At 41.9% G+C, this 57,671-nt stretch carries 38 protein-coding genes (2 of these 38 only partly in view); 20 read left to right on the top strand and 18 right to left on the bottom strand.

Translation table 11 applies throughout. The features are described from left to right. Window positions 1–439 carry the 5' portion of an XRE family transcriptional regulator gene (locus BMX50_RS10700; RefSeq protein ID WP_091211087.1) on the bottom strand. Its footprint begins 338 nt before the window's first position, so 439 of the gene's 777 nt are visible here — the first part of the coding sequence; its start codon is at window positions 437–439; the stop codon falls past the left edge of the window. A gap of 86 nt (window positions 440–525) precedes the next feature. Here BMX50_RS10700 and BMX50_RS10695 point away from each other — a divergent pair, with 86 nt between their 5' ends. Further along, window positions 526–882: a GIY-YIG nuclease family protein gene (locus tag BMX50_RS10695; protein WP_091210517.1), complete on the top strand. Its 357-nt coding sequence runs from the start codon at window positions 526–528 to the stop codon at window positions 880–882. Here BMX50_RS10695 and msrB read toward each other — a convergent pair. Continuing rightward, on the bottom strand, window positions 869–1,348 hold the full coding sequence (gene msrB / locus BMX50_RS10690) for a peptide-methionine (R)-S-oxide reductase MsrB (protein WP_091210516.1): 480 nt from the start codon (window positions 1,346–1,348) through the stop codon (window positions 869–871). The genes BMX50_RS10695 and msrB overlap by 14 nt on opposite strands. 122 nt (window positions 1,349–1,470) lie before the next feature. Beyond that, on the bottom strand, window positions 1,471–2,031 hold the full coding sequence (locus tag BMX50_RS10685) for a fasciclin domain-containing protein (RefSeq protein ID WP_091210515.1): 561 nt from the start codon (window positions 2,029–2,031) through the stop codon (window positions 1,471–1,473). A gap of 91 nt (window positions 2,032–2,122) precedes the next feature. Between BMX50_RS10685 and BMX50_RS10680 the strand changes: the two genes are divergently transcribed. After that, window positions 2,123–3,124, top strand: coding sequence for a phosphotransferase enzyme family protein (locus tag BMX50_RS10680; protein WP_091210514.1), 1,002 nt, complete (start codon window positions 2,123–2,125; stop codon window positions 3,122–3,124). Window positions 3,125–3,200: 76 nt separating this feature from the next. Here the strand turns inward: BMX50_RS10680 and BMX50_RS10675 are convergent, their stop codons facing one another. Both BMX50_RS10675 and BMX50_RS10670 read right to left on the bottom strand, forming a co-directional pair. Continuing rightward, window positions 3,201–6,416, bottom strand: a complete 3,216-nt coding sequence (locus BMX50_RS10675; protein ID WP_091210513.1) for a DPP IV N-terminal domain-containing protein — start codon at window positions 6,414–6,416, stop codon at window positions 3,201–3,203. A gap of 112 nt (window positions 6,417–6,528) precedes the next feature. After that, entirely contained in the window at window positions 6,529–8,856 is a 2,328-nt protein-coding gene (locus BMX50_RS10670) for a penicillin-binding protein 1A (protein WP_091210512.1), read from the bottom strand. A gap of 243 nt (window positions 8,857–9,099) precedes the next feature. Between BMX50_RS10670 and BMX50_RS10665 the strand changes: the two genes are divergently transcribed. Then, window positions 9,100–9,978, top strand: a complete 879-nt coding sequence (locus BMX50_RS10665) for a polyphosphate kinase 2 family protein (protein ID WP_091210511.1) — start codon at window positions 9,100–9,102, stop codon at window positions 9,976–9,978. 64 nt (window positions 9,979–10,042) lie between these two features. Here the strand turns inward: BMX50_RS10665 and BMX50_RS10660 are convergent, their stop codons facing one another. From BMX50_RS10660 to BMX50_RS10620, 9 genes are all read right to left on the bottom strand, one after another. Next, window positions 10,043–10,411, bottom strand: a complete 369-nt coding sequence (locus tag BMX50_RS10660; RefSeq protein ID WP_091210510.1) for a DUF4870 domain-containing protein — start codon at window positions 10,409–10,411, stop codon at window positions 10,043–10,045. A 120-nt stretch (window positions 10,412–10,531) separates the two neighbouring features. Further along, on the bottom strand, window positions 10,532–13,579 hold the full coding sequence (locus BMX50_RS10655) for a GH92 family glycosyl hydrolase (RefSeq protein ID WP_091210509.1): 3,048 nt from the start codon (window positions 13,577–13,579) through the stop codon (window positions 10,532–10,534). Between the two features lie 294 nt (window positions 13,580–13,873). Continuing rightward, entirely contained in the window at window positions 13,874–17,011 is a 3,138-nt protein-coding gene (locus tag BMX50_RS10650) for an efflux RND transporter permease subunit (protein WP_091210508.1), read from the bottom strand. A gap of 67 nt (window positions 17,012–17,078) precedes the next feature. Then, a complete protein-coding gene (locus BMX50_RS10645; protein ID WP_244280941.1) occupies window positions 17,079–18,182 on the bottom strand; it encodes an efflux RND transporter periplasmic adaptor subunit in 1,104 nt (367 codons plus the stop codon). Window positions 18,183–18,202: 20 nt separating this feature from the next. After that, on the bottom strand, window positions 18,203–19,477 hold the full coding sequence (locus BMX50_RS10640) for a TolC family protein (RefSeq protein ID WP_091210506.1): 1,275 nt from the start codon (window positions 19,475–19,477) through the stop codon (window positions 18,203–18,205). A 353-nt stretch (window positions 19,478–19,830) separates the two neighbouring features. Beyond that, window positions 19,831–20,616 carry an amidohydrolase gene (locus BMX50_RS10635; RefSeq protein WP_091210505.1) on the bottom strand — a complete coding sequence of 262 codons (786 nt, stop codon included), beginning with the start codon at window positions 20,614–20,616 and terminating at the stop codon, window positions 19,831–19,833. Between the two features lie 178 nt (window positions 20,617–20,794). Continuing rightward, on the bottom strand, window positions 20,795–21,940 hold the full coding sequence (locus BMX50_RS10630) for a methionine aminotransferase (RefSeq protein ID WP_091210504.1): 1,146 nt from the start codon (window positions 21,938–21,940) through the stop codon (window positions 20,795–20,797). 147 nt (window positions 21,941–22,087) lie between these two features. After that, window positions 22,088–22,804 (bottom strand): DUF4184 family protein, encoded by a 717-nt coding sequence (locus tag BMX50_RS10625; protein ID WP_091210503.1) that lies wholly within the window; start codon window positions 22,802–22,804, stop codon window positions 22,088–22,090. Window positions 22,805–22,821: 17 nt separating this feature from the next. Further along, a complete protein-coding gene (locus tag BMX50_RS10620; RefSeq protein ID WP_091210502.1) occupies window positions 22,822–24,972 on the bottom strand; it encodes an FUSC family membrane protein in 2,151 nt (716 codons plus the stop codon). A 272-nt stretch (window positions 24,973–25,244) separates the two neighbouring features. Between BMX50_RS10620 and BMX50_RS10615 the strand changes: the two genes are divergently transcribed. From BMX50_RS10615 to BMX50_RS10580, 8 genes are all read left to right on the top strand, one after another. Next, window positions 25,245–27,821: a phosphoenolpyruvate carboxylase gene (locus BMX50_RS10615; protein WP_091210501.1), complete on the top strand. Its 2,577-nt coding sequence runs from the start codon at window positions 25,245–25,247 to the stop codon at window positions 27,819–27,821. A gap of 354 nt (window positions 27,822–28,175) precedes the next feature. Next, window positions 28,176–30,320: a S9 family peptidase gene (locus BMX50_RS10610; RefSeq protein WP_091210500.1), complete on the top strand. Its 2,145-nt coding sequence runs from the start codon at window positions 28,176–28,178 to the stop codon at window positions 30,318–30,320. A 238-nt stretch (window positions 30,321–30,558) separates the two neighbouring features. Then, the gene (locus tag BMX50_RS10605; RefSeq protein ID WP_091210499.1) at window positions 30,559–32,361 is read left to right on the top strand and encodes a M61 family metallopeptidase; all 1,803 of its coding nucleotides are present in this window, start codon (window positions 30,559–30,561) and stop codon (window positions 32,359–32,361) included. A gap of 119 nt (window positions 32,362–32,480) precedes the next feature. Continuing rightward, window positions 32,481–34,718, top strand: coding sequence for a S41 family peptidase (locus BMX50_RS10600; protein WP_091210498.1), 2,238 nt, complete (start codon window positions 32,481–32,483; stop codon window positions 34,716–34,718). Window positions 34,719–34,757: 39 nt separating this feature from the next. After that, window positions 34,758–35,711: an adenylyltransferase/cytidyltransferase family protein gene (locus tag BMX50_RS10595; RefSeq protein ID WP_091210497.1), complete on the top strand. Its 954-nt coding sequence runs from the start codon at window positions 34,758–34,760 to the stop codon at window positions 35,709–35,711. Window positions 35,712–36,168: 457 nt separating this feature from the next. Then, a complete protein-coding gene (rpsO, locus tag BMX50_RS10590; RefSeq protein WP_090524765.1) occupies window positions 36,169–36,447 on the top strand; it encodes a 30S ribosomal protein S15 in 279 nt (92 codons plus the stop codon). 127 nt (window positions 36,448–36,574) lie between these two features. Further along, window positions 36,575–38,707, top strand: a complete 2,133-nt coding sequence (gene pnp / locus BMX50_RS10585) for a polyribonucleotide nucleotidyltransferase (protein WP_091210496.1) — start codon at window positions 36,575–36,577, stop codon at window positions 38,705–38,707. A gap of 155 nt (window positions 38,708–38,862) precedes the next feature. Continuing rightward, window positions 38,863–39,138 (top strand): hypothetical protein, encoded by a 276-nt coding sequence (locus BMX50_RS10580; protein WP_091210495.1) that lies wholly within the window; start codon window positions 38,863–38,865, stop codon window positions 39,136–39,138. A 135-nt stretch (window positions 39,139–39,273) separates the two neighbouring features. Here the strand turns inward: BMX50_RS10580 and BMX50_RS10575 are convergent, their stop codons facing one another. After that, on the bottom strand, window positions 39,274–40,440 hold the full coding sequence (locus tag BMX50_RS10575) for a putative sensor domain DACNV-containing protein (protein ID WP_091210494.1): 1,167 nt from the start codon (window positions 40,438–40,440) through the stop codon (window positions 39,274–39,276). Window positions 40,441–40,961: 521 nt separating this feature from the next. On the opposite strand from BMX50_RS10575, the gene BMX50_RS10570 reads away from it, so the two are divergent. The 6 genes from BMX50_RS10570 to BMX50_RS10545 all read left to right on the top strand — a co-directional run bounded on the left by BMX50_RS10570 (window position 40,962) and on the right by BMX50_RS10545 (window position 49,747). Beyond that, window positions 40,962–42,122 carry an MFS transporter gene (locus BMX50_RS10570; protein ID WP_091210493.1) on the top strand — a complete coding sequence of 387 codons (1,161 nt, stop codon included), beginning with the start codon at window positions 40,962–40,964 and terminating at the stop codon, window positions 42,120–42,122. Window positions 42,123–42,217: 95 nt separating this feature from the next. After that, entirely contained in the window at window positions 42,218–42,733 is a 516-nt protein-coding gene (locus BMX50_RS10565; RefSeq protein ID WP_091210492.1) for a DinB family protein, read from the top strand. 141 nt (window positions 42,734–42,874) lie between these two features. Next, window positions 42,875–43,489 carry a TetR/AcrR family transcriptional regulator gene (locus tag BMX50_RS10560; protein ID WP_091210491.1) on the top strand — a complete coding sequence of 205 codons (615 nt, stop codon included), beginning with the start codon at window positions 42,875–42,877 and terminating at the stop codon, window positions 43,487–43,489. Window positions 43,490–43,812: 323 nt separating this feature from the next. Continuing rightward, the gene (locus BMX50_RS10555) at window positions 43,813–45,042 is read left to right on the top strand and encodes an efflux RND transporter periplasmic adaptor subunit (protein WP_317040872.1); all 1,230 of its coding nucleotides are present in this window, start codon (window positions 43,813–43,815) and stop codon (window positions 45,040–45,042) included. A 24-nt stretch (window positions 45,043–45,066) separates the two neighbouring features. Then, entirely contained in the window at window positions 45,067–48,267 is a 3,201-nt protein-coding gene (locus BMX50_RS10550; RefSeq protein ID WP_208864683.1) for an efflux RND transporter permease subunit, read from the top strand. A gap of 67 nt (window positions 48,268–48,334) precedes the next feature. After that, window positions 48,335–49,747: an efflux transporter outer membrane subunit gene (locus BMX50_RS10545; protein ID WP_091210490.1), complete on the top strand. Its 1,413-nt coding sequence runs from the start codon at window positions 48,335–48,337 to the stop codon at window positions 49,745–49,747. A 65-nt stretch (window positions 49,748–49,812) separates the two neighbouring features. Here the strand turns inward: BMX50_RS10545 and BMX50_RS10540 are convergent, their stop codons facing one another. Beyond that, window positions 49,813–51,402, bottom strand: a complete 1,590-nt coding sequence (locus BMX50_RS10540) for a hypothetical protein (protein ID WP_091210489.1) — start codon at window positions 51,400–51,402, stop codon at window positions 49,813–49,815. Window positions 51,403–51,784: 382 nt separating this feature from the next. Between BMX50_RS10540 and BMX50_RS10535 the strand changes: the two genes are divergently transcribed. Then, window positions 51,785–53,590 (top strand): beta-N-acetylhexosaminidase, encoded by a 1,806-nt coding sequence (locus tag BMX50_RS10535; protein ID WP_091210488.1) that lies wholly within the window; start codon window positions 51,785–51,787, stop codon window positions 53,588–53,590. A gap of 174 nt (window positions 53,591–53,764) precedes the next feature. Here BMX50_RS10535 and BMX50_RS34500 read toward each other — a convergent pair whose 3' ends face one another. Further along, entirely contained in the window at window positions 53,765–53,905 is a 141-nt protein-coding gene (locus BMX50_RS34500; RefSeq protein WP_167667865.1) for a hypothetical protein, read from the bottom strand. 23 nt (window positions 53,906–53,928) lie between these two features. On the opposite strand from BMX50_RS34500, the gene BMX50_RS10530 reads away from it, so the two are divergent. Then, a complete protein-coding gene (locus tag BMX50_RS10530) occupies window positions 53,929–55,701 on the top strand; it encodes a glycoside hydrolase family 9 protein (protein ID WP_091210487.1) in 1,773 nt (590 codons plus the stop codon). Between the two features lie 277 nt (window positions 55,702–55,978). Beyond that, entirely contained in the window at window positions 55,979–56,764 is a 786-nt protein-coding gene (locus BMX50_RS10525; RefSeq protein ID WP_244280939.1) for an alpha/beta fold hydrolase, read from the top strand. On the opposite strand, the gene BMX50_RS10520 is transcribed toward BMX50_RS10525, so the two are convergent. Next, a protein-coding gene (locus tag BMX50_RS10520; protein WP_091210485.1) for an Atu2307/SP_0267 family LLM class monooxygenase crosses the window boundary here: on the bottom strand, window positions 56,761–57,671 show its 3' portion. The gene runs 127 nt beyond the window's last position; only the last 911 of its 1,038 coding nucleotides appear in the window; its start codon lies beyond the right edge, outside the window; its stop codon occupies window positions 56,761–56,763. The genes BMX50_RS10525 and BMX50_RS10520 overlap by 4 nt on opposite strands.

The following is a 57,671-nucleotide window of genomic DNA, read 5'->3' as shown; positions in this document are numbered from 1 at the left end:
GGGGCAGCATGGAGTCACCTTTGATCTCGAAAGCACGGTAGGTGCCCTGTTTAAACATAGGCAGATAAAACTTCGGAAGCTGTGCCACATATTCAGGATCAGCATAACCGTTAAGGTAACCGGCGCTTGCTTTTACAGGCACCATTTCTATATTTTCATTTTCATCCTTATCAACAGAAATGCTCAGGATCCGCAGGTTGGCGGGGTTGCCTTTGGGTTTTGGCTGCCATTTTTCGTTTATGGTTTCGTTGATGAAGTCATCAATAGTAACATCAAAATAGGTTGCTAATGTTTTTAGTAAGTCATATTTAGGATCGGCCCGGTCTTCTTCATATGCGCCTACTAATGAACGTTTTATACCTAATTCATCCGCAAATTGCTGCTGCGTTAAACCCTTCTTTTTGCGGAGAAACTTAATATTTTGTGAAATTATTGACATAAAATTTGGATTTGCTAAATTTATTAGTAATTTTATGCTCATAAAGTTAGTAATAATTATCTGTTCACCAAATTTTTTATCATAAAATGAAACGTTTTGTTTATATCATTACCGACAGGAACCGTAAAAATCTGCATGTAGGCTTATGTTCAGACCTGATGAAAACCATTCAGTTTTACAGCGAAATGCCAACTTTGTTTTTTGACAATGCGCAGCAGCTTAACCGTTTGGTTTACTTTGAGGAGATCAATACCGAAGAGCAGGCTATGGAACGTTTTAAAGTGGTGAGCACTTTTACACGCCCGCAAAAAGAAAAAATGATCCGATCTGTTAATGCCGATTGGATAGACCTGACCATTGGCTTAAAATATGAGCAGGGCTTACGTGTAAGGCCGCAGCTGCGCCCATCATTAAATGCAAACCGCAGGGTTATGGCTTTTTAATAAATTTTAATGCCCCCGAGTTCATGCAATACCTTTTGCCGCCGCGGTCGGCAGGGCCATCGTCAAATACATGGCCAAGGTGTAAGCCTGTACTTTTTTCGATAACCTCATCACGGCTCATGCCGTAGCTGTTATCAGTAATTATTGCTACTTTTTTCGGGTCGAAGGGTTTAACAAAACTTGGCCAGCCCGTACCGCTATCAAATTTATCATCAGAGGTGAATAGTGTGTCGCCGGTTGCGGCACTTACATAAACGCCTTTTTCGTGGTTGTTCCAATACTCGTTCTGATATGGTGGCTCGGTGCCGCTTTCAACCATAATATGGTATTGATTGGATGTAAGCGTCTTTTTCCATTCATCGGCCGGTTTGCTCAGTTTACGTTTAGCATTCTGTCCGTTGGTATTTTGGCATCCTAATGCTGTCAGGATGCTCAAAGCTATCACTGTTAAGATGAGTGTTTTCATAACCCATTATATTTTGATGTTATTTTAATTATAGATGCTTCCTTTTAATTGCAGGAAACTTCCATATGCTATAACTCAAATACGTAATTATATTATGTCGGGATTGTCATTTGGCAGTCTGTTTATATCAGCTTCTTTTTAGGTACCAATACCTTACTTACCAGGTGCACTATACCATTGTTTTGTTTTATATCAAACTGGTTAATCACGCTTTTACCACCGTTGCTGTCAATCAAAACAATGTTACTATTGCTATCTATCTTAGCGAACAATTTTCCGCCCGAAAGTGTGGTAAATGTTGCCATACCTTTTCCTTTACTGATCTTTTTCTGAATGTCTCTTGCTTTTAGTTGTCCGGCAATGGCGTGGTAGGCAACTAAATCTGTCAGTTCCCAAATATGCGCCGGTTTTGAAAGAGAGTCAAACTTACCGGTAGGCATGTCGCTGTATCCGCCATCAACCGGTACAAATATGGTGATTGGCCCCCGGCTGGTATAAGTGAGTACAAGGCTTGTTTTTTGAATGAAAATATAAAAAGTATGTGTATTGGGCGCTATAGATATGTTTTTTACAATATCGTTAGCAGGGAGCATTGCTGTGGTATTACTGCTTTTGTTTTCGGTTTGCGCCAGCAATAGCGCCGGACAAAATGCAATTAATGTTAATAGCAGTAACTTTTTCATAGTGTGCAGGTTATAGGTTAAACATACAAAATATAAATAGGTTTTAAAATGGATAGCCGGGTTGTAGATTATAAACTACCTTTGCTCATCTATGGAAATTTTCCCTACGCAATACTCAACCTTATCGTCAAAAGCGCTGAATGTAAAACTTCAGGAAAGTTATGGTTTAAGCAATACTACCTGCCGGTTATTGATCCGTAATGTGAGCGATACCTATGTTATAGAAAGTGCAACTGAAAAGTACATTTTTAAAATTTACAGAGATGCCCACCGCAAACTGGAAGAGATCAAAGGCGAAGTAGAGTTATTGAGTATCTTGTTTGAAAAGGGAGCCAAAGTGTCCAGGCCTATTCCTGATACGGACGGAGAAGTATTACAGGTTTTCAACGCTGCAGAAGGAATCCGCTATGGCATTTTGTTTTCCTGGGCACAAGGCGGTGTTGTTTATGCCATGAATGATCAGCAGCTCGAAACTGTGGGTAGGGAGATGGCGGCCATACATAATATTACATCTGCAATTGAACTTAGCCATCATCGTCAGCGATATTCAATAGAAACTGTTATCGTTAATCCGTTAAAGATACTTGAGCCTGCCTTTGCGGGGCTGGAAGATGACTATGTCTATTTAAAGAAAACTGCCGCTGAAGTAATTGAGCGATATAAACAATTTGATGGTAGTTTTAGCTACGGCTATTGCCACTTTGATTTCATGCCTAAAAATTTTCATTTCAATGATGCTGGCGATATAACTTTCTTTGATTTTGATTTCGTGGGCAAAGGGCTATTGGCTTATGATATTACTTCTTTTTTTATTCATTACTTTTTAGAGTTTACTTCTGGCAAAATCAACCAACAAGAAGCTCGTGATGCATTCGGCGTTTTTGTTGATAGTTACCGTAAAGTGCGGCCATTATCAAATGAAGAAATTGCCGCTATACCATATTTAGGTTTTGGCTTTTGGCTGTTTTATTTTGGCTTTCAGTGTGAAAACTTTGATGACTGGTCGAATTTATTCTGGGGGCCTAAGTTTATGAAAGACAGGGTGGCGCTGATAAAGAAATGGATGGAAACGGCGCATGTGTTACTGCCGTAGCCATCATTGATGATAAATATAAAACAGAAAAAGCGGCCATCAGCCGCTTTTTCTGTTTTCGTCACAGTAAGTATTATTACCAACCCGGTGTAAAGCCTAAGCCAAACAAAGGTTTTTTAACATCACTGCGGTTAAACGGAACGGCAAGGTAAGGTTCCAGGATAAACGCCCCAAAAACGTTGATACGTAAAGAGATACCCGCGCTCAAGGCCGGTACACGGCCGTAAATGTTTTGAGTGGTTACATTTCCGGTATTATCAACAACGTCCTGCTGACCAATTACCGGCGGGTCTTTCTGGAAATAAATATGATCGCCAGAATTCCAGGCTAAGCCTGCATCAAAAAATAAGTTAAGATCGGTAAACAGGAATTTGGATTTAATAGCGGCTAATTTTTCGGGCCCTGTAAATGGTAAACGAACCTCGAAATTGAACACAGCTAAACGGCTACCCGACAATTGATCAATAGTAAAGCCATTGGTAGTGGCCTTGCCGTTATTATAAAACGTTTGGCCCTCGTAACCCCTGATATAAAAAGGATAACCCACAAATAGCGGATAAAGCCCTTTATCATCGCCAAACCTACCTGTAGCAAAAAACCTGGCCGCAAAGGTAACCGGAGCGGTGCGCACGTATTTCCTTACATCGATAGTAGGCGAAAAGAACCGGTAGGTACCAAAGTTGTAGCCAGCTTCAAGCCTGTACCTGAAACCATTTAATGGTGCTGTAACGCCAAAAAATGAGTTATCGCCAATTAAAGCTGTCGAAAGCGTTAAAATGGAATATGATTTTAAATTATAAAAATAGGTTGAACCGTAGTTTTGATTAAGGGTTTTTGATTCTTCATCATTTGGAATCTTTTTCCTGTCGGAATTGATGTAGTTGCCAATGCCTACCTGTTGTTTGCCGTTTACCATGGTGGTATCAAGCAGGTAATAATCGCTGTAGCGGTCAACGCGATAATAGTTGTGCGAGGCTGCTCCGCTAACTTCAAAGCGGGTTGTTCTGGAAATAGGGTATGAGGTAAACACCCTGCCTGCGTCTTCAAAATTGCGGATGATGTCGATGTTATCAGAGTAAACTGTTTGATTTTTACCACCCACATTTTTCACCGGGTAAGTGGATGTATTGAAGCCGAACTGGTAGGGGATATGTGAAACGCCCACACCAAGGTTCCAGCGGCCGGTTTGATTTACATAGGTTACCGCAGCACCAGAGTCATAAATCTGACCGTTTACCGAAGCAGCGGCAAAGATTTGGTTACGGCCCAATATATCACTAAATACGCCCTGAATCCCGCTTGAAAGGCTTGTACCATAAAAGTTGCTCACGCCCACACCTATACCGCTACCGGCCAGGTAATCCAGTTTGAATTTTGAGCGAAACGGAATTGCCTTAACCGAGTCCGTTGGGATTTTGCGGTAAGCCAAAAAGTTGTTCAGGTTGGAATTAATCAAATCAACACCAACAGAACGATTGGGCGGTAGGGTTCCAGCTGCAAAATTGATATCGCCCGGCTGCACTACTACCGGTGTGAAGTCGGATGCTTTAGCGTTATAAATGGAATATTTTTGTGCGCGGTAATACGAATAAACCACATCATCGTGATTGGAAACGCTTAATGCCGGAGAGTATTCTGTGATACCCGAAATGCCGGTGAACAGGTTGGTCATTTGCTCTATTTTGCCGCCCTCAATTGTATACCGGTACAGGTTGCGAAAACCATCGCGGTTGGATAGGAAATAGATCTGGCAGCCATCGGCCGAATATTGCGGGTTCAGATTGTTTGCTCCATTAAAGATTTTGATATCGGTTACTTTTCCTGTTGCCAAATCAAGTTCGGCGAGGTTGAAAGGGATATCCTGCTCAAGGCTTTGGTCGTAAGTTGTCCTATCGCTCGAAAAAATAATCTTTTTACCATCCGGCGAATAGCTGGGCTGGTAATCTGAAAACTTATCGTTGGTAAGCTGGGTGATCTTTTTGGTATCGAAGTTATAAGAATACAGATCGCTTTGGCCTTCAACCAATCCCTGGAAAGCGATATCCTTGCCATTGGGCGACCATGACAGATTACTGAACTGGCCAACCTGCTCCATGGAGATATCATCAATGACATTACCGCTTTTCAGGTCAACCACATCAAGCCTGTTACGACCTTTGCTAAACACGCTAAACGCGAATTTGCTACCATCCGGCGACCATGCGCCCGCCGATTCGATGAAGTTAAATTCGTCAATGTGGGTATTGGATACCTTACTCGTAAGCTTGCGTAATATACGCCCGCTTTTGGCATCGGCCAGGTAAAGATCAATACTGAACAAACTTTTAGCCGATAGGAAAGCCACATATTTACCATCGGGACTCACAGACGGCACCACTACAAGGTCGCCTCCATTTTTGCTGTCAACCAGTTTGATCCCTTTCGGTGTTTGAGTGGTATCTTTTAGAAATGGCTTATAGGTAGCCTCGATAGAGTTTTTCCAAAGGCGGGATAATGTACGGTCGTCATAGCCAAAAGTTCTTCTGATGCCATATTCCAGACCGAACTTGGCCGCGTTTTTAAAGAAGGGGACTATCACCGTATCGCCATAAGTTGAGCCTATGAACGACCAGAAAGCCTCGCCATACCGATATGGGAAATATTTGCTGCTTTCGGTAAGGTCACGAACGGTTGGGATATCGTGGTTCAGATAAGCATCACGCATCCACATGGCTGTATAAGTATCCTTTTTGCCTAAGGAAAGGTATTCGGCCATACCCTCAATCATCCAAAGCGGAATGTTGTTTATATTTTCATACTCGGACGAATCATGGCCCATCAACAAACGGTACTGAAAGGCGTGTACCAACTCGTGCCCGATAACGTGCCTTGTAGTTTGGTTGGTTTCCATTACGGGCATCACCACCCGGTTTTTAAGGCCTTCGGTAACACCGCCTGTGCCTACGCTAATTTCACCATCAATGGCGGTTGTTTGCTGAAAATCGGGGTGGTTGGCGTATAGTATGATCGGATTGGCGTGTTTAAACGTATCCCTGAAAACCTGCTGATGCAGGGTATACCAAAGCTCACTTTCCTGGGCAAAACGCTTCACCATGCTATCGTTTTTCAGATAGTAGTAAATCTCAAAGTGAGGGGTTTTGTAAACGTTAAACTTGAGGTTTTTATACCTTACTTTGTTTTGGCCAAAATACTGGGCCTGCGCGTTGGTGCTTATCAACAGCGAGCCAACTAAACAAAATAATATAATGGTGTGCTTTTTAACTCTATTGAAAAGTGAGTAAACTTTATTCATATATTATTTAATAAATAGATATGGCTAATTTAACAAAATAAGGTTGCTCTTAATTAAAAAACAACCTTATTCATTTTCTCTTCATTAACAGAAAGTAAGCGCCGATAATCCTTTATTTATTACCCGGCGGTGTGCTCTCAGGATTTTCCGGATTGTTTTCCTGTACAGGTGTTACGCCCGTTGTATCAATAGGGTTGCTTAAGCTATCTGTTGATGTTGTGTCTTCTTCAATATGTGGCGATGGGCAGTTATAAGTTTTGGTGATTTTGGTCCATGGTTTTGGGAACGGACCGTATGTATACCCAAGCGATTTATCAGCATAAACTCTTTCCATAAAGCTGCCGAAGATAGGAAGGGCTGTGTGTGACCCTTCGCCGGTTTCGGAAGAGGTGAAGTGTACTGAACGATCATCGGCACCAACCCAAACGCCGGTTACCAGGTCTTTGGTGATGCCCATGTACCAGCCGTCTACATAATCAGATGAAGTACCGGTTTTACCGCCTATCTGGTTGTCTTTTTTCCAAAGGCCATTGTATTCCCAAAGCGCTTGTGAAGTGCCTCCCGGCTCCTCCATACCACCACGGAACATGTAAAGCATCAGCCAGGCAGTTTCTTCGCTTAATACTTTTTCGGTTTTAAGCTTAAATTCCTCTATTACGTTACCTTGTTGGTCGGTGATTTTGGTAACCAGCAGCGGGTCAAGCTTTTCACCCTTATTGAGGAAAGTACTATATGCCCTAACCATTTCATAAACTGAAACATCATTTGAACCCAGCGATACTGACGGTACTGATTTCAGAGGGCTTTCAATACCACAGCGATGAGCATATTCCACAATTTTATCCCAACCCACTTTTTCAGTTAGCTGAGCAGTAATAGAATTTACAGACTTACCCATAGCCCATCGTAATGACATTTCACGATAAGAAAAATGGAAATCGGCATTGTTAGGTTCCCATACTTTGTCTTCGCCGTTGTCTTTGTATTTGATAGATACGGGTTTGTCGGTGAATTTATCGCAAGGGGTATAACCATTGTCAAGCGCTGTAAGGTAAGCGAAAGGTTTGAATGTTGAACCCGCCTGCCTGCGACTTTGGTTTACGTGATCGTAGTTAAAGAAACGGTGATCGATACCGCCAATCCAAACCTTTATTTTACCGGTTGATGGTTCTAATGTCATCATACCGGTGTTCAGGATTTTGGCGTAGTATTTAATAGAATCGATGGTAGAGAAAGTAGTGTCACGCTCGCCATGCCAGGTAAACACCTTCATCTTTTTCTTAGTTTTAAAGTAATCCTGGATCTTTACCGTGTCGCCGCTATATTTTTTATCAAGTAGCTTGTAAATAGGTAGCCTTTGCTCGTTTTTTAGAATGAAATCTTTGATCTCGACGCCTTTTGAATCACGCCACGGGTTTTTGTTTCCCCACAGATTATAGAAGCGTTTTTGCAGCATCTTCATTTTTTCGGCAACAGCCTCTTCTGCATATTGCTGCATTTTTGAGTCGATAGTGGTGTAGATCTTTAACCCATCTTCATAAAGGTTATAATCGTTCTCTTTACACCATTTATCCAGCCATTTTTCAACCGCGCGGCGCAGGTATGAGTCGCCATGCGAGTCGTCTTCAACATAGCTCAGGTCGAGCCCGAGCGGCAATGCTACATTGCTTTTATATTGATCGGCGTTAAGGTATTTGTACTTTTCCATCTGTCCCAGAACGGTATTGCGCCTTTCGGTAGCTCGTTGAGGGTTTTTGATAGGATTATAGCTCGATGTGGCCTTAAGCATACCTATCAGTAATGCCGACTCGGCAGGGTTTAACGTGCCCGGCTGCTTATTAAAATATTTTAAGGATGCCGTTTTGATGCCATACGTATTATTGCCGAACGGTACGGTGTTGAAATACAATGTTAGAATTTGCTGTTTGCTGTAAACGTGCTCAATTTTAAAGGCGGTAAGCCACTCTTTGCACTTATAAACTACGGTACGCAACACCGGAATATGCTTAATAATCCCTTGTGACTTCTTTTTACGTGTTTCGAAAAGGTTTTTAGCCAATTGTTGCGTAATAGTACTTGCTCCCCGTTTGTCACCTTTGGCTGTTGAAAGCACGCTGGTAAAAAAGGAATAAAAATCTACACCTCCGTGACTGTAAAAACGCGCATCCTCGGTAGCTACAAGGGCATTTACAAGGTTAGGGGAGATCTCTTTAAATTCGATGGGTGAGCGGTTTTCCTTATAATACTGACCTATCAGTTTGCCGTCAGCGGTGTAAACTTCTGAGCCTACTGAAAGTACGGGGCTTTTAATGTCCTGCATGTCAGGAGAATATCCGAAGAGTCCAAGGAAGTTAAGTTCTATCGAACAAAAAAAGATAATAACGAAGTATAATAATATGACGAAGTATCTTAAAAAGCGATTGCGTATACGTCTGAACATTGGGTAAAGATGAAAAATTATAGCACTACATCATAATGCCGTTTAACAAATATAAACAACGTAAAATAGACAGGTAAATTTTAGGTTAACACTGGCATGATACATATTTATGATGTGCAAAGTACACAATAAATAAATCAAAAGCTGTTTGGATATTAAAAATCACTTGTTGCCGGGTCTGTTTTAAATATAGTTGATAAAACTTTATCGTGTTTTTTATACTTAATACAGATATTTATTAATATGAAAAGTTTGACAGAACAGTTTAGAGTAAAAAGTGATTCGAAATTTTCGCTGAAGGATCATGATCCTGCGTTTAGTGATGGCTATGAAAAAGAAGATGCCGGCGCTGCGCTAACCGAATTAATAGGTGATACTTTCAAATTGCAGGCCCAGCTTTATGCCTCAAACAATTATTCATTGCTTATCATTTTTCAGGCAATGGACGCGGCCGGAAAGGATAGTGCTATAGCGCACACCATGTCGGGCTTAAACCCGCAGGCTTGCCAGGTATATAGTTTTAAACAACCAAGTTCTGAAGACTATGATCACGACTTTTTATGGCGGCATTATAAAGCCCTGCCCGAAAGAGGGAGGATAGGCATTCATAACCGATCACATTATGAAAATGTGCTGGTAGTTAAGGTGCATCCCGAACTGGCTTTGAAGGAGAATAACCCTTACATAAAGGATGTGAATGACATTGACAAGAAGTTTTGGGATCAACGGTACGAAAGCATCCGTAATTTTGAAAAGCACATCCACAGCAACGGTACTATTGTGATCAAGTTTTTCCTGAATGTATCCAAGCAGGAGCAAAAAAAGCGTTTTTTAAAACGGATAGACAACGCGGCAAAGAATTGGAAATTTCAGGCCAGTGACATAACGGAGCGGGAACATTGGGATGAGTATATGAGCGCTTATGAAAAAGCTATCAACGAAACATCGACAGATGATTGCCCCTGGTATGTTATCCCGGCGGATAAAAAATGGTTTACCCGTATTGCCATTTCAACGATAATACGTGATACTTTGAAAGAGTTGAAACTGGAATTTCCGGTTTTACCTAAAGAGGAAATGGAAAAACTACAGGAGGCAAAGCAGCTTCTGGAAAAACAATAAGCTAAGCGTGAAGACTTACGAAGTTTTTAAAACTTCGTAAGTCTGGGGAGCATAAAATAGATGTTTAAATCCCCGAAAACATATTTTGTGCCGGTTCGCCGATAAGTGGCATTGGTTTTCTTTCGCCATTAATAGCACCTATGAAGCCAATGATCCATATAACAAAAAAGCCTAAACGTATTATCCAGATAATGGATACGCCGATGAATACGCCTGACGTAATAAAGGCCAGGCCTATAATAAAACCGGCAACCCATGAAACCAGTATTGAAGCCAGGTGAAACAATAAAGTTTGCCTTAACTGGTAAGCCGCCAGCGGCGTTTTATTGTTAGTGTACAAAGCAAAATAGGCAATGAGCCAGCCAATGAGCGTAAGATAACTGATGATGCCGGCGGTCTTACCGTCGTCAGTAGTAGGTTTGTAATTTTCCATGTGTGGTAAAGTTTTTTGTATAAAGCTAACCGTTTAAAAATGAAATAGTTTTATTCATTTTTAAACATCGGGCTTTATTCATTTGCACATCCGCACATCTGAAATTCGCACATCTACAAATTACTCCACGGTTATTTCATCCGCAAAAATGTAGGATTGACTGCCTTTGTTCTCGTGCCATTCCGGGAGAGGGCCGTATTGCTTGGCAATCAGTTTAATGTAACGGGCATTGGTATTTAGTGGAGCCGTAAACTCTTGTGTTTGTACGTTGGTATCCTTAATATCGACTTTGGTATTAACGGTAGTGGCCAGTTTATAGGTTTTGCCATCGTTTGATGTCCAGAACTGTACATATTTAGGGAACACGATCCATGCGCGGCTATCCTGCAGTGTACTTATGCTGATCTGTTTTATAAGCTTAACCGCGCTCATATCAACAACGGCAATAAAATCTTTACCCTGGTAGCCCTGCCAATTCCCTAAGCGCCAGTTGGTAGTTCCATGTTGTCCGTCAATTAATGATTCATCTCCTTTAGCCGGGTAGTTGGGCAGGTATTTGTTAATTATGGTCAGTTTAATATCGTTCCGGAGTTTGATAAAACTTGCCTCGTCAACAAAGCTACTTTTTCCATCTTTTATGGCGAGGGCTTTTATCGTGATGTTATCTGTAATATTAACAGGCTGCGTATAGGGCGTTGATGCTGCCGTAGGAGCCGAGCCATCAAGTGTATAATAGATCTTCGCATCGGCATCCTGATCTTTGATCTGGATACTGAATGGCTGCTTGAATGACTTGGCCGGCGCAATGATATATGGATTAGGAATAATCAGGTTATCTGTAATTTTCGAAACAGGTTTTTCCAGGTCCTGGGTAAAGATCTTGTTAGCCAACCTGCCGGTGAATACTTCAAAATCGCCGCCCTTTACAATATCATCATAATTCATAAAAAGCTTGCTGTATACTTTTTTATCAAGGTTCATGCCCTGCAGGTAGATATTGCTCCGGGTAATCCCTGCGCCAGGGTTGATGATATTGAATTTTTTGCCATTCTCCAGACTGATCACTGCCTTATCAAACTGTGGTATGCCGATCTGGAAATCCTGCTGGCCGGGAGCGATGTTATAAATGCCCAACGAGCTCATCACATACCAGGCCGACATCTGTCCGCAATCCTCATTTCCTGCTAAACCATCAGGTTTGTTGCTGTATTCCTCGCGTAAAATGCGGCTTACATAAAACTGCGTTTTATCCGGCGAATCGGTGAAGTTGTACAGGTAAGCCATGTGATGACTTGGCTCGTTACCATGCGCATATTGCCCTATCAAACCGGCAACATCCGGAATATCGCTACCACTTAATTTTGATTGTGTGCTGAATAGTTCATCAAGCTTGCTTTCAAAAGCCTGTTTGCCGCCCATTTTATCAATCAGGGTTTCTACATCATGTGGTACCAAAAACGAGTATTGCCACGAGTTTCCCTCGGTGTAATTACCGTTGATTTCCGTAGGATCAAAAGGTTCCAGCCAGCCTCCGTTTGCGCGGGCCTGCATAAAGGTATTTTGATTGTTGAAAACGTTTTTCCAGTATTGGGCACGCTGAATATACTGTGTATAATCGTCAGTTTTATTAAGCATTTTGGCCATCTGCGCAATACACCAATCATCATAAGCGTACTCTAAGGTTTTTGATACAGAGGCATCTTCTACGTCTGATTGTACCGCACCATTTTTGCGATAATTATCCAGGCCAAACTGATTTCGGTTTACGGCGGCTTTCATCGCCGTAAAGGCTTTCTCGGCATCAAAATCATGGATGCCTTTAGCATAAGCATCTACAATAACAGGTATAGAATGGTTACCGATCATACAAAAAGTCTCGGTAGTAGCCAGGGGCCATATCGGTAATAAACCACCCTGGTCATACATGGCCATAAAGCTTTTGATGAAATCAAGGGTACGTTTACGGTATATCAAAGTCAGCAACGGGTTCTCGGCCCGGTAGGTATCCCATAGGGAAAACACGGTATAATAATCAAAGCCCTGGGCTGTATGCACCTGCTGATCCATGCCGCGGTATTGCCCGTCGACATCGCTATAGATGTTTGGCGCTATCATGCTGTGATATAACGCGGTGTAAAATATAGTCTGCTTTATTTTAGCATAATCGGGCTGAACTACTTTTTTGGCAGGAGGGGCATAGCTGTATGGCCCGGTACCACCTACCGCTTGTGCTTGAGTTGAAGGTGCAGGAGCGCCACCCTCAACCTGAATTTTATTAAGTTCATGGTTCCAGGCTATTTTAGCATCCTTCTGAATCTTTTTAAAATCGAAATCAGGCACTTCGGCATCCAGGTTTTTCAATGCACCTTCAGTGCTTACAGAAGAGATCCCTACTTTACTGATCACTTCGCCGGGATTATCAAACTGTAAAAACAGCTTGATGTTTTTGCCCTGAACTTTGCTTTGTCCATTCTGAACCTCGTTATTTAATGCTATACCGTAGGTTTTAAAAGGCTTTGAAAATTTGGCATAAAAATATACCTGCTGTTTATCGGCCCATGATTTCGACATGCGAAACCCACGCACTTCATGATCATTTACTACCTCAATCCATGAATCAAGCACTTCATCACGATGCTGCAGATCGATGATAATATTGGCCTTATCGGCCGATGGATAAGTATAGCGGTGAACCCCCACACGGGTTGTAGCTGTTAGCTCAACGCCAATGTTGTATTTATCGAGCAAGGTATGGTAGTAGCCGGGTGTAGCACTTTCATTTTTTTTACTGAAGTGAGAGCGATATTCAGTGTTTTTGAATTTAGGATCGCCGGTGGTTGGCATAAACAGCACATCACAATAATCGGGTACTCCGGTGCCGCTCAAGTGAGTGTGCGAAAAGCCATAAACCAAACTATCGGTATAATGGTAGCCCGAGCAGCCATCCCAACCTTCCAGCCGCGTATCCGGGCTCAGTTGTACCATGCCAAAGGGCATTACCGCGCCGGGGTAGGTGTGCCCATGCCCGCCGGTACCGATAAAAGGATCAACCAGTTGGGCATAGTCTTTATCCTTTTCTTTTTTCTTTTGTGCCGATGATAAAAACGGCAGAACAAGCAACAAGGCGACCGGTAAAGCAGAACGGAATACGGGCTTTATGAATGACATATTATTAAAAACCAATTATATGATTTGAGTGTGCACAAATTACACTAATTACCATGAATATTTACTAACAGGAACGGTCACTATTTATTACCTGATTGGACGCAATAAATAGCAACCGTGCGAAGAATGCATAGCCCCAAAACGTCATTGCGAGGAACGAAGCAATCCCAAACTATGCAGAGCGGCTCTGTAAGTAGGGGATTGCTTCGTTCCTCGCAATGACGACTTGTTAAATTTTATTAGAACAACCAATTCATGAAATTCGGTTTAATTCGAACTAATTGGTGCTCAATCTTATCCTTTTATCATGCCAACCTTCTTCAACAGTTTACGGTTTTCACGGCGGTGAATTAAACGGTAAACTATAGCGTAGATGATAGGCAATATCAGTAAGGTTAATATGGTTGAAGTTACCAAGCCACCTATTACTACAATAGCCAATGGTTTTTGGGTTTCTGAACCAATACCGGTTGAAATAGCTGCAGGCATCAAACCAATAGCAGCCATCAGCGCGGTCATTACTACCGGGCGAACACGTGATATTACACCTTGCATAATAGCTTCATCAAGATGCATTTTTTCTTCAAGATTTTTCTTGAACACCGAGATCAGGATCACGCCGTTCTGGATACAAACACCAAACAAAGCTATGAAACCAATACCAGCCGAGATACTGAAGTTAGTGCCGGTAATGTGCAGCGCTAAAATACCACCTATCAATGCAAACGGTACGTTCAGAATTACCAACACTGCGTCTTTGGCATTACCGAAGGTGATGAACAGGATCAGGAATATCACCAGTAAACATATAGGTACAACGTGTGCCAAAGTGTTTGACGCCCTAATCTGGTTTTCAAATTCACCGTTCCAGGTAAATGAATAGCCCTGATCCAGTTTTACGGCAGCACCCACTTTGTCCTGTGCTTCGGCTATGGTACTACCTAAGTCGCGGCCACGCACCGAGAATTTTACGGCGATATAACGCATGTTGTTATCGCGGTAAATAAATGCCGGGCCGGTTAGTGTGGTGATCTTGGAGATCTCTTTGATAGCAATTTTTGAACCATTTAACGTTGGTACCATCAGGTTCTCGATTTTGCTTTGAGTATCCCTGAATTGTTTTTGATAACGGATGCGGATGTCAAATTTACGTTCGCCTTCATAAAGTTGCGATGCTGCTTTGCCGCCTATAGCCATCTCAATAACTGAGTTAGCATCGGCGGTTGATACACCATAAAGGGCCATCTTACGTTGGTCAAGCTCAATGCGGAACTCGGGCTGGCCAAGGTTGCGCAAGATACCAAGGTCTTCAACGCCCTGGATCTTTTTAAGTACGGCCATCACCGAGTCAGCTTTTTGATCGAGCACCTGGAAATCGGGGCCGAATATTTTTACAGCCATCGACGCCGGTACACCGGCAACCGCCTCAGCCACGTTATCAATAATAGGTTGTGAATAGTTGAATACAATACCTGGAAACTGACTCAGTTTTTTATCCATATCAGCTATGAGTTCTTCCTGGGTAATGTTGCGTTTCCATTCCTTTTTCGGTAAAAGGTCAACCTGTATCTGTACGTTAAAGAAACCTTTAGGGTCTGTACCATCGTTAGTACGGCCAACCTGCGATAGTGTTTGTTTAACCTCAGGGTAGGTTGAAAGGATCTGCCTCATTTTATCAGTTACCTTAACCGAGCTTTCCAGCGAGGTACTCATTGGCAACTGTGCCGTTACCCAAAGGGCACCCTCATTAAGCTGCGGCAAAAACTCTGATCCTAAAAACTTAGCCGAGAAGAAGGTGACTGCCATAAAGGCTACTGCCACTATCAGGCTTAGTTTTTGGTTACGATACGTATATCCAAACATACGGCGTATGCCATGTTCAAAAAACAATACTACCGGATTATGTTTTTCCCGTACGTTTTTATTAAGCAATATACTTGATAGGGCAGGTACCAACGTAAGGGTGAAGATCAATGCTCCTAATAAGGCAAAACCTAAAGTGTAAGCAAGCGGCGAGAACATTTTGCCTTCTACTTTTTGGAAAGCGAAAATTGGCACCAAACAGGTAAGGATAATCAATTTAGAGAAGAAGATGGCTTTACCCATTTCCGCACCAACATTCTTAAACAAGCCAAGTTTAGCCAGCCCGTTGAATTTTTGCATGCCTACTTCCTTGGCCCTGTGATCAAGTGCCACAAAAATACCCTCAACCATCACCACCGCGCCATCTATAATGATACCAAAATCCACGGCACCCATCGAGAGCAGGTTGGCACTCATACCCTTTAGCCGTAAACAGATAAAGGCAAATAACAAGGCCAACGGTATAATGATAGCCACCGTAAGCGTAGTACGCCAGTCGGCCATAAATAGCAACACGATAACAGTTACCAGTATAATACCTTCGCAAAGGTTGTGGATAACAGTTTCGGTACAAAAATCCATCAGGTTGGTACGGTCGTAAAAAGTGGAGATTTTTACATCCGCTGGTAACACACTTTTGTTAAGGTCAACAACCTTTTGGTTAATCAACTTTAATACTTCGGCAGGGTTTTCGCCTTTACGCATTACCACAATGCCTTCAATAACATCGTTGTTTTTATCGCGGCCAACCTGGCCTAAACGTGGTAAGCCGCCTTCTTTAATTTCGGCGATATCGCGTGCCAGGATAGGTACGTTATTAACGTTTTTAATGATGATATTCTGGATCTCGTCAATATTATTAATCAAACCGATACCACGCACTACATAAGCCTGGTCGTTTTTTTCGATAATATCGCCGCCTACGTTAATGTTACTGCGGTTAAGTGCGGTGTAAACATCAAGCGAGGTTAGTCCGTATTTTTGTAGTAACGAAGGATTTACGCTTACTTCATATGTTTTTTCTTCACCGCCAAAGCTGTTAACGTCGGCTACGCCTGGAATTGATTTAAACTGACGGTCAAGCACCCAATCCTGTATGGCGGTAAGGTCATGTAATGATTTGGTATGGCTTTTTAAAGTATAACGGAAAATTTCACCCGTTGGGCCATATGGCGGTTCAACCTCGGGTTTAACACCATCGGGTAAATCGGCATTGCCCAGGCGGCTTAATACTTGTTGGCGTGCAAATGCATCATCAACATCATCATCAAAAATAATGCGGACATATGATAAACCGAATGATGATGTGGTACGTAGATTAGCTTTTTTCTGTACCGAGTTTAAAACGGTTTCCATAGGTATGGTAACCATTTTTTCCATTTCCTCGGCACTACGGCCAGGCCATTGGGCTATGATAATGATCTGCGTATTAGTTACGTCGGGGAAAGTCTCGATGGGGGTGTTGGAGTAGCTCCAGATACCCAATACAACCAGTACCAGTGTCATGAAAAACACAAAGTAGCGGTGCCTGAGCGAGAAGTATATAATATTTTTGATGAACTTGTTCATTGTAGTATCTCTGTTTAAAAACGTGGCTGCCAGAAATTAAGCCTGGCAATTTTCAGTTTACCGGTACTTAGTTGTTGCCTGCAATGGCATCATAAAAAAGTAACTGATTTTTAGATATGATCTTGTCGCCGGCCTGCAAACCAGATGATATATAAGTGGTGTCCTCAACGGTTTTGATAACTGACACCTGGCGCACTTTTAAATCGTCTTTACTGTTGTATACTACTACAAAGTTTTTGCTGTTATCGTAAACCACCGCTTTGGCAGGTATAGCAACCGACTGTGCTTTTTCGCTGTTAGCTATCACAACGCTTGTGAACATTTCCGGCTTAAGCAGCATGCCATCGTTAGGTAACACGATTTTAATCTTTAATACCTTGTTGTCAGGATCAAGCACAGAACTTACTGCATCAACTTTACCTGTAAATACTTTGTCAGGGTAAGCAATGGTTGTAACTTTTGCGGTGTAACCTACCTTAACACGGCTAATGTCCGACTCAAATACGTTGGCCCAGATCCAAACATCTTTCATGTTTGATATGGTAAACATGCTGTTTGCGTTATCCGGGCGGATAAAGCCGCCTGCAGTAATGTTTTTTTCAACCACAAAGCCGCTTTCCGGAGCCTTGATAACCAGGGTACCACCCGGGCTGGTATTACCACCGCCGTTGATTGCAATTTGTTGTTGCACCTTGTTATAAGCCGCTTCGGCTTTGTTGTAGTTTTCTTTAGCCTCGGTATAATCGCGCTCGCTTGAGATCCCGTTTTTGTACAAATATTCTGCCTGCTCTAACTGACGTTTGTAAATGGCAAGATCTGATTTTGAAGAACTCAAATCAGTATAGTTACCGGCAACATCGGCACTGCGCACAATGGCCAAAGTTTGACCTTTGCTTACCTTATCGCCAAGTGAAACTTTTACATCCAACACCTGTCCGCTTGAGAAAGGGAATACTTTAACAACAGCATTGTCATCATATGATACCTCGCCCGAAAGAGTAAGTTCATTTTTTATGGTAGCGATTTTGGCAGTATCGATAGTAATAATTTTTGCCATCGAATCGCTCACCGTTACCTGTTTGTTTTCAACAGCAGGAGGGGTTTTGCCTTTACAGGCGGCAAGTAGTAGCAAAGCTGAGATGCCGGAAAACAGCGTTTCTCTTTTCATCATAGTAAGTCTTAAAAAGTTAGTCAGGATTTTATTACGGTTGTGCCAACGGCAAAGTTGAGGTCGGCAATAGCTTTTTGCAGGTTAAACTTTTGTTGCAATATTTTTAGTTTGGTATCCTTATAGGTATCAAAAAAGTCAACAAATTCTACAAGGCTAATTTGACGCTGCTGGAAACTCTTGAGCATGGCGCCAAACAGTTTATCATATTGCTCATTAAAAGTGATCTGCTGGTTAGAGAACAACTGCTCATTCAGTTTATATTGATTAACAGCAGCAACTACATCATTTTTAAGCTGGAACTCACTTTGTTTTAAAGTGCTCTCCTGGCTTTTGATGTTATATTGTGCCGATTTAATATTGCCCTGGTTGCGGTTAAACAAGGGGATAGGAAAACCAATTTGCAAGCCATAGTAATGCGGGGCGTAGCTGCTGTTTTGGTCATATGATACACCTACTGTAACATCAGGCACTGCAAGCGCTTTTTGATAAGCAAGATTATGCGTAGCAGAGCTTAACTGGTACCGGTTTGATAAATAATCGGGCCTGTTGGTCATGGCCTGGCTTATGAGCGATTGTACATCAAGATCAGCCGTTTCAACCGGTTTGTCGTTTATGACGGGTTGTATAAACGTGGTCTCTTTAGTTTGGAGTAAGGTTTTAAGCTCAGTTTGCAGGTCGTTGATTTGGCGGTTGTTCTCAACCATGTCATTCTGTAAGCCGAAAAGCAGAGCTTTTAAACGGATAAGGTCCTTCATGGAAGTATTGCCAACATCAAATGATTTTTGAATGGCATTAACCAGTTCGGTAGCCGATTTGATCTCGTTTTGATAAACCAGTTGCTGTGCGTTCAGCGATCCCAGCTGACTGAAATCAAGCTGAAGGTTATAGCGCAGGTTGCGCATCAGATCGTTAAAGGCAGCTTCCTGAACTTTAGCATCATCTTCGGCTACTTTTACCTGTTTACCGCGTTTGCCCGCAGTGGCAAACACCTGGTTTAGTTGGACAAATATTTGTCCGCCGCCATTGGAGTGGTTGAAAAATTTGTTAGTACTGGCATCATGAATGTTTTGATCAGTGCTCAGAGTGGGGTTATCCCATAGTTTAGCTTGTTGAATAAGCGCCTTTGAGGCATCAACATTATACTTTTGGGCAAGCAGGCTAAGGTTATTTTCAATGAACTGTTTTTCAGCATCAGGGAAAGTGATCTTTAACGTATCTGTTTGTGCTTCGGCCTTTTGTGTTAGTAAACTAAAAAATAACGGTGATATAAATAGCAGGGATTTTATATTTCGCATGTTTCCTTCATCAATTCTACATTACAAAAATTCAAAACGGTTATGAATTTTGTATGAAGTGAAGAAAAACTAATGGTGGAGGGTATTTTGTCTGAACCGGGATTTATGGGATTAGTAGGATTTTCCGGATTTTAAAAGAAAATGACGATAGCAAAAAGTGGTGCGGTGATAACACCGACCACAAGCTAAAAAAAATTAATGGTGGAGGGGCGGACCTTGTTTTTGTCTGAACTCGAATTAAACGAATTTGAAGAATTTATCGAATGTTGAAATTCTGATCATTCAATAAATTCTTCAAGTTCCAGTTCAGACAAAAATCAAGCAATCCTTAAATCCTGTAAATCAAGGTTCTTTTAGATATTGATCTCAAAGTTATCTGCATCTTTCAAAAACGGCAATGCAGTGCGTACTTTTTCAATCTCATCGCCTATAATGCTGAATGTGTACAGGTCTTCTTCATCGCGTTTATAATAAATTACTTTGCCGTTAGGGTCAATACAGGTTGAATCGCCGCTATGGTAAACTTCATTGCCATCATGTCCTACGCGGTTAACTGCAATTACGTACGATTGGTTTTCGACAGCACGTGCGGGGATCAGGGTACGCCAGTGTGCCGCCCTGCGCTCGGGCCAGTTGGCTACTACAATGAGCAGGTCATAAGGGTTTTCGTCGATATTACGAAGCCATACCGGGAAACGCAGGTCATAACAGATCACCGGACAAATTTTCCAGCCGTTTAGTTCAACAAAAAGTTTTTTGGTGCCTGCAGTGTAAGTATTGTGCTCGTTGCCAAGTGCAAAGAGGTGGCGTTTATCGTAATGTTCGTGGGTACCGTCGGGACGCATCCAAATTAACCGGTTGTAGTATTTGCCACCTTCTTTAATAATAATGGTGCCCGTTATCACGCAATCATACTGTTTGGCTGTTTTTTCCATCCATTGCATGGTTTTACCATTCATAGGTTCGGCAAGTTCAGCAGCATTCATAGTGAAGCCGGTAGTAAACATTTCGGGCAGTATGATGAGATCTGTTTTCTCGCGGATCCCGCCCGAGAGCCTGAGTGTAATATTCTGAAGATTTTTATCGGTATTTTCCCAAAAAAGGTAGCCTTGAAAAACGGTAATTTTAAGATTTTCCATAATAGTTGGTTCATAGTTGATGGATCATGGTTCATTGCAAAAAATGCATGATGATTGGTTGATCCATACTGATAAAACTTATACAATTTGGCTATGGTCCATGAATTATGAACCATGATCCAAAATCAAACTTAAAGATTTAGCTATGATTCATTAACTATGAGCCATTAACTAAAAATTAAATGCGAATTAACCTATCAACGGCTTTATCTAAAGTTTCTTGTCTTTTGGCGAAACAAAACCTTAACACATGGTGATCAATCCCCTTGCTGTAAAAGGCCGAAACAGGTATAGATGCTACTCCAAATTCCTTTGCTATGCGAATAGAAAAGTCCGCATCTTTTTCGTCGGTAATTCCGAGGTAACTTACTGATTGAAAGTATGATCCGGAGCATGGCAAGAGCTCAAAACGGGTTTGTTCGAGGCCTTTTCTGAATTGGTCTCGTTTCTCCCTGAAAAATTCTGCCAGGCCGAGATAAGTGTCTTCATTTTTTAAGTGTTCGGCAATGGCATATTGAATAGGAGTATTCACGGCAAACACCAAAAACTGGTGTACCTTCCTGAATTCGTTCATGAGATAGGCAGGCGCCATGCAATATCCAACTTTCCAGCCTGTAGCATGAAAAGGTTTGCCGAATGATGCTACTATAAAGCTGCGTTGCTGTAACTCCGGGTAGCGGGCCATGCTGTGATGGGTTTCTCCATCATATATCAGGTGCTCGTATACCTCATCGCTCAGGATCAGTATGTCCCTGTTTTTTACCAGTGCACTCAATTCGTCAATATCCTCTTTATGCAAAATAGTTGCTGTTGGGTTATGAGGCGAATTAAGGATGATCATTTTTGTTTTTTGGTTGATCAACCGCTTAACCATGTCCCACGCAATACGATAATTGGGCGGTTCAAGTGCCAAGGATTTTACAACGCCGCCCATCAATTTAATAGCAGGGGCATAACAATCAAATGCAGGTTCAAAAATGATCACTTCATCATTAGGATGTATTACTGCACTTATAGCTGTAAATATGGCCTGTGTGCCACCAGCCGTGATGGTGATCTCAGTTTCTGGATTATAAACAGCGCCGTAAAGTTTTTCGGTTTTTTCGGCAATACGTTCCCTTAATGCCATAACACCAGCCATGGGCGCATACTGATTATGGCCCTCTTTCATGGCCTTATTTACCAGCTCTATCAGCTCGGGCGAACAATTGTAGTCGGGAAAACCCTGCGACAGATTTATTGCACCCAACTCGTTGGCCAGGGCCGACATGACGGTGAATATGGTGGTTCCGGTTTGGGGTAATTTTGAAACAACGGGTATCATTAATGGCTAAAGTAGGTAAAAATCGTCATCAACCTATCCACATAAGCTGGTATTTTTTGTATTTAGAAATGTTTTAATTTATAGGTTTAAACATATTTGGAATGTTTTACGGTTTTATTTGGGTGGGAAAACGTTTTACGTATCAAGTTAAAAAGCGCCTTTCAAAAGTTGGGGGACAATCATCGTTGCAATCAAAAAAGCTGAAATTGTTGATACTATTACATTGGCAATAGTTTGGTAGTCGGGCATAATCCAAAATCTCAAAGCAACTATACAAGCTGTACAAATAATTACCATTATCCAATATTTTAAGGTAGATTGATTGAGGCGATGTCCTTCGGGCATTTTTCGGATGTAATAAATTATATATAGTGCACTGATCAGCGTAAATGTATGCTGGAGGATTTTATAAAGCGGGATAGTAGCTATGATGGCTTGACTAAATACCTCCGGGAACAGTTTAACAAAATATCCCGCGGGATGTGTAAAAGCGTCTAAAAACAGATGGGAACATGCACCGATAAAAATAGAACACAAGACCACAAGCAAATGCTTTCTAAAGTAATTATTCCAGTTAAAGGTTTTGTAGGGGGATAAGCGCCGACTTAAAAAAGATGGTAGATTATCGAATAATTTATTACGGACAACGTTGTGGAATAAAAATGCAATCAACACTCCTAAAGGAATATCAAACCAAAACAATCCCCCAATGGTATGGCTATAAATACTGTAAATATGCATCCTGATAAAGTATTCAAAATCAGGAACGATAGCACCCGCAATCAGCCCCGTTAAAGAGAGTAACCGGGTTTTAAGGTTGTTGAGCGGCAAAACTATAGCCGGATGCGCGAAAGTAAAAGGCATTGGTTGTTGTTTAATATCTAAACCAAAATAATATCCGTGATCTTCGCAATATCGTAGCTTATCTTATTGATAAAACCCAATTGTTCCTTTAATAACGCATCTTCGGCCTGGACTACCGGTTTCTGGGCTTCCGGGGCGGCAGTCGGGATTTTACCTATGTTAAATTCAATATTTTGAGCCTGCAGTTTTTGACCGGTATCATTTAATACGGTTATGCTTTTTTTGATCAGCTTCATGGCTTCGGGATGGGCTACTGGTATTTCCTTTTTGCTTTGTGCTGATGCTATCGTAGCGATATATGATGAAAGAATATGATTAAGCACCACAAATTTGTGTATGTCTTTTATTTTACGCTGCTTGCTTTTGGGTTCTGATGTCATGCGCTCAAAAGCAGCCGAAAGGTTGGCCGATTTTACATAAACCTCTTTACGTGCGAGTTTGTATGTAGTAATACTGATCATTTTACCCGAAATGCTTTCGGCAATAGTAACCAGATAGTTGATATTAGCCACAACTACATCCCTCAGGGTTTCCTGAATTTGTTCAAACTCCCATGTTGGGAATATCAGGTAGCTGGCTACCAGGGCAATGGTTGAACCTATAATGGTATCCAAAATTCGTTCCTGCGCCACGTTTAACAATCCTACCCCTAAAAACTTAAATAATATCAATACATAAGGCGTCATGAAAATAACACTCACCACATAATTAAGGCGCTGGAAACTGTAAGCGCCCATCATAAATACCACAAGGAAAATAAACTGCGCTGTAACGTTAGGGATAAACGTAAGTATGGCTATCCCTATAACACCGCCACCAATGGTGCCTATCAAACGCTGATAGTTACGTTGTTTTGAAAGACTGAAACCCGGTTTTAGTATTACAATAATAGTGAGCAGCACCCAATAGCTATGGTGCCCCAGAGACACCAGTTTAGCAGTAATAAAACCTACTAAACATACCAATGCAACACGCAGTGCATGTTTAAAAGCGCCGGATGCCAGTGTGAAATTATCGAAGAAGATATGTGTTGCAAAATCCTGGTGGCTTACAAATGCCGTATATTCTACGTCGCCTTTGGGTTCGTTTAATGATTCGGCGGCTTTTGAGCTATAGTATTTATATATATTATTGATGCCTTCGCCAAGCGAACGCAGGTTAACTAAAATCTTTTTCAGTACAAGATTGCTGGTTTCCTGGTTGTTTTTGCCGATGGAGTCGATCTTTGTTTTCAGTTTTTCCAGTTCGATATTAAAATCGGTAAGATGCCGGCGGCGCGTGTTCGATAGTACAATATAGGCTATATCGTCAAGCTCGTCGGCCATGTTGTGGATAATCCGGGCTATTTCTGTGAGTACGCCGGTATCTTTAAATTTATCGCGGATATAAGCATAGTCGTAGTGCGTAGCCATGATCTGCTCGTAGATATCTACCAGGTCAACAAAAGTTAATACCAGGATGCGGCTTGGCGCTGTTGATTCGCGGGCCATAATGCGGCTTTTAAAAAGGAGCTCACGTACCGCATCCTGGTGCTGGCTTACCTGTATCTGTTTAGACACCAGTTTGCGGTAGTTTTCGTCAATATCTGTGTCCGATAAATAAAAGTCGGCTTTGATGCGTAAAAACCGGGCTATATCTGTAACGTTTTCGCCAAGGGCCTGCTGAGCAGCCCGGTATGGGCGAATGCCAAAAAACAACAGACTGAAAACCATATACCAAACACCACCCGCCAAAATCTTAGCACTATAACCCAATACCTCCGGTGCTGCTAATGCCTTATCCATCATGAATATCATGATAAGTAATGAACAAGTACCAACAGACGCTGCCCTGTTGCCATACACCGTAAACATAGAAAACAGAAAGGCGAAGAAAGTGATCTCGATACCAAGGGTAAATATGTTGAGCCTTGCAAAGCCGGTAATAACGGCTACCAAAAACAGGCAGAGGTTGCCGGCAGCCATGGCGTTCCGTTTATGGGATACCGGGCCGGGGGTATCAATAACGCAGATACACAATGCACCCAACGAAAGCGTAAGACCAAGATCAAACTTATCAAACTGCATTAACAGCAGGGAAGGCAGTAAAATGCCTATACAGATCCGGATACCATCAGAAAAATATTGACTGTAAAAGAAACTTTTTATCTCCCGGATGTTTATAGACATAGTAGCTGCTTAATAAATAACAGAACTATTATAAACAATTTTGTTTTGTTACACCGGGTTTTTATTAAATATAATTTATTGCCCCGAAATGATGTTTATGATTTGCATAATTTTAATTTTAAGGCTTTTTTTTGATAAAATGGCATTAATTGAAGATTTGTGTTAATAAATATTTACTTTTTAGTGAAATTAAATTAAAGATCAGTAAATTCACCCCCCGGAAAAGGCCAAAAGCTAAACCAATCAATATTACCTCAATTTAATTTTTTACTATGTCGCCAACGTTAAAACTCAGCCAAAGAGAAGCAGTCTTCAATAATGAAGTTGTTACTCGTTTTGAGTTATATAACAGTTTGTTTCAAACGCTCCCGTTTTACCAGGTAAAGGATACCGGTATCTTATTGCCGTTCTTTAGTTCTCATTGTGAAAAGGGTGCTATCACCCATGACTCGCCGACAGACATTATCGAATCTTTTTTTGAAAAGTATGTCCCAGGTATCGATCACCGTGAACAGATCAATCGCATGTTCAGGTTTATTCAATATATTGAACGCCAGGTTGTTTTGTTTGACGCTATTGAGGATTCGTCTTTCAATAAAATAGGTAAATTTGATGACAGCGGTACCTTGCAAAGCCTGTTACAGCATGCAGCTATCAGTGATGAAAGCCGCCAGGACATCAGCGAAAAGCTAAAGGATTTTTCACTACGCCTGGTGCTTACCGCTCACCCAACGCAGTTTTATCCCGGTACGGTGCTCGGCATCATGACCGACCTGATTGAAGCTGTGAAAACAAACGACATCAATAGTATTGATGTATTGCTGCAACAACTGGGTAAAACGCCTTTCTTTAATAAAACATCACCAACACCGGTTGATGAGGCTGTTAGTCTTTCCTGGTTTTTGGAAAATATATTTTACCATGCCGTATCAGACATTCAGGCTAAGCTTGAAGAGGAGTTTGATATTGACGCTGCAAGCCGCCAGATCCTTGAATTGGGTTTCTGGCCAGGCGGCGACCGTGATGGTAACCCTAACGTAACAACGCAAACAACCAAAGAAGTTGCCAGCTTTTTAAGGCAGCGTCTGTTCCGTTGTTACTATCGTGATTTCAGGACGCTTAAACGCCGTATCACCTTCCGCGGTGTGGAAGAAGCGATGGGTAAGTTGGAGAACCTCTTTTATAAAAATGCTAATGAGCAGTTAACGCCAGTTGATTTGCAGGGCGAGATACTGGATTTACTGTTATCTATCAAAGATGTTATCCTTAAAGATCACGATGGTTTGTTTGTAGATATTGTCGAGGATATGATTCAAAAGGTGCGCCTGTTTGGATGTTATTTCGCAACGATAGATATCAGGCAGGATAGCCGCATTTTACGCAAGGTTTTTGAATACGGTACCAAAAACATCGATACCGGTGTTGCCGAGGGTTATTCGGAGTTGAGCGAGGACGAAAAAGTAAAGAGCATTGTTTTTAAAGAGGCTGATTTTGTTTGCCCTGAAGAAGAAAAAGATGCGATGATCCATGATACGTTGGATACTATCAGGCTGGTTAAACAGATCCAGGAAGGTAATGGCGAAAGGGCTTGTCAGCGCTTTATTATCAGTAACTGCCAGCGTGCATCTGATATCCTGCAACTGATCGATTTGTTTTTATGGAGCGGTTGGAAAAAAGACGACCTGAGCATTGATTTTATGCCGCTGTTTGAAACCGTGAACGACCTGGAACATGCCGCAGGTATCATGGAACAATTGTATACGCATCCGTTTTATGCCGAACACCTGAAAAACAGGGGCAGCCAGCAAACTATCATGCTTGGTTTCTCCGATAGTACTAAAGATGGCGGTTACCTGATGGCTAACTGGTCGATATATAAAGCTAAAGTTGAGCTTACCACTATGGCCCGTAAATATGGCATTCAGCTGGCATTTTTTGATGGCAGGGGAGGCCCGCCGGCACGTGGTGGTGGTAAAACACACCGTTTTTACGCGTCGATGGGTAAAGAGATTGCCAACGAGCATATCCAGTTAACTATACAGGGGCAAACTGTAAGTTCGCAATATGGTTCGGTTGAAACTGCAAGGTTTAATATGGAGCAGTTGATCAACGCGGGTATTATTTCGGCCTTACATCCTAACCGCAATGATTTGCTGGATAGCCGTCATAAGGAACTCATCCAACAAATGGCCGATGTGAGTTACAAGTTGTTTATCGACCTGCGTGCGCATCCTTTATTTGTTGAATATCTGGAAAAATTCAGTCCGCTGAAATTGCTGTCAAGGATCAATATTAGCAGCCGCCCAACTAAACGTAATGCGGGTGCTCAACTTAAACTGGAAGATTTGAGAGCTATTAGCTTTGTAACCTCATGGAGCCAGCTTAAACAAAACATCCCTGGTTTTTATGGTGTAGGCACTGCGCTTAAACAGGTTAAGGAAACCGGAGGCTGGGACGAGGTTAAGGAACTTTACCAAACCTCGGGCTTCTTTAAAACTATGCTGGATAACTGTATGATGTCGATGTCAAAATCAGATTTCAGGGTTACAGCTTACCTGGAGCAGGACGAAAAATTCAGTGCTTTCTGGAAAATGCTGCGTGACGAGTTTACACTTACCCGTGAAATGCTGATCGAGCTAACCGGCAGCGCCGTACTGATGGAAGAATACCCGGTTGAACGCCGTTCTATTGCTATCCGCGAAAAAATAGTGCTGCCATTGGTTATCATTCAGCATTATGCGTTGCAATGTATTAATTATGAAAAGGATACCGAGCTTAATGATATTTATAATAAGCTGGTGATCCGTACGGTTTACGGTATTGTAAATGCCGGCCGTAATTTGGCTTAGTAGTTTATTGTTTTAATTTATATCCCCGTCCACCTGTTAGCAATAGCAGGTGGATTTTTTGTTTTGGGAAGGTGAGTGGTTGATTAAGTGAATGGTTTCGTGTTAACTATGTGCTTTGTTAAGATATTGATTTTTAATTGTTTGTATTGGGGCGAGTTCTGTTAACCCTGCTAACCCCTCCCGTTGTTTTCCTCCCATAAGTTTGAGCGTCCAAGCTTACTTTCTTAATGTTGTTACGCGAGCGCAGACGCTCGACCGGGCCAACTGTATGCAGTCTGATTTTACTTCCTCTATTGCCTTTCCCATTTCTTAAGCCTAACTTTAATAGGTTCAGTACTTTAAACCTTTTATCCGATGAAAAAAATCATTATCCCGGTAAGTATTTTGATCTTTGCCGCTTCGTGCAAACAAAAAACAGAAACTACTATGTATAAATGGCCCGATGTAAAACCGCCTGTCGCCGAAATTAAACCGCATATCCGCACCATCCATAATGATACCGTTACCGATAATTATTACTGGATGATCGACTACTTTAAGAAAGGTCCGGACAGTACCAAAGCTGTAGACTATCTGAAAGCCGAAAACGCTTACCAGGATACCATGATGAACGGTACGAAAAACTTTCAGAAGACATTGTTTGATGAAATGAAAGCAAGGATTAAGGAGAAAGATGAATCGGTACCGGTATTTAAAAACGGGTATTATTATTACTCCCGTACCGACGAAGGAAAGGAATATTACAAATACTGCCGTAAAAAAGGTAGCCTTGATGCTAAGGAAGAGGTACTGCTTGATGTGGATGAAATGGCCAAGGGGCATAGTTACTATTCGGCCAATGGGTTTAATATCAGCCCGGACAATAAACTACTGGCTTATGGTATTGACATGGTATCGCGCAGGCAGTATACCATTCATATCAAAAACCTGGAAACTGCCGAAATATATCCCGATGCTATAATTAATACCAGCGGCGGATCTGTTTGGGCCAAGGACAATAAGACATTGTTTTATACGGCGAAGAATCCTGAAACACTGCTTACAGAAAAAATTAAGCGCCATACTTTAGGCGCTAAAGAGGCAGATGCGGTTGTTTACGAAGAAAAAGATAAATCAAACTATATCGGCGTAGATAAATCAAAATCGGGTGATTATATTTTTATCGAATCGAGGGCTACTTTATCATCCGAGTTCAGGTACCTGGATGCAGGTAAGCCAAACGAAGCATTTAAGGTATTTCAGCCACGCATTAAAGATGTATTGTATAGTGTAACTGCACTGGCCGATAAATTTTTGATAGTGACCAACCAAAATGCCATCAATTTTAAGCTGATGGAATGCCCGCTTGATAAAACCGAAAGCAGCAATTGGAAGGAAGTGCTTCCTCACCGTAAAGATGTGTTGCTGGAAGGTGTTGAAGAATTTAGGGATTACATTGTGATAACTGAGCGAAAAAATGGATTGAACCAGTTCAGGGTGCGTAACCTCACATCGGGTACAGAACATTATGTTGACTTTAAAGAAGCTGCCTATGCTATTTATGTAGGTGCTAATCCTGATTATAACAGTAAGGTATTAAGGTATGGTTATACCTCGCTTACCACGCCATCATCAACCTTTGATTATAACATGGATACAAAAGCCTCCAAATTGATGAAGCAGCAGGAGGTTTTGGGTGGCTACAAAGCTGATGATTATGTAACCGAGCGCCTTTATGCAACCGCAACAGATGGTACCAAAGTCCCGATATCATTAGTTTACAAAAAAGGGTTTGATAAGAATGGCAAAGCGCCGCTGCTGCTTTACGGCTATGGATCTTATGGCTATACCAATGACGTTTACTTTTCGAGCGCAAGGCTAAGTTTGCTGGATAGGGGATTTGTTTTTGCGATGGCCGGGATCCGCGGCGGGCAGGAGATGGGGCGGCAATGGTACCTGGACGGCAAACTGATGAAAAAGAAAAATACCTTTACCGATTTCATTGATTGCGGTAAATACCTTATCGATCAAAAATATACAAGCAAAGAACACCTGTATGCCGAAGGTGGCAGCGCCGGCGGCTTGCTGATGGGCGCGGTAGCCAATATGGCTCCGGATCTGTGGCATGGGATCATCGCCGAAGTTCCTTTTGTTGATGTGGTAAATACCATGCTTGATGAAAGCATCCCGCTAACCACTAACGAGTTTGATGAATGGGGCAATCCTAAAAATGAGGACGCTTATAAATACATGAAAAGCTATTCGCCCTATGAAAACGTGGAGAAGAAAGCCTATCCAAACATGCTGGTGATAACCGGCTTACATGACAGCCAGGTGCAGTATTTTGAACCCGCCAAATGGGTGGCTAAGTTACGTGCCGACAAAACGGATAACAATGTGCTGATGTTGCATACCAATATGGATTATGGCCATGGTGGCGCATCGGGCAGGTTTGATTATTTAAAGGAAGAAGCCTTGAATTACGCGTTTTTGTTTGCACTGGAGGGGATAGAGAAATAGGTGAGTGGTTGATTGGGTTGACTGGTGAGTGGTTTTGATAAAAGACAATACCGCCGCGATAATGACTTTATATTGGAAGTCAGACTTACGAAGTTTTCAAAACTTCGTAAGTCTTCACAAACCTCTCCATCAATTTTATCTCCCCTAAATAAATCCCTACATCTTTCAGGCTAAATTCCGATAAGTGGCCGAATAAATAAATCCTCGTTTATTATATTGGGCAAAATCCTCTGCGGTAATGAAATTAGTATCTAAGTTAACCCTATTATTTAGCCTGTTTTTTTACGCGGGCGCTTTGGCTCAGCAGCCTGTTAGTATGCAATATTCGGTGTCGATGGAAAAGGCCGCCGATCATTTGTATCACGTTGAGCTCACCAATAAAACCCACCTGAAAACGCTCGATTTTAAAATGTGCGTTTGGACACCCGGCTATTATCAACTGATAGATTTTGCAGGCGCTGTGCAAAATTTTACCGTCACTGATGTAAAAGGTAATCCGCTGAAATTTGATAAATCAACTAAAGATGTCTGGAAGGTTGCCAACCCTTCGGCGGGGGATGTTAAGATCTCGTATGATGTAAAGGCTGTTGTTCCCTTTGTAGGCAATGTTTATTTGGATGAAACACGTGGTTATATCACTCCAGGCGGTTTGTTCATGTACCTTGAGCAGGAATTACGCCACCCGGTTACCATTAAAATGAAACCATACAGCAAATGGAAAGATTTGGTGGCTACCGGTTTGGATACGCTTAAAGGACAATACCATGTTTATAAAGCAGCCGATTTTGATGTGCTTTATGACAGTCCGTTTTTAATGGGCGAACTGGAAGTTTTACCACCTTTCAGCGTGCAAAACAAACCACATAACTTTATCGGTTATAAGCTGCCCGCTTTCGACAGGCAGGGATTTATGGACGATCTGAAAAAGATTGTAGTAACCGGCAGTAATATTATTGGCGAAATACCTTATACGCATTATACTTTTCTGTCGATAGGTGCAGGCGGCGGCGGTATTGAGCACTTAAACTCAACCTCATTAAGCTTCAGCGGTGGCGAAGGTTTTAATACGGCCGAAGCCCGCAAAAAGCTTTACAATTTTATAGCACACGAATATTTTCACCATTACAATGTCAAGCGCATCAGGCCGGTTGAGCTTGGCCCGTTTGATTATTCGAAAGAGAACCATACCAATATGCTTTGGGTATCGGAAGGATTTACCGTTTATTATGAGTACATGATCACGAGGCATGCCGGCCTAATGACCAATGAAGATATGTTTGGTGATTTTCAGAACAACCTGCGTAATTACGAAAACGAGCCGGGGCATTTATATCAATCGGCAACGCAAGCCAGTTATAATACATGGGATGACGGGCCTAATGGCCGACAGGGCGATGACTTTAACAAAACCATTTCCTACTATGATAAAGGGCCAATTTTGGGCCTGATGCTTGATTTTAGTATTCGCCACGCTACGCAAAACAAAAAGACGCTTGATGATGTAATGCGTTTGCTTTACTATAAATATTACAAAAAGTTAAACCGTGGTTTTACAGAGCAGGAGTTCAGGAACGAATGCGAAAAAATGGCCGGTGTGTCTTTAACAGAGGTGTTTGAATATGCATCGACTGTTAAACCACCGGATTATCCTAAGTATTTTGCTTATGGTGGTTTAGCTGTAGATACAGTAACTAAAGTAGTTTCCGAATCATGGGCCGGCCTTAATGTAAGGCAGCAGGGCGATACCCTCCGGATCAACACTGTTGCTTATAAATCACCCGCCTGGGATAAAGGTATCAGAGGCCGTACGGTTATACTTACGGTTGATGGTGCACCTGCAACAAAGGATGTGCTCTTCAAAGCTTTCGAAACAAAAAACACCGGAGATAGCTTAACACTGGGTTTGCTAAAGAATGGCGAAAGAAAAGACGTAACCATTGTTTTAGGCAGGCTGAGGGAAAAGACATTTAAAATAACGCCGTTGCCAAATCCTGATCCGCTGCAGGCTGCCATTTTTAAAAGCTGGACAGAAGGGAAGTAGCGATTTATCAGGCGTTTTTGTTATAAGATCAGGTACACGCTAATTTTTATGATTTAATGTACATTAAATCATAAAAATTAGCGTTTTGGTTTCAATATAAACTTAACCTATCCAAATCAATGAAAAACTTCCCGGTGCTTTTATGTCTTTTCATATCCTTTTTATTTAGTTGTGGTAAATCTATTGGTCAAAATTCCCAAGATGAATTTAACGGTGACTTTGAGCGAATTAATTATGTAAGTAAATACCCGGTCGGCTGGATGCACTCTGATGGGAAGAATTACAAATTCGCCTTAGATAGCAGCACCGTGCAGCATGGCAAATACGCACTTTCCATCGCATCCACAACAGACACTGTCGGGTTTGGTGCTTTTACCTTTGCTATCCCCAAGACGTTTGAAGGTAGTGAGGTAGAACTGAGAGGTTATCTGAAAACCGAAGGAGTAAACGGAGGTTTCGCTGGTTTTTGGCTTCGGATTGATGGTACATCCGCTTTTGACAATATGCAAGGGCAAAATATACATGGCACAACCGATTGGAAACAATATAGCATTAAACTGCCTTACAATAGCCAAAAGGCTATCAATATAGTTGGCGGCGCGCTCCTGGCAGGTAAGGGGAAAATTTGGTTCGATAATATTGAACTATTTGTTGACGGGAAACCCATTGAAAATGCTGTGCCTAAAAAAGTTATCCGGCTTAAAGCTGACATGGATACTGCATTTATACGTGGATCTGGCATTAATGCCATTGTACTTGATCCACAAGTAATTATTAACTTAAAGTTGCTTGGCCAGGTTTGGGGCTTTTTGAAATATCACCACCCTGAAATCGCAAAAGGCAACTATAATATGGACGCGGAGCTTTTTAGGGTGATGCCGGATGTTATCAAGGCCCGTAGTAATAACGAGTTAAGCAAGGTTCTTGAGCAATGGACTGATAAGCTTGGTAAAGTGAACGCTTGTGATAACTGTAAACCCAATACGGATAGTAAGGTTAAGCCCATAGCCAATTATGGAAACATCTTTGATCATTCGGTACTCAATAAGTCATTTACCGACAAACTCCAAACTATTTTAGATAACCATAAAATCACTGAAAGCTACTACATAGGCATGACGGGAATAGGTAATCCAATATTTGATCACGAAAGCGGATATTACAACATAAAATATCCGGATGCAGGTTGCCGCTTGCTTTGCCTGTTTAAATATTGGAATATGGTGCAGTACTTTTTTCCTTATAAGCATTTGATAGGCAAAGATTGGAACCAAACTTTGCCAGAGTTTATTCCGCAGTTTGTGAATGATAAAAATTCGACAGAATATATACTCACCACGCTCAAGCTTATCAGTAGTATTCATGATACCCACGCCAATATCTGGAGTGGCAATGCAGAGTTGGAAGCTTATCGTGGTAAATACAGACCATCCTTTAAAGCTGGTTTTGTGGAAAATAAATTAGTCATAACTGGTTTTGAATCTGATTCGGTTGCTGTTAAAGAAAGCTTTAAGATAGGGGATGTGATAACCAAAATTAATGGTGTTACGGTTGAAGAACTGATCAGAAAATATCTGCCTATAACTGCCGCCTCCAATTATACCACTCAGTTAAGAGATATGCCTTACAATTATTTGTTAAGGAGTAATAATCCGCATTTTGAAATTACGATAAAACGGCGTGGAAATATTTTAAATGCTGCTATCGAAGGTAAGCTTGTTTCAAAGATTGGCTTAATGAATGCCGGCAATATCAGCGTTAAAGATCCCGGTTATTATTTAATTAATGAAAATATCGGGTATTTGTATCCTGCAAAATACCACGATGCAAATCTACCTGCTATCAGGGAGATGTTTAAGAATACCAAGGGGATTATCATTGATATGCGTTGTTATCCTTCTGAATTTATGCCATTTACATTCGGTGCCTACATTAAATCAGGTTCGACGCCATTTGTTAAATTCACAAATGGAAGTATTAATCAGCCTGGATTATTTGTAGAAACGCCGAAGCTGGACATCAAGCCAGATGGTAATTCTTATAAAGGCAAAGTGATAGTGATTGTGAACGAACAATCACAAAGTGAGGCCGAGTATACTACCATGGCTTTTCAAAGTTCTCCTCATGTAAAGGTTATTGGCAGTACAACAGCCGGAGCAGATGGTAATGTATCGCGAATTATTTTGCCTGGTGGTATAAGTACCCTGTTTTCGGGAATAGGAATATTATATCCTGATGGAACTCAAACCCAGCGAAAGGGTGTGAAAATTGACATTGTAGTAAAACCTACTATTAAGGGTATCAAAGCCGGAATTGACGAGCCGCTTGAAAAAGCAAAGGCTTTAATTATGGAGTAGTAATCAAGTTTTTCTAAATTGCGAACTAAGCTTACCGCTATGAAAATTACAGAGCAAACAGACCGGTTAACAAAACTTGGTATTGAAGAAACTGTGTTAAACCGCTATCGTGAAGCCCATCGTTTTTACCATACCCTCGACCATCTTGACGACATTTGGCAGCAATTGGAAAGCCGGGGCTACGGAGATAACGATGTATTGTTTCTCGCCACTATTTTTCATGACGTTATTTATGATCCGACATCTGGCACCAATGAAGAAGATTCGGCGCGGTATTTTAATGAAGTATTCGCCGGGGATAGCGCGCTTAAGTCTCTTGTAGTAGATATCATACTGGATACCAAACATCATAAGCCCGGTTCGGTGTTATCAGAAGTATTCAGCACTGCTGATCTTAATATATTAAGCCAGTCCTTTGACAAGCTGTTGGTTTATGAAAAGCAGATCTTTAAAGAGTTTCAATTTGTTGATCACAAAATTTACCGGGAGAAAAGGGTAGAGGTATTAAAAAGTTTACAGCAGGAAATTCATAATCCTGCCCTGGATTATTTGATAAGCTATGTAGAAAACTATAAACCCCGCATTGCAGTATACCCGGGAAGCTTTAACCCTTTCCATAAAGGACATTACAATATACTCCAAAAAGCAGAGCGTATTTTTGATAAGGTGATCATTGCCCGTGGCGTTAATCCGGGTAAGGATAAAGCTACCTATGAATTGCCGGAGATATTAAAGTACCGGCAAACTGAAACTTACGAGGGGTTGCTTACCGAATTTGTGGATAGCCTGGATTATGATATTACTATCATCCGCGGATTAAGAAACGGATCGGATCTGCAATACGAACTTAACCAATACCGCTACCTGCAGGAGTTAGGTGGTAAGCATATTAGCGTAACCGCCATTTTTTGCGATATGGAGTTTGAGCATATCTCAAGTACCGGGATCAGGCAGCTGGAGAAGTATGGTAAGGCTGGGGAGTATTTGTTGTGATTTGGTGAGTGGTTGATTGAGTTGTATTAAGTGAGTAGTTTGCTTGTTCTCGATCTCCGCGTTAGCGATAATAGCAGATACCGTCCATTAGCCAACGGATAATGCCTGCAGGCGTACGGGCGTATAGCGCGGGCGGGAGGTAACGCCATAATTGATTTCGGATTTGGGGTTTTCGATTTCGGATTGTCTGAACTCGAATTGTACGAAATTTTAAGAATTTTTTGAATATGCTTATCATTCTGTTAATTCTTTAATTCCTTAAAATTCAGGTTCAGGCAACTATAAAGGCTCTTATCCTAACCAACCATTCACTTAATCCAACCTAATTAACCACTCACCAAAATCAACCCATCAACCATTCACCCAAAATTCACCCGCCCCTTGCATTTGCATAATTAATCACTATCTTTGCACCCACAATTAATAAAATAGTTAACGCTTTAATATTATTCAAGTAATGTATTTAGGTAAAGAAGCAAAGGCAGAGATCTTTGCAAAACATGGTAAATCAGCAGCTGACACAGGTTCGGCCGAAGGTCAGGTAGCTTTATTTACTACTCGTATTGCTCACTTAACAGGGCATTTGAAAAAAAACAAAAAGGATTTTTCAACTCAATTATCGCTACAAAAATTGGTAGGTAAACGCCGCGCGTTACTTGCTTATCTGTATAATAAAGACATTGAAAGGTACCGTGCTATCATCAAAGCTTTACAGCTAAGGGATATCATTAAGTAATTCTCTCCTTTTTTATTTAAAAGCCATCCCCATTTTAGGATGGCTTTTTTACTTTTGAAACATATATTTACAAACATAAAATCCGATGCGCTCCCGAAGATGAAAAGTGCATCACAAACAAAAAAAGATGAGTTTAAACGTAATTAAAAAAGTTATTGATCTGGGCGACGGACGCACCATTGAGATCGAAACAGGTAAGCTGGCCAAACAAGCAGATGGCTCGGTAGTGGTAAAAATGGGTGATACCATGTTGCTTGCTACTGTTGTATCATCGCCTGAAGCTAAAGAAGGTGTTGACTTCTTGCCATTATCTGTTGACTACCAGGAAAAATACGCTGCAACAGGCCGTATCCCGGGTGGTTTTTTACGCCGCGAGGCCCGTTTATCAGACTATGAGGTCTTGATCTCACGTTTGGTTGACCGTGCTTTGCGTCCCTTATTCCCAGAAGATTATCACGCTGATACACAAGTGATGATTTCATTAATATCTGCCGACAAAGATATCATGCCTGATGCTCTTGCCGGCTTAGCTGCTTCTGCTGCTTTAGCTGTTTCTGATATTCCTTTCAATGGTCCAATATCTGAAGTACGTGTTGCTAAGATCGACGGTAAACTGGTTATTAACCCAACCCTGAGCGCACTTGAAAACGCAACTTTAGAATTTATTGTTGCAGGTAGCGAGCACGATATCAACATGGTTGAAGGTGAATCGAAAGAGATTCAGGAAGATGAATTGGTTGAGGCCATCAAATTTGCTCATGCTGCTATCAAAGTACAATGTTTGGCTCAAAAAGAACTGACCATTGAAGTTGGTAAAACCGAAAAACGCGTTTACAGCCATGAGCACAGCAATGAAGATTTGAAAAAAGCCATCTACGCTGCTACCTATGATCAGGTTTACGCGATTGCCTCTGCTGCATCTGCAAAAGAAGAGCGCGGTGCTAAATTTAAAGAAGTACGTGATGCTTACATCGAGACTTTAGGCGAAATTGACGATATCACTAAAGGCCTTGCTAAAAAATACTACCACGATGTTGAGTATGATGCTATCCGTAACCTTGTATTAGATGAAGGCAAACGTTTAGACGGTCGTACTACTACTCAGATCCGTCCGATATGGAGCGAAGTTGGTTATTTGCCATCGGCTCACGGTTCGGCGGTATTCACCCGTGGCGAAACCCAATCATTAACTTCCGTTACCTTAGGTGCTAAGGATGATGAGCAAATGATTGACGGTGCTTTTATCAACGGTTACCAGAAATTCATGTTACACTACAACTTCCCAGGTTTCTCAACCGGTGAGGTTAGGCCTAACAGGGGTGCTGGTCGTCGTGAAATTGGTCACGGTAACCTGGCTCAACGTTCATTGAAACAAGTATTGCCTTCTGAAGATGAAAACCCATACACAATTCGTGTGGTTTCTGATATTTTGGAATCAAACGGTTCTTCATCAATGGCTACAGTTTGTGCCGGTACATTAGCGCTTATGGATGCTGGTGTTAAAATTAAAGAGCCTGTATCAGGTATTGCAATGGGTTTAATCACTAACGAAATGGGTACCAAATATGCTATCCTTTCTGATATTCTTGGTGATGAAGACCATTTAGGTGATATGGACTTTAAAGTAACCGGTACTAAAAATGGTATCGTTGCTGTTCAGATGGACTTGAAGATTAATGGTCTTTCATATGAAGTGTTAGCCAATGCATTAAACCAGGCTAAAGACGGTCGTTTACATATCCTTGGTGAAATGGCTAAAACCATTACCGAGGCACGTGCCGACTACAAACCACACGCTCCGCGTATTGTTACCATTAAAATTGATAAAGAATTTATTGGTGCAGTTATCGGGCCAGGTGGTAAAATCATCCAGGAAATGCAGCGTGAAACAGGCGCAACCATTTCTATCGAAGAGAAAGACAACCAGGGTATCGTTCAAATCTTTGCAGATAACAAAGCTTCTATCGATGCAGCTTTAGGCCGTATCCGCGCTATCGCTTCAAAACCAGAAGTAGGTGAGATTTACGAAGGTAAAGTGAAATCAATAATGCCTTTCGGTGCGTTTGTTGAGATCATGCCGGGTAAAGATGGTTTATTGCATATATCTGAAATTGATCACCGCCGTATTGAAACTATGGATGGTATCTTCCAGATAGGTGACGAAGTAAGGGTGAAACTGCTTGACGTTGATAAGCAAGGTAAACTGAAGCTGTCGCGCAAGGTTTTATTGCCGAAACCAGAGCCAAAACAGAATAACTAAGCAAATTATTATAATAACAAAACCCTCTTTATGAGGGTTTTGTTATTTAGTTTTAATTTTTTTTAATTTTTTTAAAACAAAAAGCGGATGTTTAAACTTATTAACTGTTAATATATAGTTGGTAAAACCGTAATTCCGATCCTGTTTGATAAAAAATGACCCCTGCTACTAATAATGATCCTTTAGACTTCCTGAATAAAAATTCGGCTGGAATGCAGGCGGGTACTCAGACTGATTTGGTTCAGCAGCTACTGTATGAAATAATCAGGGTTAAAGAAATTATTGTTTACTACGACTCCATTCCCAACGGAGGCGGACAGCTGGGCTCCTCTATCCTTAATGAGTTGGTTTCAGAAGCATATCAGTCGCTGGTTAATTATGATACCGTGCTGATGCGGAAATATTACGATTTACTGCTGAATTGCGATTAAGTCTGTCTGAATAAAATAAGTATGTCATTGCGAGGTACGAAGCAATCGCATGCTATACAGGGCGGTCATGCTTCCGTGCGATTGCCACGCTTCGCTCGCAATGACATCTTTGTTAGGTTATTCCCAATCTCCAACTTACAGCAACAATATATCTATCTGGTGTGCATGAACCATGCCTACAACCGGCGACCATGCAAATACCGTAAACCGGCCATCTTGAGAGGCAACCAGTGCTAAGGCATCCTTTTGGTCGAAAACAAACTGTGCGGCTGCCAAATGCCTTGTACCGCCATTTTGAGCGGGGTGGATCACCCGGGTTGAACAGCCAACAATAGGTTCGGTCACCACGATCTCTTCGATAGGCGAACTTTTTTCTGAGCGGCCTATTTTGGCACCGAAAGCCAACAACTCGTGTTTATCATTTATTAGGGTAGCTCCGTCTATCGAAGTTAATCCGCCTATGGTATCAACCGCACGGCGCATTTTTTCCTGCCATGAGGTGTGGTAACGGTCAATGCCTTCGTGAATCATCAGGTCGGTAAGTCCCGAAAACGGAGGATCAACAGGGTAGGAGATCGGGGTAATGATGGATTTTCGCCATTCTTCGCTTTCGGAGGGAACAACTAACAGGATGCCGCCACGTTTATGGGCTTGCATGGAGGTAGCCAGCTGAACTAACACGTTTACCGGGTCATTCCACAGGGACGGCAAAGTAAAATCAAGCATGGCCGAAAGTACGTTAGGGCAATCAGAAATGCTGGAGCCGTGCTCGTCAACTACTTTAATATCGTCGCCTTTTAATATGGCTATGTTTACAAATTTGCCAAAGCCCTCGATACGGCGATGTTTGATCACCAGCAATCCGGGTTCAATTACTTCCAGTACAAAACAGTAAGCCGGGATAGCCAGGGTGGTTCCCCAGATATATAGCTCATCATCTTCTATCCAAATGCCTAAATGAATGCCCGGCTGTTGTACTGCCGAAGCAAATTTGGTGAGGATATTGGGCGCAAGTTTAATTTTGCCACCAAACAACAACGGCTGACCGGCGGCTTCGGGCGGCAAAAAAGCCAGGGTGAATTTTGGTGAAAATCCTTCTTCCCGACGCAAGCTTGCCCAAAATGAGATATCGATAAGTGATTCGATAGTGGTGCAGCTGGGAGTAGGTGCAAGGTCTATCTCGTTGTTATCGGCAAGCGCTTTGGCATGAAAATGCCTGAAATGCCTTTCGATAATGGTTGCCACTTTACCGGCTGCTTTATATGTAGGTCCTGAACTCAAAGTTTTGGTGGTGTCTTTCATTTAAATACTTATCTCAAAAGTAAAGCTAAATAAACGGGCTTACAAACAAACGCCTCAATATTGCAATTGGATGAGCCTCACCCCAAATCCCTTTCCAAAAGAGGGGGCTTTAAAAGCTGTTTTATAAGAAAACTTTCAAGTTTTCTCCTTTGGAGAGGATTTAGGTGAGGCTGATTGTCAAACGTTTATCATACTTGTATGCAATTATCTGCCTAACGTCAGTTGTTAATCTACATCAATTTTTTTTCAGATTTATTGTAGCAATTTTGCAGCCGGAAACGATAATGTAATCATGAAACTTCTATCACACATCATATCACTTACACTGCCTGATACTACACCATTGCAAGTATCAGCGCTTTTAAACTTAGGTTTAACTTATGTACAACAGGGCTTCAACAAGGTTTTTCATAAAGAGCAAAAAAATGAAAATCCTTGTGCACAATTGCAACCTTGTATGTAAGCAGCATTAAATTAAAGTAACAGGGTCTATACATGCAATTTATCTATAAATTTGCGGCATGGATCAGCTATCAGCTGCGGGTAAATCAAAAATGCGGATTGCCAACAGTGTATTCTTCTTTGTTTCGGGCTTCGGTTACTCTTCGTGGGCCTCGCGTATTCCATCTATAAAACATCAGCTTAATTTAAATGAAGCCCAGTTAGGGGTTGTGTTGTTTGCCATGCCTGTCGGCCTGATGCTTACTATGCCTTTAACTGCCAAAATGATCAAGCATTTCAGTAGCCGTGTAATGATGCTGATAGGAGCATTGGCATTTAGCCTGGTGCTTTGTTTGCCCGGCTTTGCGGCGTATATGTGGCAGTTAATTGTTGTTTTATTTTTTATAGGTTCTACACGTAATATATTGGGTTTGTCTATGAATTCACAGGCTGTGGGGATTCAGGCTTTGTATGATAAATCCATTATGGTAACTTTTCATGGCATCTGGAGCCTGGCCGGTTTTGGCGGGGCGGCTGTGGGGTATGTAATGGTGTTATTTAATGTGGCGCCATCATACCACTTGTTATTTGTTGGTATTGCAATGCTTATCCTGTCGGCAATATTTTATCCATCAACTTATGATTATCAGCCTGCCGAAACACCTGATAAATCGGTATTTTCCATGCCTGATAAGCACTTGCTTAAATTCTCTTTGATCTGTTTTGCTTCAATGGCTTGCGAAAATACTTTGTATGACTGGAGCGGAGTTTACTTTGAAAAAGTTGTACATGCTTCCAAATCATTTGCTGAGGCTGGTTTTGTAGTTTACATGGTCACCATGACCATCGGGCGTTTCGCCGGCGATAGAGTAGTATCAGCCATTGGCATTAAAAAAGTTTTAACCTATAGCAGCGGGCTGGTTTTTGCGGGACTGTTAGTCTCGGTGTTTTTGCCATATACATTAACCGTTTATTTAGGCTATGCAATGATAGGTATGGGCGTATCATGTATTGTGCCGCTGATATTTAGCATGGCTGGTAAATCAAAAACAATGAATAGCAGCCAGGCATTGGCTGCTATATCAACGGTAGGCTACCTGGGTTTTGTTATCATACCGCCAATAGTAGGTTTTATTGCTCAGATCGCCAACCTGCAAATAGCTTTCTTTGTTGTTGCGGCTTTTGCCGCCATGATGATATGGATGGTAAGGAAAATTGAAGACGAGCCTGCGGTATCATAGTTTTGTCAAATAAGTAGCTAACTATAACTGTCCACTCTGTTTTAGCTTATAATTGTAACATCAAATCAGCCGGTTTGATATTACATCTGCAAAAAATGAGCGCAAACATTACCGAAACCAACATACAGCCGTCAACCGAATTATTTATCAAGATGGTAGTTTCCAATTGGGAGCTTCAAAACAGCCGCCTGAACGGTTTGCTTGACAAACTGACCGATGAAGCCCTCGCTACAGAAACGGCTCCGGGTCGCAATACCGGCGTTTACCTGCTGGGCCACCTTACTGCTGTGAGCGACGGAATGTTTACCTACTTAGGTTTGGGCGAAAGACTTTACCCTCAGCTTGATCAAATATTTGTTAAAAGCCCCGAGAATGCCGGTTTGGAGAAACCTTCATTGGTCGAGCTAAAACAATATTGGGCTAATGTAAATGAGGTTTTAACCGAACGAATGAACGCTATGCAGCCCGAAGATTGGTTTAAGCCACACAGCGCAATCTCGCAGGAGGATTTTGAAAAAGAGCCGCACCGTAACAGACTGAATATCCTGATTAATCGTACTATACACCAGGGCTATCATATTGGGCAATTGGTTTACCTGGTAAAAAAATAAGCATTTGCCGACCGGATTTTGCTCAAACGGTTTAATCCGTGACAATTGGATGAAACGTTTTTGACAAAGGGATGGTAAATAATCCTCAAAACCCTTATACTTTTGCTTAACACTGTTAAATGATTTAATAGTGTAATCAAAATGGCAAGTAAAGAACGAATACAGCGCTTAAAAGAGGAAACCAGGGTCAATATCTTGGATGCCGCGCTCCACATAGTTAAGCATGAAGGCTGGCAAGCTTTAAGCATGCGAAAAATTGCTGACGTAATTGAGTATACCGCCCCTATTATATATGAATACTTTGCAAATAAGGATGCCATACTAATGGAACTTACCCGCAAAGGTTACCTGATATTGGCTAAGGATATGGAGGTAGCAAAAGAAAACTACCTGCATCCCGAAGAGCAACTGGAAGCCATGTGGCTTGCATACTGGAATTTTGCTTTTGATAATAAAGAACTTTACCAGGTTATGTTTGGCGTACAGATGAACTGTTGCTGTGAGGTGGTAAAAGCGATGCCCGAAGCTCAGCGTTTCACAACCATGATCAGTGAGGCGATTATGCAGGTTATGCATATTAAGGATATCAACGACGAAATGATCTGTACCAAATATTATACCTTTTGGTCGGTTGTACACGGGTTAGTATCCATCAACTTACTAAGCAGAGGTTTCTCTGACGAAGTTAACCGCCAGGTTTTGAAAGATACCATAGGCGGTATCATCAGGTCGATGAAAGACGCTGTTCTTTTGTGACCTGAAAAAAACACTGTTAAATTATCTTACAGTGTTAAGTAACTGTTAAGCACTTTTTAAAACAAACTCTTAATACAATGGAAAAGCTCACTCACAACCCACACAATCTATTTAACAGTGTTAAACGATTTAACGGTGTTGTAACATCTAATTTATGCGACTGCTGTAATTAGCGTACATCGTTTCGGTATATCGTCATGAAAAATCGTGAAAATAACGATATAAGGCATTGGAAATTAAATTCTATAATTTATAAATAATTGATATTCAGTTAAATGAATAACTGGCATCTCAATTGAAAAATGATCGGCAATAATAAAACAATGAAAACAATCAAATCATCATATAACACAAGCCCAACGGCTTATTCTAACCCTATCCATTCACCACTCTTAAAATCATCACTCATGAAAACACTCCTTTTAGCAGCAGTTGCAGCTTTAACATTATATGGATGTTCATCTGCACCGCAGGCTCCAACAGCACCACCGCCGCCGGCATTACCGGTTGCCTCAATTGCATCAGGTACCGAAACAACTTTCCAGGAATATCCTGCTTCAATTGAAGGTACTGTTAACGTAGAGATCAGGCCACAGGTAAGTGGCACTTTAGATAAAGTATTTGTTGACGAAGGTGCTTACGTATCTGCTGGTCAACCAATATTTAAAATTAACGAACAACCATACCGCGCAGCTTTAAATAATGCATTGGCAAGCTTACATGCTGCCGAAGCAGCACAGGTAAACGCGCAACTGGAAGTTGAAAAACTAACCCCGCTTGTTGCAAACAAAGTAGTTTCTGATTATCAGTTAAAAACTGCTAAAGCAGCATCTGATGTAGCCAAAGCCAATATCGAATCGGCAAAAGCTAATGTTGCTACCGCGCAGATTAACTTAGGCTACACTTTAATAAAAGCGCCTGTTAGCGGCTATATCGGCCTGCTTGCGAAGAAACAAGGTAGCCTTGTTGCTCCGGCAGATGTTGCTCCATTAACTCAACTATCAGACGTACATGACGTACACGTTTACTTTTCATTGGGCGAAAAGGATTTCGTAGCTTTTAAAGAACAATATCCGGGTGCCAGCCTGAAAGATAAATTGAAAAATGTTCCTTCAGTATCATTATTACTTGCTGATAACACCGAATATGCTAAACAAGGTAAAATTGACATCGTTGACGGCCAGTTTGATAAAAACACCGGTGCTATCACCTTAAGGGCAAATTTCTCAAATCCTGATGGTCTTTTACGTTCGGGCAATACCGGTAAGATCCGCTTAAGCCTGAGCCATAAAGATGCTTTGATCGTGCCGGAATCGGCAACTGTTGAAATGCAGGACAAAGTATTCGTATTTATCGTGGGCGATAGCAGCAAAGTTAAAAAACAAGCTATCGACATCGTTGGTAAATCGGGCGATCACTACCTGGTTAAAGATAAAGAGGCTATTAAAGCCGGCGACCAGATCGTGTTAGAGGGCATCGATAAACTACAGGAAGGCATGGTGATTCAGCCTCAAAAACAGGCTGATAAAGTAGCCGCTGTAGTTAAACACTAATACATACACTTAAACTTTAAAGTCATGTTTCAGAAATTTATAGAAAGACCGGTACTCTCAACTGTTATCTCCATTTTGTTGGTGATAGTGGGTGTGCTTGGTTTAACAAAATTGCCCTTAGAGCGGTTTCCTAATATTGCCCCTCCGTCGGTATTAGTATCTGCTGTGTATCCGGGCGCCAATGCGGAAACTATTTTACGTTCCGTTACCCCTTCGTTAGAAGAAGCCATTAACGGTGTGGAAAATATGACCTATATGACTTCTACCGCCAGTAATGACGGTACATTAGGTATCACCGTTTACTTTAAACAAGGCACCAACCCCGATCAGGCAGCGGTAAACGTTCAAAACCGTGTTTCACAGGCGTCAAGTCAGTTGCCTGCCGAGGTTTTGCAATATGGTATAACAACTACCAAACAGCAAAACAGCTTTATCGGTGCCATGGCAATCTACTCTGAAGATCCTAAAAAATACGATCAAACCTTTGTAGCCAACTATGCCCAGATCAATATCGTTCCGGAAATTAAACGTATTCCGGGTGTAGGTTCTGCCAGTATTTTTGGTGGTATTAAGGATTACTCGATGCGTGTTTGGTTGAATCCAACCCAAATGGCAGCTTACAATGTTACACCTGCCGAAGTAACCGCCGCTATACAGGACAAAAATCTTGAAGCAGCACCAGGTAAATTTGGCGAGCGCAGCAACGAAGCATTTGAGTACGTAATTAAATATAAAGGTAAACTTACCAAACCAGAGGAGTATCAGAATATTGCTATCCGCGCTAACGCAGATGGTTCTGTATTGCGTTTGAAAGACGTAGCGCGTGTTGAGTTGGGTGCTTATTCATATAATAGTGTAAGTAACCTCAATGGCCACGACGGTATTATTATTGGTATTATCCAATTATCAGGTTCAAACGCTAATGAAATTCAAATTGCGATTGATAACCTGATGGTGAAATTATCTAAAGATTTCCCTGTTGGTATTAAATACAATCAGTTCTATCGTACCAAAACCGATCTTGATGAGTCTATCAACCAGGTTGAGCATACATTAGTAGAAGCCTTTATATTGGTGTTCCTGGTAGTATTCGTGTTCCTTCAGGATTTCAGGTCTACATTGATTCCGGCGATAGCAGTTCCTGTTGCTATTATCGGTACGTTCTTCTTCATGAACCTGTTCGGTTTCTCAGTTAACCTGTTAACGTTATTCGCGTTGGTATTGGCCATCGGTATTGTGGTGGATGATGCCATTGTGGTGGTGGAGGCGGTGCACGCCAAGATGGAACATAATCCAAGCTTGACACCTAAAGCTGCAACCACCGAAGCGATGCACGAAATTACTGGTGCCATTATATCTATTACGCTGGTTATGGCCGCGGTATTTTTACCGGTGAGCTTCATGACAGGCTCAACAGGTATCTTCTACCGGCAGTTTGCGTTAACTATGGCCATTTCCATTATTATATCGGCTGTTAACGCATTAACCTTGAGCCCTGCCCTTGCTGCTTTATTCTTAAAGAATAAACACAGCGAAAATGGTCATGACGCCCCTAAGCAAAGTTTTGTAGATAAATTTTATGCAGGCTTTAACGGCGGCTTTAATTATATGACCAACAGGTATGTTGGAGGCTTGAAAGTTCTGATCCGTAATAAATGGATCAGTATGGCCGGCCTTGCCTTAGTAGTTGTTGCCACAGTTTATATGGTAAACAAAACTAAAACAGGCTTTATCCCAACAGAAGACCAGGGCTTTGTGGCCATCGCTGTAAATACACCATCAGGTACTTCATTAAGTGGTACCAACAAGGTATTTAAACAAGCCGAAGATCAGCTTAAAACATTGCCATCAGCAAGGTTCGTTACTGCACTGTCAGGTTTTAACTTCCTTACCCAATCAAGCAGTCCATCAGCAGGTGTTATCTTCCTGTTGTTAAAACCTACTGAAGAAAGGGGTGAGGTTAAGAATATTGACGCTATCCAGAACATTGTAAGAGGTAAATTGGGCGGAATACCGGGCGGTACCTTCTTCGTGTTCAGTTTCCCAACCGTTCCTGGTTTCAGTAACGTTGAGGCGCTCGACGTAATGCTTCAGGATAAAACCAATGGCAGGCTGGATAAATTTAGCGGTGTTGCCAATAACTTTATCATGAAGCTGATGCAAAAACCGGCTGTTGCTTTTGCCTTTACTTCATACAAGGCTGATTATCCTCAATTACAATTAGAGGTTGATGACGAAAAAGCTAACCAGTTGGGTGTAAGTGTTAAAGACATCCTTTCAACCATGCAGGCATATTTTGGTACCGCACAGGCATCAGACTTTAACCGCTTTGGTAAATACTACCGTGTGGTAGTTCAGGCTGATATTGCCGACAGAACAGATCCATCTGCAATTGATCGTGTGTTTGTTAAAAACAAATCGGGCGAAAACGTACCGATCAATACCCTGGTTAAATTAACCCGTGTATATGGTTCAGAAACTGCCTCACGTTACAATCTGTTCAACTCTATCGAAATTAATGCCATTCCTAAACCAGGCTACAGCTCTGGTGATGCCATCAAGGCGATAGAGGAAACTGCTAAAGAGCAATTGCCTCAAGGTTTTGCTTATGAATTTACCGGTCAAACCCGTGAAGAGATCGCTTCAGGTGGTCAGTCAACCGTGATCTTCCTGTTATGTTTGGTATTCGTGTACTTCCTGTTATCAGCACAGTATGAAAGTTACATCCTGCCATTGGCAGTAATACTTTCAATACCTACAGGTTTATTCGGGGTATTCATCGTGTTAGGCTTAACCGGTATTGAAAATAACATCTATGTACAGGTTGCGCTGATCATGCTCATCGGCTTGTTGGCTAAGAACGCCATCCTGATCGTAGAGTTTGCGGTGCAACGGCGAAGGGCAGGGCACGGGCTGGTTCAGTCGGCTATTGAAGCCGCACAGCTTCGTATCCGTCCAATCATCATGACCTCAATGGCATTCGTATTCGGTCTGTTCCCGATGAGTATTGCTACCGGCCCATCTGCTCAGGGTAACCACTCTATCAGTATTGGTGCAGCAGGCGGGATGGTTTCAGGTGTATTGTTAGGTTTGTTCATCATACCTGTACTATACGTGATATTCCAGGGATTGCAGGAACGCATTAGTGGCAAACCAGTTGCCCCAACCAATGGCACAGCACATGGTAAAGATGCGATTGTGCTTGAGAGTGAATATTCAGCTTAATCAATCAAACATCAACTAAAAGTATCGCAGGCTTTTAAACTTGCGATACTTTAAAAAAGATATAACAATGAAAAATATAATAGGCAGCTTGGCTTTAGCACTGGTGGTGCTTGCAGGCTGTAAAGTTTCAAAAGATGTTGCTACGCCAAAGGACGCGCAACCTGAAGCCTTCAGGAACGCGGTTACTACCGGTGATACCAGCAGTATTGCAGACTTGCAATGGAAAAACTTTTTTACCGATGCTGCTCTTCAAAAATTGATTGACAGTGCTATCGAAAGAAACTATGACATGCAGGTTGCGGTTAAAAATATCGAAGCTGCTCAGTTACAGTTTAAACAGGTTAAATGGAACTACGCACCTACTTTAGGTTTAAACGTTACCGCAAGTACTAACCGTCCGTCGGACAATAGCATCAATGGTTTAAGCATTAAACAATATGGCATCGGCACTAAGCATATTGAAGATTATAACGCCAATCTTTCGCTTTCATGGGAAGCAGACATCTGGGGCAAAATTCGCAGTCAAAACCGTGAAGCTTTAGCTCAATACCTGCAAACTAACGAAGCAAAAAGGGCTATTCAAACCAACATCGTATCAAGCGTTTCACAAGGTTATTATAATCTGTTGATGCTTGACGAACAGCTGAATATTGCAAAGAAAAACGTAAAACTAAACGATAGTACTTTGCGCATCATCAAATTGCAATACGATGCCGGCCAGGTTACCCTTTTAGGTGTACAACAGGCACAAGCTCAGTTAGAAGCAGCTGCACAATTGGTTCCGCAATTTGAGCGTGATATCAATGTTCAGGAAAACGGTCTGAGTATATTAGCAGGCAGGTTACCTAATGCAATTGAGCGCAACGTTACCCTTAATGACATTAGCTTCCCGGAAACCCTTTCAACAGGTGTGCCATCAGCAATGGTAAGCCGCAGACCTGATGTAAGGAGCTCTGAACTGGCTTTGAACATTGCTAACGCGAGGGTTGGTATTGCCAAGGCACAACTTTACCCGTCGTTAACTATTACCGGCCAGGGTGGTTTAAACTCATTTAAATCAAGCAACTGGTTTAATATTCCGGCTTCATTGTTTGGTACAGTTGCTGGTGGCATTGCCCAGCCTTTGTTACAACACAAACAATTGCGTACCCAATACGAAGTTGCCAAAGTTGATCGTGAAAAAACAGTTATCCAATTCCGCCAGTCTGTATTAAATGCAGTAGGTGAGGTGTCTGACGCATTAGTAAGACTTCAAAAACTGAAAGAGCAACAAGCTATCGCCGCAAACCGTGTTAAAACGTTGCAACAGGCTACCTCTAATGCCAGCATGTTGTTTAAAAATGGGCTTGCTACCTATCTTGAAGTGATTACTGCACAAGGTAATGTATTGCAGGGCGAACTTGAATTAGCCTCAATTAAAATGGCACAGCTTAGCGCCAATGCCGAGCTTTACCGCTCATTAGGCGGCGGCTGGAAATAATCTTTATCTACCCCTATGAAAAACGGAAACGGCCGATCGGAAACCCTGATCGGCCGTTTTGCATCTTATGTGTAATGCTTTTCCCGGGACCTATTGTGCCACCACTTTTTAACCGATGTCATATATTCATTTATAATAATCAGTAAAATAGGCAGTAGTAAACCTGCCAGGAAGGCGAAAATATATACGAAAAATGATTTGGAGATCATTGATTCCCGCATGTTCGACTTGTAAGTTATCGTAAGTTGCGGCCCGGTATTCTGTGCGCCGGCTCCGTATAACAGCCTGTTGTATTGTTGTCGTTTACTCTTTATTATGGCATTTATTTGGGCGATAGAATCATTTAATTGCAGTGCTATAAACGACGCTATTGATTTTGAATTTTTTGGTGGCCCGACATCTTCTGGCGACTCAATGTCATCGGCAGGAGCGGCATCTTTTGGTTGCTCAACAACCTTTGGTTGATGGGTGACTCTAACTTGGTGGGCATCCCTGATTTTTTGTTCTTTTTGCGTTATACTGCTAACGAGCGCATCTTTTACAGAATTGATTTCGAGCTTGAAAGCGTAAACGCTTGCATCTGCATTGTCCGAATCTTGCTGTACCCGTTGCTTATTAAGCTGAGCTTTATTGAAATCCTGAATGAGCGCTCCGATGCGGTTATCGCCGCCTTGATAATTATCTGGTATGATAACAAAAGCGTCGTTAGGTTTCAATGCATATGATTTAATGGAATTAAGTGTATTTAAGTCGGTTCTTTCTTTTTCAGTTAACGCTGTTTGCACTGTTACAGTTACCGGTGCAAGTACCGGCTTCGTCTTTGGCTTTGGCAATCGTCTTGGCTTTTTGATGTTATTCAGTATGTCTTGCTGTTCGCGATAATTATCAGCCAATACTTTATAATATGCTATACTGTCGATTAATTTAGCAAGCAGTGACCTATTGATAGCCGTCGGTTGGGCAGGTGAAGCTGGTTTGGCATATTGAGCATTAATAACTTCTACAAGCTTATTCAAAAAATCCTGTCCCTTCTGGGCATTATCCGCATCTAAATTCAGTTCAAAACTGTTGCTGCTCAAAACTTTTGCAGCTAAACTTTTACTGAAATTTTCAATTAAGTTGGCAGTGGGAGTAAGCTTTACTGTCAGCGGTGGTTGTATTGGTTTAAATGCAGGACCTTTTATTATGGTATAATTTAAAAATCCATATTCAACCGGGTGGTACAAAGGCACATCTGTGAGTACATTATTTTGATCGATCCTGCAAACGCTGCCATTAATTAAATTGATGGTGATTTCAACAGGAGAAGCATAGCTGCTTCCCTTTCCCAAAATAAATTTAATGGGTAACGAATCTCCATAGAGCTCTGTTGTTGTAAAAGCACCCTTGTGGTAATAGCTTATCTGAAATCCTAACGCGTTTACTGCTTTTGCTATCGTGCTTTCAGAGCGTAACTCATTAATTGCAATTATTGGTAATTGCCAGTCGTCGGATACGGCTACCTCCGTCCTCACTTTATATTTAGGAGATAAAAAAAGCAAATACACTGAAGCCGCTATAACGCAAATTACCAGTGAGGTAATAATTAAATATTTGTTGCGGTATGACAAGCCTAAAATATTCCTTCCCTTATCTCTCCCCTGAGCGTCGTTCATAGAATATAATGATTGTGTCGGTAGTAAACTGTTGTAAGTTAGTGATTTGTAATATTATAGCGAGGGCGCGTTTACACCTTGTTTCTTCGCAATGTGTTAATTTCCTTGATTTTCCTGGTGCTTCACACACTATTATGGTTAAATTTCACACCCTTGCCTCAAAAATTGTAAAGAGAATTGCACAGTTTATTAAATACATTTGATCGGTGGTTTTATTACAAATTGAAGTGTTTGTTAAACATGGTCATTTGTTATCCGCTTGCCGGCGATAGGGCAAAGGCTTGCTTAATTTGAGATTTAAACACTTTGTTACAAACAAATTACCCTGTTTTTAAAAGAAAATTCATATCATAGCAGCCCAAAATGATTTAAGCTCTTTTTAATGAAAATTAAATTCGTACTTGTACTTCTTTTGTTTTGCGGCTCGCTTAAGGCGCAAAATATCAATATAATCCCTCAGCCTAAGTCTGTTATTAACGGCACAGGGCAGTTCTCTTTTAGTAATCATAGTACTGTTGGTGTAAACGATGCCTCATTATTGCCAATAGCCCGCTATTTTCAAAAACAGGTAAGCCAGTCGGCTGGTTTTACGCTTGCTGTTGACAATAAGGATGCAGGCAGCGTTATTCATTTGCTTTTAACCAATGGCGACCCTACTGCCGGGGCCTATTCTTTAAAAATTGTTGCTAATGAAATCACTATATCTTCAAGCAATCGCGATGGGGTATTTTATGGCGTAGTTTCTTTACTGCAGATGATCAAAGATCAGCCCCGCGGAGAAAGCATTAACCTGGCGACTTTAACTATCACTGATACTCCGCGTTATCAATGGCGTGGATTGATGCTTGACGAATCGCGCCATTTTTTCGGGATGGAAAAGGTTAAGCAGATCCTTGACTGGATGGCTTACTATAAGCTGAATAAATTTCACTGGCATTTAACAGATGCGCAAGGCTGGCGTTTGGAGATAAAAAAATATCCTAAACTAACATTAGTTGGGGGAGTAGGCAACTACAGCGATTCAGTAGCCGATCCGCAATATTATACCCAGGCACAGATCAAAGAGATCATTACTTATGCTGCCGAAAGGTTTATAACTGTGATCCCTGAAATTGATATGCCGGGCCATGCTACTGCCGCCAACAAAGCATATCCACAGTTTAGTGGTGGCAGTGTTGAAGGCTATCCTAATTTTACGTTTAACCCCGCAATCGATAGCACTTACCAGTTTCTTGGTAATATCATTAAGGAAACCAGTGCGTTATTCCCTTCTAAAATGATCCATTTAGGTGGCGATGAGGTTGCTTTGGGTGTTAAGGCCTGGTCGCTTAATCCTTCAATTGCCAGCTTTATGCAAAAGAATAATTTTGCTGATGTGGGTGAATTGGAGCGTTATTTCTTTAAACGCGTGGCTGATACTGCTATCAATGCGGGTGACAAAGTATTGGCATGGGACGAAGCAACAGGTACAAACCTGCCTGCTGATAAAACCATTATTTTTTGGTGGAGACAGAATTTGCCGGGACAGCTGCATTTGGCGGTTCAAAAAGGTTACCAGGTGGTACTTTGCCCACGCTTACCAATGTACTTTGATTTTGTGCAGGATGCCGATCATATCTCCGGCCGGAGGTGGAAAGGGGTATATAATACGGTGGGTAGCGTTTATGGTTTCCCTGAAAAACAACTACAAAACAACGAGGACTTACAGTCAAAACAGATCATAGGTGTACAGGCCAACATCTGGACAGAAATGATAGGGTCTGAAAAACGTCTTGATTTTATGCTGTTCCCGCGTATTGCCGGTTTAGCAGAAGCCGGTTGGACAGCACCCGAATTGAAAGACGAGGAGGCATTTAACAACCGCTTAAAAGCAAGTATCAAGATTTACGATGCGGCCAATATCTATTATTTCAATCCATTCGATAAATTTTTCCATGACGAAGCCATTGACTTTGGCCCTAAGATCAGGAGGATGCCTAAGCCTGAGAATGTAGATTATGGTGACGAAGACAGGCCGACACGCAAGCACAGACATGGCCGTTCGTCTAAAAAAGAACATTCTTCCAAACATTCGTCCAAGCATTCATCATCTTCGTCAAAACATTCATCTTCGAAGAAATCGTCATCTTCTAAAAAGTCGTCATCATCTGGCAGCAGCCATAAGTCATCGCACAAAAAGAAGAAGTAGTTTTAAGAACTATTAGAGTCTCTATTGTAATAGACTATTTAAACACGAGGCACCTACGGAGCCCGAATCTTATTTTATAATTTATCTATAAACACGATACTCCTAACGGAGTATATAAAATATACGGGTAATACCCCAGAGGGGTATCGTGTTTATAGCAAATTAGTTAAGTACTTAAGGCTCCGTAGGTGCGTCGTATTTATCGTTATATCCAAAGGTAACGGCACATGCTTTTTGTAGTGGTAAATTAGGGGCAGGTTTTTGCTGCGTAAGCGATACCGGGTGCATAAATGCTGTAAATTGCAGGCATTCCATTTTGCCAATTAATCTGCATTTCCATGAGCCTGTTTAACCGCCAAATCATCCTTTCAATTTTCTTTACGCTACTTTGCTACTTATGCAAAGCCGACCCTGTTTTTTACATGAATCAGGTGGCGTACGATGCACGTGGAGCAAAGACCATCGTTGTACGTAATGATGCTAAATTTGCCGCGAATACAACTTTTAAATTGCAAAATGCGGCGGGCAAAATAACTTTTACCGGAAAATTGAGCAAGCATTTACAGGTAGATGAGTGGGCAAAGGGCGCATACTTTTATCAGGCTGATTTTTCAGGGTTTAAAACCGAAGGTAAATACAGGATTGTGATAGGCAAAAATAAAGGGGCGGTATCCGATTGGTTCGAGATCAAAGATAATGCATTGGCGATAGTTACCATCCCTTCAGTATTAAGTTATTATAACAGGCAACGGGCTAATACCCCAACCGAGTTACAGGCAGACGCCGCTGTTCAGCTTTATGGCAGCGATAAAACCGTTGATCTGCGTGGTGGCTGGTGCGATGCTTCGGGCGATGTGAGCAAGTACTTTTCGCATTTAGCTTATGCCAATTTTGTGTCGCCGCAGCAAATTCCCCTGGTAACGTGGTCGATGGTCAACACGGTGCAAACAGCGCCGGGTTTATTAAATAAATTAAACGTTTATGATGGCATGGTAAACGAAGCGCTTTGGGGGGCCGACTATATGATGCGTGCCTTATCGAAAGACGATTATTTTTATATGATCGTGTTCAGCTACTTTAATAAAGACCCTAAAGCAAGGCGAGTTGTAGGATTAAAGGCAAACAGCGTTACTACCGATGAATACCAGGCCGCGTTTCGTGAGGGCGGTGGAATGGCCATAGCATCATTGGCAAGGATCTTTCAATTGAAAAAAGACGGTGATTTTAAATCAGCCGAATATCTTGCTGCTGCCAAACGCGCATTTGCTCACTTGCTAATAAACAATACTAAATATGATGATGACGGCAAAGAAAATATCATTGACGATTATTGCGCCCTAATGGCGGCTACCGAACTGTGGATAGCGACGGATAGCACCCTCTACCGGGACGAAGCCCGCAAACGTGCCGAAAACCTGAACAAGCGAATGAGCCCCGCCGGTTATTTTATTGCCGATGATGGCGACAGGCCATTCTGGCATGCAGCTGATGCAGGAATGCCGGTAGTAGCTTTATGCCGATATCTTGACAAGGAAAAAGACGGTAATGAAAGAACTGCGGCACTATCGACCATAAAAAAGGCTTTAGATTATAATTTAAAGGTTACTGCAAATGTCGACAATCCGTTTGGTTATGCCCGGCAGTCGTTTAAATTTAGGGGTACAGTAAAAGATGGTTTTTTTATTCCGCATGAAAATGAAACCGGCTGGTGGTGGCAGGGCGAAAACGCCCGCCTCGGTTCGCTGGCTACTGCGGCACTAATAGGAGGAAGGTTAGTTTATCCTGAGAAAGGTGGCTGGGGCGTAAAAAAAGAACTGGCAGAATATGCCTCGCATCAGATAGCCTGGATATTGGGTTGCAATCCGTATCAGATGTGTTTCATGTACCAATTTGGTAAAAGCAATGTGCCTTACATGAGTTCGAACTTTGGGCATGGCTCAGGCAAAGGAGGAATCTCCAATGGTATCACCGGTAAAAAGGAAAATCCTGACGGAAGTGGTATCGATTTTAAAATGAAGGATAATGGCAACGAATGGCGCTGGACAGAACAATGGTTGCCTCATGCCGCATGGTATCTGCAGGCTGTGACGGCAATGGCGGCAGAGAAGTAATTGATTTTGTGTCGAACCATTTACACGTGGCATGTTTAAGACGGCTGTCATGCTGAGCGCGTCGAAGCATGGTGGGTTCGCCTCTCCGCGCGAGTCTTCGACAGGCTCAGACTGACAGTCCAACTTTTTGTCATCCACTTTCAATGTTCGCTGGATTTGATCACCAGATATAAAGTGGCGATAGAATACTTTGTCATTTTTGAAGCCCCATATTGTCACTTTCACGCCCTCAAGTGGTCATAGATAGCGGTATATTTGAGATATTAAACCTATGGATATGACACAAACAAACACTGCCGGTAACTATGCCGTTGTTAATGGCCTGAAAATGTATTACGAAATTCATGGAGAGGGTTTCCCGTTGGTGCTGGTTCACGGCGGTGGTTCGGATATCTATGTTACTTTTGGTCGTGTGTTGTCAACTTTTGCAAAAAAACACAAGGTAATAGGGGTAGACCTACAGGCGCACGGGCGTACGCCAGATAGGGGCGTGCCCACTTCATTTGAACAGGATGCCGATGACATTGCGGCTTTACTTAAACATTTGGATATAAAACAGGCTGATATCATGGGTTTTAGTAACGGTGGTAACACCGCAATGCAGTTGGCGATCAGGCATCCGCAATTAGTACATAAAATCGTCATAGCGTCCTCGTTTTATAAACGCAGCGGTTTCGACTCCTGGTTTTGGGATTTTATGAAAAACGCAACCCTGGATAGTATGCCCAAGCCTTTGCAGGAGGCGTTTCTCGCTATAAATAATGACCAGGCTGCTTTAGAAATAATGCATAAACGGGACCTTAGTCGTATGCAAGCTTTTGAAGACTGGGGCGACGACGCTATTCGTTCTATTACAATGCCGGCGTTGGTGATTGCCGGGGATAAAGATGTGATCAGGCCAGAACATACCCTGGAATTATACCGTATGTTACCTGATGCTGAGCTTTGCATCCTACCCGGTGGCCATGGCGATTATATAGGTGAGATTGAGGATGTAAGTGGAGACGGCGGCTACCCTGCAGTGCCTATCATTGAAGCGTTTTTAACCAAAGCAAAAGCCTAAACTTTTGCTTTGGTTTCTTTGCGAACAACGGGAGCTACCTTTGTGCCGTAAATTTCAATGGCTTTTAAAATATCCTTGTGTTTGGTAAAACCGGTAACCAATTGAGCTACAAAACGGGTATTGCCAAAAAGTTCATATTGTTGCATAATTTTGTCGATAGCCTGTTGTGGATCGCCAACAACCAGTGGCCCAAAATCGCGAAGGTATTCAAATTGCTCCCTTGTCATGGGCGACCAGCCCCTGTCTTTGCCAACACGGGTCATGAGGGCCTCATAGCTTGGGTAAAATTCATCAGCCGCCTGCTGTGAGTTCTCGGCCACATAAAATTGCGAGCTGATAGCCAGTTGCAGTTTGTTCACGTCATGCCCGGCCTTAGCTGCGGATTCGCGGTAGAGCTCAACAAACGTAACAAAATGTTTTGGCGCGCTACCCAATATGGCAATAATCATGGGCAGGTTTAATGCTCCCGCTCGTTTAGCAGAGGCTGGGGTGCCACCAACGCCAATCCAAACAGGTATTTCTGGTTGTAAAGGGCGAGGGTATACGCCCTGGTTCCTGATCGGTGCCCGGAAATTACCTTGCCACGAAACAATTTCCTGTTTGTTGATCTGCAAAAACATTTCAAGTTTTTCAGTGAACAGGGCATCGTAATCATTCAGATCAAAACCAAAAAGAGGGAACGACTCAATGAATGAACCCCGACCGGCTATCATTTCAACACGGCCGCCCGAAACCAAATCTGCAGTAGCAAAATTTTGAAATGTTCGCACCGGGTCTGCAGAGCTTAATACAGTAACCGAGCTCGACAGTCGGATGTTTTTGGTAATAGCTGCCGCGGCAGAGATGAGTATTTCTGGTGCTGAGATCACAAAATCAGGACGGTGATGCTCGCCAAAAGCGAAAACAT

The organism is Mucilaginibacter gossypiicola (assembly GCF_900110105.1).
GTDB classification, from domain to species: domain Bacteria; phylum Bacteroidota; class Bacteroidia; order Sphingobacteriales; family Sphingobacteriaceae; genus Mucilaginibacter; species Mucilaginibacter gossypiicola.
This window is presented reverse-complemented; position numbering and strand designations above follow the sequence as displayed.

What these genes read in the sequence shown, in the direction of transcription:
- BMX50_RS10525 (WP_244280939.1), top strand. Translation starts at nt 55,979, where the DNA reads ATGACACAAACAAACACTGCCGGTAACTATGCCGTTGTTAATGGCCTG.
- BMX50_RS10535 (WP_091210488.1), top strand. Translation starts at nt 51,785, where the DNA reads ATGAAAATTAAATTCGTACTTGTACTTCTTTTGTTTTGCGGCTCGCTT.
- BMX50_RS10545 (WP_091210490.1), top strand. Translation starts at nt 48,335, where the DNA reads ATGAAAAATATAATAGGCAGCTTGGCTTTAGCACTGGTGGTGCTTGCA.
- BMX50_RS10680 (WP_091210514.1), top strand. Translation starts at nt 2,123, where the DNA reads ATGGAAATTTTCCCTACGCAATACTCAACCTTATCGTCAAAAGCGCTG.
- BMX50_RS10685 (WP_091210515.1), bottom strand. Translation starts at nt 2,031, where the DNA reads ATGAAAAAGTTACTGCTATTAACATTAATTGCATTTTGTCCGGCGCTA.
- BMX50_RS10660 (WP_091210510.1), bottom strand. Translation starts at nt 10,411, where the DNA reads ATGGAAAATTACAAACCTACTACTGACGACGGTAAGACCGCCGGCATC.
- BMX50_RS10655 (WP_091210509.1), bottom strand. Translation starts at nt 13,579, where the DNA reads ATGTCATTCATAAAGCCCGTATTCCGTTCTGCTTTACCGGTCGCCTTG.
- BMX50_RS10620 (WP_091210502.1), bottom strand. Translation starts at nt 24,972, where the DNA reads ATGTCTATAAACATCCGGGAGATAAAAAGTTTCTTTTACAGTCAATAT.
- BMX50_RS10540 (WP_091210489.1), bottom strand. Translation starts at nt 51,402, where the DNA reads ATGAACGACGCTCAGGGGAGAGATAAGGGAAGGAATATTTTAGGCTTG.
- BMX50_RS10645 (WP_244280941.1), bottom strand. Translation starts at nt 18,182, where the DNA reads ATGATGAAAAGAGAAACGCTGTTTTCCGGCATCTCAGCTTTGCTACTA.
- rpsO (WP_090524765.1), top strand. Translation starts at nt 36,169, where the DNA reads ATGTATTTAGGTAAAGAAGCAAAGGCAGAGATCTTTGCAAAACATGGT.
- BMX50_RS10600 (WP_091210498.1), top strand. Translation starts at nt 32,481, where the DNA reads ATGAAAAACTTCCCGGTGCTTTTATGTCTTTTCATATCCTTTTTATTT.
- BMX50_RS10580 (WP_091210495.1), top strand. Translation starts at nt 38,863, where the DNA reads ATGACCCCTGCTACTAATAATGATCCTTTAGACTTCCTGAATAAAAAT.
- BMX50_RS10595 (WP_091210497.1), top strand. Translation starts at nt 34,758, where the DNA reads ATGAAAATTACAGAGCAAACAGACCGGTTAACAAAACTTGGTATTGAA.
- BMX50_RS10670 (WP_091210512.1), bottom strand. Translation starts at nt 8,856, where the DNA reads ATGTTCAGACGTATACGCAATCGCTTTTTAAGATACTTCGTCATATTA.
- BMX50_RS10635 (WP_091210505.1), bottom strand. Translation starts at nt 20,616, where the DNA reads ATGGAAAATCTTAAAATTACCGTTTTTCAAGGCTACCTTTTTTGGGAA.
- BMX50_RS10575 (WP_091210494.1), bottom strand. Translation starts at nt 40,440, where the DNA reads ATGAAAGACACCACCAAAACTTTGAGTTCAGGACCTACATATAAAGCA.
- BMX50_RS10555 (WP_317040872.1), top strand. Translation starts at nt 43,813, where the DNA reads ATGAAAACAATCAAATCATCATATAACACAAGCCCAACGGCTTATTCT.
- pnp (WP_091210496.1), top strand. Translation starts at nt 36,575, where the DNA reads ATGAGTTTAAACGTAATTAAAAAAGTTATTGATCTGGGCGACGGACGC.
- BMX50_RS10550 (WP_208864683.1), top strand. Translation starts at nt 45,067, where the DNA reads ATGTTTCAGAAATTTATAGAAAGACCGGTACTCTCAACTGTTATCTCC.
- BMX50_RS10665 (WP_091210511.1), top strand. Translation starts at nt 9,100, where the DNA reads ATGAAAAGTTTGACAGAACAGTTTAGAGTAAAAAGTGATTCGAAATTT.
- BMX50_RS10530 (WP_091210487.1), top strand. Translation starts at nt 53,929, where the DNA reads ATGAGCCTGTTTAACCGCCAAATCATCCTTTCAATTTTCTTTACGCTA.
- BMX50_RS10560 (WP_091210491.1), top strand. Translation starts at nt 42,875, where the DNA reads ATGGCAAGTAAAGAACGAATACAGCGCTTAAAAGAGGAAACCAGGGTC.
- BMX50_RS10630 (WP_091210504.1), bottom strand. Translation starts at nt 21,940, where the DNA reads ATGATACCCGTTGTTTCAAAATTACCCCAAACCGGAACCACCATATTC.
- msrB (WP_091210516.1), bottom strand. Translation starts at nt 1,348, where the DNA reads ATGAAAACACTCATCTTAACAGTGATAGCTTTGAGCATCCTGACAGCA.
- BMX50_RS10625 (WP_091210503.1), bottom strand. Translation starts at nt 22,804, where the DNA reads ATGCCTTTTACTTTCGCGCATCCGGCTATAGTTTTGCCGCTCAACAAC.
- BMX50_RS10570 (WP_091210493.1), top strand. Translation starts at nt 40,962, where the DNA reads ATGGATCAGCTATCAGCTGCGGGTAAATCAAAAATGCGGATTGCCAAC.
- BMX50_RS10565 (WP_091210492.1), top strand. Translation starts at nt 42,218, where the DNA reads ATGAGCGCAAACATTACCGAAACCAACATACAGCCGTCAACCGAATTA.
- BMX50_RS10640 (WP_091210506.1), bottom strand. Translation starts at nt 19,477, where the DNA reads ATGCGAAATATAAAATCCCTGCTATTTATATCACCGTTATTTTTTAGT.
- BMX50_RS10675 (WP_091210513.1), bottom strand. Translation starts at nt 6,416, where the DNA reads ATGAATAAAGTTTACTCACTTTTCAATAGAGTTAAAAAGCACACCATT.
- BMX50_RS34500 (WP_167667865.1), bottom strand. Translation starts at nt 53,905, where the DNA reads ATGGAATGCCTGCAATTTACAGCATTTATGCACCCGGTATCGCTTACG.
- BMX50_RS10615 (WP_091210501.1), top strand. Translation starts at nt 25,245, where the DNA reads ATGTCGCCAACGTTAAAACTCAGCCAAAGAGAAGCAGTCTTCAATAAT.
- BMX50_RS10605 (WP_091210499.1), top strand. Translation starts at nt 30,559, where the DNA reads ATGAAATTAGTATCTAAGTTAACCCTATTATTTAGCCTGTTTTTTTAC.
- BMX50_RS10610 (WP_091210500.1), top strand. Translation starts at nt 28,176, where the DNA reads ATGAAAAAAATCATTATCCCGGTAAGTATTTTGATCTTTGCCGCTTCG.
- BMX50_RS10695 (WP_091210517.1), top strand. Translation starts at nt 526, where the DNA reads ATGAAACGTTTTGTTTATATCATTACCGACAGGAACCGTAAAAATCTG.
- BMX50_RS10650 (WP_091210508.1), bottom strand. Translation starts at nt 17,011, where the DNA reads ATGAACAAGTTCATCAAAAATATTATATACTTCTCGCTCAGGCACCGC.